This is a genomic window from Anaeromassilibacillus sp. An200 (assembly GCF_002160025.1).
Lineage (GTDB): Bacteria > Bacillota > Clostridia > Oscillospirales > Acutalibacteraceae > Caccousia > Caccousia stercoris.
The window spans coordinates 1-57,203 of sequence record NZ_NFJU01000020.1 but is presented as its reverse complement, the minus strand read 5'-3'; the positions used below and the strand labels follow the sequence as shown (position 1 = coordinate 57,203).

The 57,203-nt window shown below is 52.7% G+C and carries 56 protein-coding genes, 4 tRNA genes and 2 riboswitches (1 of these 62 running past the window's edge); of the genes, 51 read left to right on the top strand and 9 right to left on the bottom strand.

The window, feature by feature from the left end; genetic code table 11:
* Positions 1-1,115: the 3' portion of a DEAD/DEAH box helicase gene (locus B5F35_RS11105; protein ID WP_162611404.1), read on the top strand. It extends 187 nt beyond the left edge of the window; 1,115 of the gene's 1,302 nt are visible here — the last part of the coding sequence; its start codon lies beyond the left edge, outside the window; its stop codon occupies positions 1,113-1,115.
* Between the two features lie 76 nt (positions 1,116-1,191).
* Here the strand turns inward: B5F35_RS11105 and B5F35_RS19220 are convergent, their stop codons facing one another.
* From B5F35_RS19220 to B5F35_RS11080, 5 genes are all read right to left on the bottom strand, one after another.
* Positions 1,192-2,763, bottom strand: a complete 1,572-nt coding sequence (locus B5F35_RS19220) for a hypothetical protein (RefSeq protein WP_087240947.1) — start codon at positions 2,761-2,763, stop codon at positions 1,192-1,194.
* A complete protein-coding gene (locus tag B5F35_RS11095; protein WP_087240945.1) occupies positions 2,756-3,463 on the bottom strand; it encodes an ATP-binding cassette domain-containing protein in 708 nt (235 codons plus the stop codon). Before B5F35_RS11095 ends, B5F35_RS19220 begins: the two co-directional genes overlap by 8 nt.
* Before the next feature lie 257 nt (positions 3,464-3,720).
* Positions 3,721-4,797 carry a 6-phosphofructokinase gene (locus B5F35_RS11090; protein WP_087240944.1) on the bottom strand — a complete coding sequence of 359 codons (1,077 nt, stop codon included), beginning with the start codon at positions 4,795-4,797 and terminating at the stop codon, positions 3,721-3,723.
* 23 nt (positions 4,798-4,820) lie between these two features.
* Positions 4,821-6,959 (bottom strand): RNA degradosome polyphosphate kinase, encoded by a 2,139-nt coding sequence (locus B5F35_RS11085; protein ID WP_087240942.1) that lies wholly within the window; start codon positions 6,957-6,959, stop codon positions 4,821-4,823.
* A 6-nt stretch (positions 6,960-6,965) separates the two neighbouring features.
* Positions 6,966-8,540, bottom strand: a complete 1,575-nt coding sequence (locus B5F35_RS11080) for a Ppx/GppA phosphatase family protein (protein WP_087240939.1) — start codon at positions 8,538-8,540, stop codon at positions 6,966-6,968.
* Between the two features lie 312 nt (positions 8,541-8,852).
* Between B5F35_RS11080 and B5F35_RS11075 the strand changes: the two genes are divergently transcribed.
* The 5 genes from B5F35_RS11075 to secF all read left to right on the top strand — a co-directional run bounded on the left by B5F35_RS11075 (position 8,853) and on the right by secF (position 14,615).
* A tRNA-Ser gene (locus tag B5F35_RS11075) sits at positions 8,853-8,938 on the top strand.
* A 155-nt stretch (positions 8,939-9,093) separates the two neighbouring features.
* Positions 9,094-10,488, top strand: coding sequence for an asparagine--tRNA ligase (asnS, locus tag B5F35_RS11070; RefSeq protein WP_087240937.1), 1,395 nt, complete (start codon positions 9,094-9,096; stop codon positions 10,486-10,488).
* Between the two features lie 266 nt (positions 10,489-10,754).
* On the top strand, positions 10,755-12,044 hold the full coding sequence (locus tag B5F35_RS11065; protein WP_087240935.1) for an aspartate aminotransferase type Ic: 1,290 nt from the start codon (positions 10,755-10,757) through the stop codon (positions 12,042-12,044).
* Positions 12,045-12,261: 217 nt separating this feature from the next.
* A complete protein-coding gene (secD, locus tag B5F35_RS11060; RefSeq protein WP_087240933.1) occupies positions 12,262-13,668 on the top strand; it encodes a protein translocase subunit SecD in 1,407 nt (468 codons plus the stop codon).
* Positions 13,665-14,615 carry a protein translocase subunit SecF gene (gene secF, locus B5F35_RS11055; RefSeq protein WP_087240931.1) on the top strand — a complete coding sequence of 317 codons (951 nt, stop codon included), beginning with the start codon at positions 13,665-13,667 and terminating at the stop codon, positions 14,613-14,615. The genes secD and secF overlap by 4 nt, the downstream gene beginning before the upstream one ends.
* On the opposite strand, the gene B5F35_RS11050 is transcribed toward secF, so the two are convergent.
* Entirely contained in the window at positions 14,582-14,857 is a 276-nt protein-coding gene (locus B5F35_RS11050; protein ID WP_140401204.1) for a hypothetical protein, read from the bottom strand. The two genes, secF and B5F35_RS11050, sit on opposite strands and share 34 nt — an antisense overlap.
* A gap of 36 nt (positions 14,858-14,893) precedes the next feature.
* Here B5F35_RS11050 and hprK point away from each other — a divergent pair, with 36 nt between their 5' ends.
* From hprK to pfkA, 6 genes are all read left to right on the top strand, one after another.
* Positions 14,894-15,859, top strand: coding sequence for an HPr(Ser) kinase/phosphatase (gene hprK, locus B5F35_RS11045; protein WP_087240980.1), 966 nt, complete (start codon positions 14,894-14,896; stop codon positions 15,857-15,859).
* A 30-nt stretch (positions 15,860-15,889) separates the two neighbouring features.
* Complete coding sequence (murB, locus tag B5F35_RS11040) at positions 15,890-16,801, top strand: UDP-N-acetylmuramate dehydrogenase (protein WP_087240927.1); 912 nt, start codon at positions 15,890-15,892, stop codon at positions 16,799-16,801.
* Between the two features lie 8 nt (positions 16,802-16,809).
* Entirely contained in the window at positions 16,810-17,673 is an 864-nt protein-coding gene (rapZ, locus tag B5F35_RS11035) for an RNase adapter RapZ (protein ID WP_087240924.1), read from the top strand.
* Positions 17,674-17,680: 7 nt separating this feature from the next.
* Positions 17,681-18,604 (top strand): DNA-binding protein WhiA, encoded by a 924-nt coding sequence (gene whiA / locus B5F35_RS11030; RefSeq protein WP_087240922.1) that lies wholly within the window; start codon positions 17,681-17,683, stop codon positions 18,602-18,604.
* A gap of 36 nt (positions 18,605-18,640) precedes the next feature.
* The gene (locus B5F35_RS11025; protein WP_087240920.1) at positions 18,641-22,120 is read left to right on the top strand and encodes a DNA polymerase III subunit alpha; all 3,480 of its coding nucleotides are present in this window, start codon (positions 18,641-18,643) and stop codon (positions 22,118-22,120) included.
* A 201-nt stretch (positions 22,121-22,321) separates the two neighbouring features.
* A complete protein-coding gene (gene pfkA / locus B5F35_RS11020) occupies positions 22,322-23,290 on the top strand; it encodes a 6-phosphofructokinase (protein ID WP_087240918.1) in 969 nt (322 codons plus the stop codon).
* A 140-nt stretch (positions 23,291-23,430) separates the two neighbouring features.
* On the opposite strand, the gene B5F35_RS11015 is transcribed toward pfkA, so the two are convergent.
* On the bottom strand, positions 23,431-24,666 hold the full coding sequence (locus B5F35_RS11015) for a uroporphyrinogen decarboxylase/cobalamine-independent methonine synthase family protein (protein ID WP_140401203.1): 1,236 nt from the start codon (positions 24,664-24,666) through the stop codon (positions 23,431-23,433).
* A gap of 371 nt (positions 24,667-25,037) precedes the next feature.
* Between B5F35_RS11015 and B5F35_RS11010 the strand changes: the two genes are divergently transcribed.
* From B5F35_RS11010 to B5F35_RS10960, 11 genes are all read left to right on the top strand, one after another.
* Positions 25,038-25,113 (top strand) — tRNA-Trp (locus B5F35_RS11010).
* A 3-nt stretch (positions 25,114-25,116) separates the two neighbouring features.
* A tRNA-Asp gene (locus B5F35_RS11005) sits at positions 25,117-25,193 on the top strand.
* Between the two features lie 3 nt (positions 25,194-25,196).
* Positions 25,197-25,272 (top strand) — tRNA-Thr (locus tag B5F35_RS11000).
* A 191-nt stretch (positions 25,273-25,463) separates the two neighbouring features.
* Positions 25,464-25,979, top strand: a complete 516-nt coding sequence (locus B5F35_RS10995; protein WP_087240914.1) for a GNAT family N-acetyltransferase — start codon at positions 25,464-25,466, stop codon at positions 25,977-25,979.
* Positions 25,980-26,061: 82 nt separating this feature from the next.
* Complete coding sequence (locus tag B5F35_RS10990) at positions 26,062-26,325, top strand: hypothetical protein (RefSeq protein WP_087240912.1); 264 nt, start codon at positions 26,062-26,064, stop codon at positions 26,323-26,325.
* Positions 26,326-26,381: 56 nt separating this feature from the next.
* Positions 26,382-26,558: a 30S ribosomal protein S21 gene (rpsU, locus tag B5F35_RS10985; RefSeq protein ID WP_087240910.1), complete on the top strand. Its 177-nt coding sequence runs from the start codon at positions 26,382-26,384 to the stop codon at positions 26,556-26,558.
* 89 nt (positions 26,559-26,647) lie between these two features.
* Positions 26,648-27,175 carry a YqeG family HAD IIIA-type phosphatase gene (locus B5F35_RS10980; protein ID WP_087240908.1) on the top strand — a complete coding sequence of 176 codons (528 nt, stop codon included), beginning with the start codon at positions 26,648-26,650 and terminating at the stop codon, positions 27,173-27,175.
* Positions 27,172-27,630, top strand: coding sequence for a type II 3-dehydroquinate dehydratase (gene aroQ / locus B5F35_RS10975; RefSeq protein ID WP_087240906.1), 459 nt, complete (start codon positions 27,172-27,174; stop codon positions 27,628-27,630). The genes B5F35_RS10980 and aroQ overlap by 4 nt, the downstream gene beginning before the upstream one ends.
* Positions 27,627-28,709: a M24 family metallopeptidase gene (locus tag B5F35_RS10970; protein ID WP_087240904.1), complete on the top strand. Its 1,083-nt coding sequence runs from the start codon at positions 27,627-27,629 to the stop codon at positions 28,707-28,709. Before aroQ ends, B5F35_RS10970 begins: the two co-directional genes overlap by 4 nt.
* 105 nt (positions 28,710-28,814) lie before the next feature.
* Entirely contained in the window at positions 28,815-29,372 is a 558-nt protein-coding gene (efp, locus tag B5F35_RS10965; protein WP_087240902.1) for an elongation factor P, read from the top strand.
* 57 nt (positions 29,373-29,429) lie between these two features.
* Positions 29,430-29,912 (top strand): CD1247 N-terminal domain-containing protein, encoded by a 483-nt coding sequence (locus tag B5F35_RS10960; protein WP_087240900.1) that lies wholly within the window; start codon positions 29,430-29,432, stop codon positions 29,910-29,912.
* Between the two features lie 73 nt (positions 29,913-29,985).
* On the opposite strand, the gene B5F35_RS10955 is transcribed toward B5F35_RS10960, so the two are convergent.
* Complete coding sequence (locus B5F35_RS10955) at positions 29,986-30,579, bottom strand: manganese efflux pump MntP (RefSeq protein ID WP_087240898.1); 594 nt, start codon at positions 30,577-30,579, stop codon at positions 29,986-29,988.
* Positions 30,580-30,832: 253 nt separating this feature from the next.
* Between B5F35_RS10955 and hisH the strand changes: the two genes are divergently transcribed.
* The 10 genes from hisH to plsY all read left to right on the top strand — a co-directional run bounded on the left by hisH (position 30,833) and on the right by plsY (position 39,723).
* Entirely contained in the window at positions 30,833-31,441 is a 609-nt protein-coding gene (hisH, locus tag B5F35_RS10950; RefSeq protein WP_087240896.1) for an imidazole glycerol phosphate synthase subunit HisH, read from the top strand.
* 14 nt (positions 31,442-31,455) lie between these two features.
* Positions 31,456-32,214 (top strand): imidazole glycerol phosphate synthase subunit HisF, encoded by a 759-nt coding sequence (hisF, locus tag B5F35_RS10945; protein ID WP_087240894.1) that lies wholly within the window; start codon positions 31,456-31,458, stop codon positions 32,212-32,214.
* A gap of 63 nt (positions 32,215-32,277) precedes the next feature.
* Positions 32,278-33,423 (top strand): D-alanyl-D-alanine carboxypeptidase family protein, encoded by a 1,146-nt coding sequence (locus B5F35_RS10940; protein ID WP_087240892.1) that lies wholly within the window; start codon positions 32,278-32,280, stop codon positions 33,421-33,423.
* Between the two features lie 161 nt (positions 33,424-33,584).
* On the top strand, positions 33,585-34,925 hold the full coding sequence (locus B5F35_RS10935) for a glucose-6-phosphate isomerase (RefSeq protein WP_087240890.1): 1,341 nt from the start codon (positions 33,585-33,587) through the stop codon (positions 34,923-34,925).
* A 56-nt stretch (positions 34,926-34,981) separates the two neighbouring features.
* Complete coding sequence (locus B5F35_RS10930; RefSeq protein WP_087240887.1) at positions 34,982-35,398, top strand: hypothetical protein; 417 nt, start codon at positions 34,982-34,984, stop codon at positions 35,396-35,398.
* Positions 35,399-35,531: 133 nt separating this feature from the next.
* Positions 35,532-36,026, top strand: a complete 495-nt coding sequence (locus B5F35_RS10925) for a YceD family protein (protein WP_087240885.1) — start codon at positions 35,532-35,534, stop codon at positions 36,024-36,026.
* Positions 36,027-36,052: 26 nt separating this feature from the next.
* Positions 36,053-36,235, top strand: coding sequence for a 50S ribosomal protein L32 (gene rpmF, locus B5F35_RS10920; protein ID WP_087240883.1), 183 nt, complete (start codon positions 36,053-36,055; stop codon positions 36,233-36,235).
* A 96-nt stretch (positions 36,236-36,331) separates the two neighbouring features.
* On the top strand, positions 36,332-37,636 hold the full coding sequence (locus B5F35_RS10915; RefSeq protein WP_087240881.1) for a DUF512 domain-containing protein: 1,305 nt from the start codon (positions 36,332-36,334) through the stop codon (positions 37,634-37,636).
* Positions 37,637-37,642: 6 nt separating this feature from the next.
* Complete coding sequence (gene der, locus B5F35_RS10910) at positions 37,643-38,974, top strand: ribosome biogenesis GTPase Der (protein WP_087240879.1); 1,332 nt, start codon at positions 37,643-37,645, stop codon at positions 38,972-38,974.
* A gap of 23 nt (positions 38,975-38,997) precedes the next feature.
* On the top strand, positions 38,998-39,723 hold the full coding sequence (gene plsY, locus B5F35_RS10905) for a glycerol-3-phosphate 1-O-acyltransferase PlsY (RefSeq protein WP_087240877.1): 726 nt from the start codon (positions 38,998-39,000) through the stop codon (positions 39,721-39,723).
* A gap of 132 nt (positions 39,724-39,855) precedes the next feature.
* On the opposite strand, the gene rpmB is transcribed toward plsY, so the two are convergent.
* Positions 39,856-40,044 carry a 50S ribosomal protein L28 gene (gene rpmB, locus B5F35_RS10900; protein WP_087240876.1) on the bottom strand — a complete coding sequence of 63 codons (189 nt, stop codon included), beginning with the start codon at positions 40,042-40,044 and terminating at the stop codon, positions 39,856-39,858.
* 254 nt (positions 40,045-40,298) lie between these two features.
* Between rpmB and B5F35_RS10895 the strand changes: the two genes are divergently transcribed.
* The 18 genes from B5F35_RS10895 (at position 40,299) to B5F35_RS10810 (ending at position 57,157) form a co-directional block, all read left to right on the top strand.
* Positions 40,299-40,997: a site-2 protease family protein gene (locus B5F35_RS10895; protein ID WP_164488522.1), complete on the top strand. Its 699-nt coding sequence runs from the start codon at positions 40,299-40,301 to the stop codon at positions 40,995-40,997.
* Between the two features lie 12 nt (positions 40,998-41,009).
* The gene (locus B5F35_RS10890) at positions 41,010-41,747 is read left to right on the top strand and encodes a segregation and condensation protein A (RefSeq protein ID WP_087240873.1); all 738 of its coding nucleotides are present in this window, start codon (positions 41,010-41,012) and stop codon (positions 41,745-41,747) included.
* Positions 41,717-42,277 carry an SMC-Scp complex subunit ScpB gene (scpB, locus tag B5F35_RS10885; RefSeq protein ID WP_087240871.1) on the top strand — a complete coding sequence of 187 codons (561 nt, stop codon included), beginning with the start codon at positions 41,717-41,719 and terminating at the stop codon, positions 42,275-42,277. The genes B5F35_RS10890 and scpB overlap by 31 nt, the downstream gene beginning before the upstream one ends.
* A 23-nt stretch (positions 42,278-42,300) precedes the next feature.
* On the top strand, positions 42,301-42,966 hold the full coding sequence (locus B5F35_RS10880; protein WP_087240869.1) for a DUF2953 domain-containing protein: 666 nt from the start codon (positions 42,301-42,303) through the stop codon (positions 42,964-42,966).
* Between the two features lie 28 nt (positions 42,967-42,994).
* Positions 42,995-43,435, top strand: a complete 441-nt coding sequence (gene ytfJ / locus B5F35_RS10875) for a GerW family sporulation protein (RefSeq protein ID WP_087240867.1) — start codon at positions 42,995-42,997, stop codon at positions 43,433-43,435.
* Positions 43,436-43,531: 96 nt separating this feature from the next.
* Positions 43,532-44,623: a D-alanyl-D-alanine carboxypeptidase family protein gene (locus B5F35_RS10870; RefSeq protein ID WP_242969492.1), complete on the top strand. Its 1,092-nt coding sequence runs from the start codon at positions 43,532-43,534 to the stop codon at positions 44,621-44,623.
* 75 nt (positions 44,624-44,698) lie between these two features.
* Positions 44,699-45,466, top strand: coding sequence for a pseudouridine synthase (locus tag B5F35_RS10865; protein ID WP_087240976.1), 768 nt, complete (start codon positions 44,699-44,701; stop codon positions 45,464-45,466).
* A complete protein-coding gene (locus B5F35_RS10860) occupies positions 45,463-45,828 on the top strand; it encodes a hypothetical protein (RefSeq protein WP_087240863.1) in 366 nt (121 codons plus the stop codon). The genes B5F35_RS10865 and B5F35_RS10860 overlap by 4 nt, the downstream gene beginning before the upstream one ends.
* A gap of 109 nt (positions 45,829-45,937) precedes the next feature.
* Positions 45,938-47,293, top strand: a complete 1,356-nt coding sequence (locus B5F35_RS10855; protein ID WP_087240861.1) for an acyl-CoA carboxylase subunit beta — start codon at positions 45,938-45,940, stop codon at positions 47,291-47,293.
* A gap of 29 nt (positions 47,294-47,322) precedes the next feature.
* Positions 47,323-47,700, top strand: a complete 378-nt coding sequence (locus B5F35_RS10850) for a biotin/lipoyl-containing protein (RefSeq protein ID WP_087240859.1) — start codon at positions 47,323-47,325, stop codon at positions 47,698-47,700.
* A gap of 47 nt (positions 47,701-47,747) precedes the next feature.
* Complete coding sequence (locus B5F35_RS10845; RefSeq protein WP_087240857.1) at positions 47,748-49,148, top strand: oxaloacetate decarboxylase subunit alpha; 1,401 nt, start codon at positions 47,748-47,750, stop codon at positions 49,146-49,148.
* A 133-nt stretch (positions 49,149-49,281) separates the two neighbouring features.
* Positions 49,282-49,410: riboswitch (FMN riboswitch) on the top strand.
* A 113-nt stretch (positions 49,411-49,523) separates the two neighbouring features.
* Positions 49,524-50,141 (top strand): ECF transporter S component, encoded by a 618-nt coding sequence (locus B5F35_RS10840; RefSeq protein ID WP_087240855.1) that lies wholly within the window; start codon positions 49,524-49,526, stop codon positions 50,139-50,141.
* 75 nt (positions 50,142-50,216) lie between these two features.
* Positions 50,217-50,311, top strand: a riboswitch (SAM riboswitch).
* 102 nt (positions 50,312-50,413) lie between these two features.
* Positions 50,414-51,595 (top strand): methionine adenosyltransferase, encoded by a 1,182-nt coding sequence (gene metK / locus B5F35_RS10835; protein WP_087240853.1) that lies wholly within the window; start codon positions 50,414-50,416, stop codon positions 51,593-51,595.
* Between the two features lie 61 nt (positions 51,596-51,656).
* Positions 51,657-51,986: a hypothetical protein gene (locus B5F35_RS10830; protein ID WP_087240851.1), complete on the top strand. Its 330-nt coding sequence runs from the start codon at positions 51,657-51,659 to the stop codon at positions 51,984-51,986.
* A 117-nt stretch (positions 51,987-52,103) separates the two neighbouring features.
* The gene (gene recD2, locus B5F35_RS10825) at positions 52,104-54,317 is read left to right on the top strand and encodes an SF1B family DNA helicase RecD2 (protein ID WP_087240849.1); all 2,214 of its coding nucleotides are present in this window, start codon (positions 52,104-52,106) and stop codon (positions 54,315-54,317) included.
* Positions 54,314-55,009: a ComF family protein gene (locus tag B5F35_RS10820; protein ID WP_087240847.1), complete on the top strand. Its 696-nt coding sequence runs from the start codon at positions 54,314-54,316 to the stop codon at positions 55,007-55,009. The genes recD2 and B5F35_RS10820 overlap by 4 nt, the downstream gene beginning before the upstream one ends.
* A gap of 75 nt (positions 55,010-55,084) precedes the next feature.
* On the top strand, positions 55,085-56,110 hold the full coding sequence (locus B5F35_RS10815) for a rod shape-determining protein (RefSeq protein ID WP_242969491.1): 1,026 nt from the start codon (positions 55,085-55,087) through the stop codon (positions 56,108-56,110).
* 255 nt (positions 56,111-56,365) lie between these two features.
* Positions 56,366-57,157, top strand: a complete 792-nt coding sequence (locus tag B5F35_RS10810) for a hypothetical protein (RefSeq protein ID WP_140401202.1) — start codon at positions 56,366-56,368, stop codon at positions 57,155-57,157.
* The last annotated feature ends 46 nt before the right edge of the window (positions 57,158-57,203 follow it).

Genomic DNA, 57,203 nt, shown 5'->3' with positions numbered 1-57,203 from the left:
CGTTCTTGCTGGCGTCAAAGGCTTGCCTGTGGAATTTCAAGAATTTGCTGCTCCTATGGGGATATCCCAGGGATGATGACAAGGAGATAGTGAGTGTTTCACAGCGCGATCGTGAAGCTGCATTCGGTTCCCTGTTCAACACGGTGTTTTTGCTGACTCCTGTGCTGTCCACAACGTTTGCGTCGGCGGGGAATATGCTCTCCTCCATCCGGCGGCCGGGAGAAATCGGATGCCTGATTGTGGATGAGGCAGGACAAGCGGCTCCGCAGATGGCGCTGGGATCCCTTTATCGCTGCCGCCGTGCCATTGTGGTAGGCGATCCGAAGCAGGTGGAGCCTGTGGTGACGGATGAGCTGGACCTGATAAAGCAGGTAATACAAAATGATTTTACCTGCTGGTATCAATCGAAAACCCATTCGGTGCAGGGATTCGCCGATCGGCTGAATCCGATCGGAACCACATACAGGGAAGATGGAAAAGAAACCTGGGTGGGATGCCCGCTGGTTGTCCATCGGCGCTGTATCAGTCCGATGTTTGAGTTGTCCAATATCCTTTCGTATAACCAAATTATGAGGCAGCAGACAATTCCTCCGGGACCAGAAAAGGAGGCGGGATTCTGCCGGGAGAGTTCCGGTTGGATCCAAGTCAATGGCAGTGAAAACAGTACAGCAGGCAGGGATCATTTTGTGGCTGAGCAGGGAAGAGCGGCTTGGGAACTGATTCGAAAAGCCTTTTGGCAGACCAATGGAATTCCCAGCCTTTTTGTCATCACTCCTTTTACGTCCGTGCGTGACGGCATGAAAAAAATGATCCGCTCGCAGCCGGAGTATGAGACGGACGCACGTTTGCAGGCGTGGATAGAGCAATCGATCGGTACGGTTCATACGTTCCAGGGCAAAGAAGCGGATCAGGTTATTTTTCTGCTTGGGTGTGACAGAAATTCTCTGCCGGCGGTCCGGTGGGTCAACACCAATATTGTCAATGTGGCGGCGACCAGAGCCAAATATCGGTTTTATGTGATTGGAGACTATTCCGTCTGGCAGAATTCCTCTCTTTTCCAAAGAGTGAAGGAGATTTTGGATCGTCATACCTGCGGTATTTTTCCGGAGTCCTGATATTTTTCAGCTTCATATAACGCAAAAGGGAGGGCGAAAGCGGTTGTGCTTTCGCCCTCCCTTTTCACTAGCTTTTTCAGGGACGGATTCGGAAGGTACGCGGAGCAAACAGATACACAAGAATGCAGGCGGCAATGCAGTAAAGAACACAGAAGAGAATAGACAGCGCTCCGAACAGAAGAATCGGAATTCTTTGCTGCATCAGGAAGAAACAGACCAGATAGGTGGCGGACAGGACGAAGCGGTAGGTTCCGCTTTTCAGTTCTGTTCCCGCGTTGTAGGGCTGTAAGAGATAATAGATGGTGAGATAATGGACCGAGAAGAACAGGCTCATGCAAAGAATGGAAACCAACAGAACGGCATAGTTAAGAGGATTGTCGGTCCCGCCTGAGAGATAGAGTAAAGCGGTGAGTCCCACGCCGATCACAATGGCGGGCAGAAGATTGATCTTCATAATTTCCCGCAGACGGATGCGGAACAGCCGAAGCACCATATCCGGTTTTTTATAGAAGGGATAGGTGAGCAGGCTGTGGTCGCAGTTGATAAACAGAGCCTGTGTGAAGCCGGTTCCACGATTGATGGCATACATAATAAAGGTGAAATAGGGAAGATAGACCAGAAGCAGAGCGTTGACCTCCTCCTTTGCCTCCGGAAAGAGGAACAGAGAAGCGGCGGCCGCAATAAGCAAGACAAGAGCAACGACAGAGATCCGTTTTGAGGATTTCCAGAGAATTTTCTGATGACGCCGGATAAAGAGCTCGTTTAAAAACTCAAAACCCTCTTTGTGGCTGGTGACGGAAGTATCCGTGCTGATCATTTTCTCCGTGCGGGTTCGGGTGGCTTGTGTGACATTGGCCCGCTGGTTCATGGCCTGCGGCAGAAGCTGCTGGTACATGCTGCGGAATTCGCGGAAAGAAAGAAGCTTTCGCAGAGACAGAAGCCCAGCCAGAATACCGGCGGCAAAGAGCACAGCCGAAGCCTGCCACGGCAGAAGGATCCCGAGGGCGGGCAATGCATAGGCCGCGGCAATCAGCAGAGCGCCGACCAGCCAGGCCAGTTTACCAAGTTTGTTTTCGTTGTTCGCGACTCCTCTGCGCTCATAGTCCGCCAACGAGATCCAAACCACAATCAGCTTGCATCCTGCAACAAAGAAAGGAAACAGCAGGCAGATCCATAACGGGAGCCCGGAGGGAAGGCCGAAAGCCAGGGTGGCGGCCAGCATTCCCACAAGAATCTTGAGAAGTGCGTATCCATAGTTGGATAAGGCATAATCTCTTGCGTTCATCCGAAGCAAAATCATGGCATAGTATTTATCGCGCGTTGGGTTAAACAAATAGGTGTTGGCGAACGCGCCGAGAATAGTAAGCGGAATGAGAATGTGTAGGAAAAGCGTCTCATAGGGCAGAGATTCCCAAATCGCGCAGGGCAGCACGACCATCAATCCAAGATAGAGGAACTTCCCGGCAAAAATGGTGAGAACTTCCCAGATCCCTGCCAGGACGTTCGCGAAAATTTTAAGTCCTTTCACCCGATACAGCGAATCCGGTAAAAGCCTGCCAACCAGCGGGATCTGCTTGATGGCGTACAGAATTGCATTGACACGATAAGTGTTTTTGAGGGAGAAGGATTGCAGAAAAGCGTTAAGCATGGTTTTCCTCCCGCAGAGCAGACAGAATTTTCTCCTTGAAGGCTTCATCATCAAGCGTGGCCTTATCCACACGTTCCAGTGTGCCGTGACTCAGCAGGACAATCTCATCACACAGATCCACCGCCAAATCCAGCAGATGGGTGGAGAAAATGGTGACGCGCCCTTCCTTGAGCGAACGAAGACGCTCCTTCATCTCCTCAGCGACCACAACATCCAGCGAGGTCAGGGGTTCGTCCAGCAGAAAGAGATTGGGCTGGGCTACTATGTTGATCAGCATCTGCATTTTGTTTTTCATGCCGTGGGAATAATCCTTCATGAGCTTGTCGCGATCTTCGGGATCGATACTCATGCTTTCAAAGTATTCGTCCAGTGGCTTGGGATTCGGGATACTTTTGCGGTTGATGTCCAGGAAGAATTTGAGAAATTCGCGTGCGGTCAGAAATTCCGGTACAGTCGGGGTGGAGAGGACATAGCCGATGTCCTCCGCGGCGACTTCCCGAGGGCCTTCCTCTGTCTCCAGATAAAAGGAGCCGCCGTCACAGGTGATATCACGGTTGAGACAGTTGAACAGTGTGGTTTTGCCCGCGCCGTTGCGTCCCAGCAGGCCGTAAATTTTTCCGCTTTCAAAGGAAAAGCTGATGTCACGAAGAACCTCTTTGTCTCCGTATTTCTTTTGCAAATGATCGATAACCAATTTCATTTTCATAAAACTCCTTGTTCGGATGGTTTCCTGTACAGGGTCTGATCGGTATGGTTCTATTATACAGAGAAGCGGCTAATTGTAAAGCAGCGAAGAGGCCTGAGCGAAGGAGCGGCGTTGTGCGGCACAGACAGGGAAATCGCCCTTTTCCTTCTTTGGTGCCCAAAGATGCTTTTTTGCTGAAAATGACGAAAAACGGCACAAGTCTTTCCATTGAGGAAAAACCTGTGCCGTTTCAAAGGCAGAAGAACAAATTATCAATCGCCGAAAGAGATTCCCAGATCACGTGCAGAACGAATTTCTTCACAGTCCACCGGCACGCCTTTAAGCTTTCCAGCAATTTCGCTGAGTGGAACGCCGATGATCTCGGTGCCTTTGAGAGCGACCATCTTTCCATAGTCCTCATTGGCGATCAGCTGTGCCGCCGCCGTACCGAAACGAGTGGAAAGCACACGGTCATAGGCGCAGGGGCTTCCGCCGCGCTGAAAATGCCCGGGAACCGTGACGCGGATCTCTTGTCCGGTCATCTGGCCGATTTCTGCGGCAAGGCGGTAAGAGATGGAGGGATACTGCATTTCCAGGCGGGCGTTCTTGAATTCCTTTTTGGAAAGCTTGGATTCCTCCAGCGACAGAGCTCCCTCCGCCACAGCGAGGATAGAAAAGCGCTTGCCGGCCTTGTTGCGCTGTTCCAGCGTCTTTACAATGGATTTGATCTGATAGGGGATTTCCGGCAGCAGAATGACATCCGCACCGCCCGCGATGCCGGCGTAAAGCGGCAGCCAACCCACCTTGTGTCCCATGATTTCCACGATAAAGACGCGGCCGTGGGAGGTGGCGGTCGTGTGAATGCAGTCCAGTACATTGGTGGCAATCTCAACCGCGGAGTGGAAGCCAAAGGTCATGTCTGTTCCCCAAACGTCGTTGTCAATGGTCTTGGGAAGCGACACCACCGGGATCCCTTCCTCACTGAGAAGGTTGGCTGTTTTCTGTGTCCCGTTGCCTCCAAGGATGACCAGGCAGTCCAGCTTCATTTTACGGAAGTTTTCCTTCATGGCCTTGACCTTGTCCACGTTATCCTCGCCGATCACACGTATCTTTTTGAACGGCTGGCGGGAGGTGCCGAGGATCGTGCCGCCCAGTGTGAGGATGCCGGAAAAATCCTCGCGCGCCATACGGCGGTAATTTCCCTCGATCAGTCCGCGGTATCCATCCTGAATGCCGCAGATCTCGACCTTATCCCCCCATTTGACATAAAGAGCTTTTGCCACGCCGCGGATCGCCGCGTTCAATCCCTGGCAGTCGCCTCCGCTTGTAAGAATTCCAATCCGTTTCATAAGACATGATTCCCCTCTCGGATTTATTTTTTCTGCGCCTCTTCTATGGTATAGACGGGACGCAGGGGTTTGCTGAGATCCTGTTCCTCCAGCGCGTGGAGCGCCTCTGCGGCCAGACGGGAAAATTCACGCTGGCAGTTAACGGAAGCTTTTCCGCGCCGGTCGATATGGACATAAGAGGTGTCCGGCTGCATGAGCCGGGCGTTTGTGTTGTCACTGAGCATCAAGTCAAGAATGGAGAACGCGCGCTCCCGCAGGCGTTCGTCCTCAATGGGGAACACCAGCTCCACACGGCGGTCCAGATTGCGCGGCATCCAGTCGGCACTTCCCATAAAAATATGCGGTTCCCCGCCGTTTTCAAAGCGGAAAATGCGGCTGTGCTCCAAAAGCTGGCCCACGATACTCCGAACCGTGATGGTTTCGCTGATCCCCAGAAGACCAGGAATCAAGCAGCAGATTCCGCGCACAATCAGCTGGATCGGCACACCGGCCTGCGAGGCCTCATACAAGAGTCCGATGATCTCCGGATCCACCAGAGAGTTGACCTTGGCGGTGATGCCGGAAGGAAGACCGCGCTTGGCGTTTTCCGTTTCCCGGCGGATGCGCTGCTTAAAGAATTTGCGCATTCCCTGCGGCGCGACGATAAAGCGGTTGTATTCCGGCGGCATGGAATAGCCGGTCAGCACGTTAAAGAGGGAGGAGGCGTCCGCGCCGAAGGGCTCGCGGCAGGTGAACATGCCGATGTCCGTATAAATGCGGGCGGTCGAGTCGTTGTAGTTGCCGGTGCCCATGTGTACATAACGCCGGATCCCATCCTCGTCCTGCCGGACCACCAGCAGGATCTTGCAGTGCGTTTTCAGGCCGGCAAGACCATAAATGACATGACAGCCCGCCGCTTCGAGCTTCTTTGCCCAAAGAATATTGTTTTCCTCGTCAAAGCGGGCTTTCAGCTCAACCAGCACCGTCACCTGCTTGCCTGCCTCCGCCGCTTTGATCAGTGCTGCCACAATGGGAGAGTTTCCGCTGACGCGGTAAAGGGTCTGTTTGATAGCGAGCACGTTTTCGTCCTCGGCGGCGCGGCGCACAAATTCCGTCACGCAGTCAAAGGTTTCATAGGGATGGTGAACCATTCGATCCCCTTCGCGGATCGCTTCAAAAATATCGCTGTACCCCCAAAAATCCGCAGGCGGAGAAACAGGGACAATCGGTTTGAAGCATAGGGAAGCACAGCCTGGAATTCCGGCTACCTTGGAGAGGAAGGTCAGATCCAGCGGGCCGGTCAGCTCATAGATATCCTTCTCATTGATCTTGAGCATTTCAATGAGGAATTCCCGGATCTCCTTATCACAGTGCTGTTCGAGCTCCAGACGGACCGGACGGCCGCGTTTTCTTTTCTTGATCGATTTCTGAACTTCGATCATAAGATCCTCGGCTTCCTCGTCAATCTCCAAATCCGAATCACGGGTTAGGCGGAAGGGACAGGCAGCCTTGATCTTATGCAGCTCAAACAGCTCGGGAAGCATCATATCGATGACATCTTCCAGCAAAAACAGGCCGCGCCGCGAGTCATTCGGCATAGGGATTTCAAGAAAGCGGGGCAGGATTCCCGGCACCTGCACCACAGCAAAGCAGGGCTCGCCGCTCTTTTCCTCCAGCCGCACAGCAATGTTCAGACTTTTGTTGGAGAGCATGGGGAAGGGACGGCTCCGGTCAACTGCAAGAGGCGTGAGGACAGGGAATAGCACCTTTGAAAAATAGCGCTGCAAAAATGCGGTCTGCTCCTCATTCAGATCCTCCGGCTCAACAAACTCGAATCCGTTGTTGCGCAGCACAGGGAGGATAGAACGGTTGAAGCAGGAATACTGCTTTTCCATAAAAAGAGCGATTTTTTCGCGCAGGCTGTTGAGAAGCTGCTGTGAGGTCAGGCCTGAAAGATCGGGGGTGGTATATTTGGAGCGCACCTGCTCCATCACACCTGCCACACGAACCATAAAGAATTCATCCAGGTTGGAAGCAGTGATGGCCAGAAAGCGCAGACGCTCAAAAATGGGATTTTCTTTTTTGAAGGCTTCCTCCAGTACACGCGCGTTGAAGTCAAGCCAGCTGAGCTCGCGGTTCAGGTAAGGAAGCTTTGTTTTTTCCTTTTCAATGGCGTTTTTCATGAACGGTCACACCTTTCTCTGCTTTGCTGTTTTGACGGGTGCGTCGCGCACGGTCAGTTCCGGATGGACGCCAAACACATCCTCAAAAAATGGAACGGCCTGGCTGAACGCCCATTCTTCGAGGGAAGCGCTCTCCGTGCTTTCCGCTGTGATCAGCAGGCGGTTTTTGTCCAGCCTGGCTTTCAGATTTTTCAGTTTCTGCTTCTGCGATTGATCCAGCGAATCCGCCAGACGGAAAATAGCTGCCAGCTTGGATACGATCAGCTGCTGCCGGACGGACAGGGAGTCCGCGGCTTCGAGGCTGTCGGCGGGCAGGAAAGTGGAGGCCACCAGATACAGCTCATTTTCCGTAATCCCATAAATATCCATACTTCGAATCAGATGGAACGTGCTGTTGGAATACTGGCGCGGATGCGTGTAGTAACCGCACTCATGCAGGAGGGAAGCAACTTCCAGCAGGAGACGGTTGCGGGAATCCAGACCGTGGATCTCCTTCATCCGGTCAAAAAGGAGTCCGGAAAGCTCCGCGATCCGCTCCGCATGTTCCATGTTGCACTGAAAGCTTTTGCCAAGCTCCCGCACGCATGCCAGCGTGCTGCGGCGAACGCGGTCGAAAGCCAGCTCCCTTGTTTTGGGCAGAAGGATCTCCTGCAAAATGGGGCGCAGCAAATCTACCTGAGGTGCATAAATAGATTTTACACCCGTCAGGTTGATTAAGTAAAGATAAATCGACAAAGTTGTGTAAAGAAGTTCCGCGTCAGACTCAGAAATTTGGTAAGAAAAACTGATTTTCTCCGGCGTCATATTGCGGATGGTGCCGTAAAGTTCACGTACAGAATCTGCCTGGATGGTATAAACGCCGCCTTTTTTCTCTGCTTTGCAGAGAGAAGCGATCAGCGCGCTGCCGTTGTCTGCGAGAACAAGCTGGGAAATGGACGGAAAACCGCCTGGATAAACAGAAAGGAAACGGCCGACGGCGACATGGATATATTCTTCGAGCACCTCGTGGAAATGAATGCTGGAGGCTTGCAGGCTTCCGAGCATATCGTGGAGCTTCAAGGCGCCGACAGGAATGTTTTTGGAAAATACGGCGGTTTCATCCCGGATTACCGCGACACCAATACTGCCTGTACCGATGTAGGCGATCAAGGTGTTGCCATCCTTGAGACGTTCCGGCAGCTGCTTGAGGATTTCTCCATAGACGAAAGCTTTTTCCTGGTTATCCTCCAGAATTTCCACCTGCACACCGTTCTGAATTTTCAGCTGATCGACGACGAAGGCGCGGTTAACCGCCTCGCGGAGCGCCGTGGTGGCAACAACACGGCAGGAATCCACCCCGTACTCCTGCATCAGCGCGGAGAAGCCCCGCAGAGCCGAGGAAATGGATCGGATGCTTTCAAAACTGATTTTTGTATTGCTGAATACTTCATGTCCGATGGAGATCGGGTACTGGAGCGATTCAAGTTCGGAGACTTCTCCTTTTCGCAGCTGGGCGATCCGCATCCGCAGCAGCTTGGAGCCGATGCTGACAGCGGCCGCGGTGCGCGTTCCTTTTTTCTTGACGCTTCTGACTGTTTTCACAACGTTTCCTCCCTGAACGCAGTAATGTTGAGGACAGCGAAAGAATTGCAGGATCCGCGGAGACAGAAAATATAGCCTCCACAGATGATCTTATTATAACAATAATTCTGCAAACGCACAATTCCTTTCCCCGTCATTCCGAACAAAAAAGCCCACCGCAAAGGAAGTTTTACAGGAATTTTACGTTTCCCGATCGAAATAAAAACATACCTGAAAAATTTTTTTAAAAAAGGGCTTGATTTTTGATTGGAGTTTTGATATAGTAATAGAGCACTCGGGAGACCGGTGTGAAAAGAGAATTTTCCTTGATATGGAGAGGTATTCTAATGGTAAGGAGCCACATTGGAAATGTGGTGTGCCGCAAGGCATTGTGCGTTCGAGTCGCATCCTCTCCGCCAAAGGCCAGACAAATTGTCTGGCCTTTTTTCATATCTCGGCGAACTTCTTGCTTTTCCCGGCGTTTGCTATTATAATGAAAAAAGCATTTTGCCGGCTGACGCTGGCGGTGTGATTTTTTAATTCACTTCACAAAAGGAAGGTATGGTGCTTACGAATGAAACGGACAGAGATCAAGGAGCTTTATCAAAGCTCGCAAAGCCTGAGCGGCCAGCGCGTCACAGTATGCGGATGGGTTCGCACGATTCGCGATTCCAAAGCGCTCGGCTTTATCGAATTGAATGACGGAAGCTGCTTCAAAGGCGTGCAGATCGTATTTGAGGATGCGAAGCTTTCCAATTTCAAGGAGATTGTCAAGGTCAATGTAGGCGCCGCCCTTGTTGTGACAGGCGAGCTTCTGCTGACCCCGGAGATGAAGCAGCCCTTTGAGATTCATGCCGAGGAGATCGTGGTGGAGGGTGCTTCCACTCCCGATTACCCGCTGCAAAAGAAACGTCACACGTTGGAATATCTGCGCACGGTTGCCCATCTGCGTCCACGCACGAACACCTTCAGCGCTGCGTTCCGCGTGCGTTCCGCCGCCGCGTTTGCGATTCATAAGTTTTTCCAGGAGAACGGCTTTGTGTATGCTCACACGCCGATCATCACCGGAAGCGACTGCGAGGGAGCAGGGGAGATGTTCCATGTAACCTCCTTTGACCTGAACGAGATTCCCCGCCTGGAGGATGGCACGCCGGATTACAGCCAGGATTTCTTCCAGAAGAGCACCTCTTTGACGGTTTCCGGCCAGCTGGAGGCGGAGTGCATGGCGCAGGCGTTCGGCAAGGTGTATACCTTTGGCCCAACCTTCCGCGCGGAGCGCTCCTATACCCAGCGCCATGCGGCGGAATTCTGGATGGTGGAGCCGGAGATCGCATTCGCGGATTTGGAAGACGACATGGAGCTGGCCGAGGCGATGATGAAATATGTCATTCGCTATGTGCTGGATGTCTGCGCGGCGGATATCGCCTTCTGCAACCAGTTCATCGACAAGGGCCTTCTGGACCGCCTCAACCATGTGGCGAACTCCGATTTTGGCCGCGTGACTTATACTGACGCGATTGAGCTCTTGAAAAAGAACAACGACAACTTTGAATATAAGGTGGAGTGGGGCGTCGATTTGCAGACGGAGCATGAGAAATACCTGACGGAAAAGGAATTTGGCCGTCCGGTGTTTGTCACAGACTATCCGAAAGAAATCAAGGCGTTTTATATGCGTCTGAACGATGACGGCAAGACGGTGGCAGCGGTTGATCTGCTGGTTCCCGGAATCGGTGAGATTATTGGCGGCAGCCAGCGTGAAGAGCGCCTGGAGCTGCTGCAAAAGAGGATGCAGGAGCTTTCTCTGAACGAGGAGGACTATTGGTGGTATCTGGACCTTCGCCGTTACGGCGGGACAAAGCATGCAGGGTTCGGTATCGGCTTTGAGCGCCTGATCATGTATTTGACCGGCATTTCCAACATCCGCGATGTCCTGCCCTTCCCGCGTACAACCGGCACAGCGGAATTCTAAAAAAGACACAAAATCCGAAACCCGTTTTGAGCTGCTTACGGCTCAAGCGGGTTTCGGATTTTTTCCAAGCTGTTCCTTTTTTCGGTAAACAGAATATTGTGATTTTTTGCCCTATCCAAATTGTATACTTTACCAGAAAGGCGCCTGATTCCCGCCTGTTCGTGCGGCAAAATGAAGGAATTGCATTTTAGACTTGCATTTTTTGTGGGGATAGATTAAAATAATACAAGACTTTACCAGGCGTTTTTGCATTTTTTAAGAAGGAGATGCGCAATTTGGAGTATCAAGCAATGTCTCGGGAAGAGCTTTCCCAGCTGAAGAAGGAACTGGAAAACCGGTATCATGAAGTGCAGGCGCAGGGCCTGAACCTGAACATGGCGCGCGGAAAACCGAGTGAGGAGCAGGTGGAGCTTTCCATGCCGATGCTCGATACGCTGAATTCCCGCTCCAAGATGACAGCCTCCACAGGAGAGGACTGCCGCAACTACGGTATGGCGGACGGCCTGCCGGAGCTTCGCCTTCTGTTCGCTGAAATGATGGGCGTGGATGATCATAACATCATTGTCGGCGGAAACTCGAGCCTGAACATGATGTTTGATGTGATCTCCTGTGCGATGACGCATGGCTTCAGCAACTGTGAGCCGTGGATGCACCAGGGACACCTGAAATTCCTCTGTCCTTCTCCCGGCTACGATCGTCATTTTGCCATTACGGAGTATTTCGGTATGGAGCTGATCGAAATCCCCATGACGCCGGAAGGTCCGGATATGGATGAGGTGGAGCGCTGGGTCAACAACGATCCGCAGGTCAAAGGAATCTGGTGTGTGCCAAAGTACAGCAATCCCCAGGGATACACCTATTCCGACGAGACGGTCCGCCGCTTTGCCGCCCTGCGGCCGGCTGCGAAGGATTTTCGTATTTTCTGGGATAACGCTTACTGTGTGCACGATCTCACCGATACGCCCGACCAGCTGCTGAACCTCTGGTATGAGTGCCGCAAGACACATAATATCGATCTCCCGATTTTCTTTGCTTCCACCAGTAAAATCACCTTCCCCGGAGCCGGTGTGGCGGCTGTCGGCGCGAGTGAGGTCAATCTGGAAATCCTGCGCACCCATTATTCCTATCAGACGATTGGCCCGGATAAGCTCAATCAGCTTCGCCACATTTATTTCCTGCGCGATATGGAAGGTGTCACGGCACAGATGCGGCGGCATCGGAAAATTATCGAGCCGAAATTCAAGACTGTGATTTCCAAGCTGGAAAATGAGCTGGGGGGCAAGGGGATTGCCGAGTGGACCAACCCGAACGGCGGCTATTTTGTCAGCGTGCAGGTACTGGACGGCTGCGCCAAGCGTGTTGTGCAGCTGTGCAAAGAGGCAGGCGTTCAGCTGACCAGTGCGGGGGCCGCGTATCCCTACGGCAAGGATCCCAGGGACAGCAACATCCGTGTGGCGCCCACGTATCCGCCGGTTTCCGAGCTGGAAATCGCGATGGATTTGTTCTGTCTCTGCACAAAGCTGGCAGCGGTGGAAAAGCTTCTGGAAACAAAATAAACCTGTTTCCGCGAAACGCTACATTATATATGTAGAATTTGTGAATTGCGATACTCCCGGCAGCGGCAGCCCAATTGGCCGCTGCCGGGCTTTTTTCGCGGGATTTGGCGTGGGATGTCGTAATTTTGTTGACTTTTTAAAAAGATAACCATATAATAAGTCTGTTACGTCCGCACGAGCCTGCGGAAATACAAACACACTTTTGGAGGCTATGCGCATGAAGCGAGTAGGAAAACCAGCATTTTTCATCGTTGCCCTCCTGATCCTTGCTCTGGCAGTTACCTCTGTTTTTGGCATTCATGTCCAAAATGGAGACAACACTGTCACATACATCAAGGGGATGGGCGACATCCGTTGGGGTATTGACATCAACGGCGGTGTGGAGGCGACCTTTGTTCCGGATACGGACGAGGCTGTGACGCAGGAGGAGCTGGAATCCGCCAAAGCGATCATTGAGACCCGTCTGACCAGCCAGCACATCACCGACTATGAGCTGTATACGGATCCGGCCAATAACCGGATTATTGTCCGCTTCCCCTGGAAGAGCGACGAGACAACCTTCGATCCCGAGGCCGCTATCCAGGAGATTTCCGCCACTGCTGAGCTGACTTTCCGTCCGGGTGCGGAGTATGAGTCCACCGAGATGAGCGAGGACGGCGAAATGCTCTATAAAACGCCGACTGGTGCAACCGCGGAGACGGTGCTGATGTCCGGCAGCGATGTGGATTCGGCAGAAGCACAGATTTATCAGAATCCCGATACTGGAGCCACCGAGTATGTGGTCGCCCTCAAGCTGACCGAGACCGGTTCTGAAAAATTTGCGGCGGCAACCGAGGAGTATCTCAATGAGACCATCTCCATCTGGATGGACGATGTGATGATTTCCGCTCCGACCGTGCAGAGCACGATCACGGGAGGAGAGGCGCAGATCACCGGTGTTGACGCGGAGGAAGCCACGGTTCTGGCGCGTCAGATCAACGCGGGTGCTCTGCCGTTCCAGCTGACTACAAAGAATTTCCGTACCATCAGCCCGACGCTTGGCGCTTCGTCTCTTGACGCGATGATGATCGCTGGTGTAATCGCTTTCATTCTCATCGCTCTGTTTATGATTGTGGTGTTCCGTCTGGCGGGCTTTGTGGCGGTCATTTCCCTGATCGGCCAGGTAGCGCTCTGCTTTGCGGCTGTTTCCGGGTATTTCCCCGCATTCAACAGCTTCACGCTGACCCTTCCCGGTATCGCCGGTATTATTCTCTCCATCGGTATGGGCGTTGACGCCAACATCATCACGGCAACGCGCATCAAGGAGGAGCTGTGGGCCGGCAGAACGCTGGACGGTGCGATTCAGAAGGGCGACGACAACAGCTTCTGGGCGATCTTTGACGGCAACATTACGACCATCATTGTCTCCCTGATTCTGATGGCTGTCTTTGGACCGACCAACATTCTGTCTGTTCTGTTTGGTGCTTCCACCACAGGTTCCATCTATTCCTTCGGCTATACACTTCTGATCGGCAACATCGGAAACTTTATTTTCGGCGTCGGTACCACCCGCCTGATGACGAAGTCTCTCTCCGGGTTCAAGCCGCTGCGTAAAAAATGGCTGTTCGGAGGTGCTGCAGAATGAAAAAGTTCAACATCAAATTTTACGAGAACCGGAAGATCTATTTCGGGATTACGATTGCACTCTTTGCGATTGGCATTATCTTCAACATCATTTTCGGCACGACACTGGACATCCAGTTCAAAGGCGGTGCGATGCTCGATTATACCTATACTGGTGAAATCAGCACGAGCGACGTGGAGAGCATTGTGGAAGAAGTGACCGGCCAAAATGTGGATATCCGCGTGTACTCCAGCATGGTGGATACCAACGGAGCCAACACCAATGGCATGTCCATTACTTTCGCCGGAACAGATTCCATCACAGTGGATCAGCAGGATGCCATTTCCTCCGCAATTCTGGAGAAATATCCCGACAGCGCTCTGACGATCGAGGAAACCTCCTCTGTGGATCGCACCGTAGGTACCAGCTTTTTTGCCAAGTGCCTGATTGCCGTCGCGATTGCTTTTGTCCTTCTGGTCATTTATATCGCGTTCCGTTTCCGTAAGATCGGCGGCGCTTCGGCTGGTATCATTTCGATCATTGCCCTGCTGCATGACGTTCTTCTGGTGTATTTTACCTTCGTGATCTTCCGGATGCCGATCAACGATAACTTTATCGCGGTGATTCTGACGATCCTCGGCTACTCGCTGAACAACACCATCATCATCTATGACCGTATCCGCGAGAACCGCCGTGCGCTTGGTCCGAAGGCCCAGACTTCGGAATTGGTCAATCTGAGTATCAATCAGACGCTGACCCGCTCGATTTACACCTCTCTGTGCACTTTCGTGGCGATTGGCTGTGTGTATGTGGTGGGAATGGCTTATGGTTTGACAAGCGTTACCACCTTTGCACTGCCGATGATGGTAGGTATTCTGGTGGGCTGCTATTCTTCTGTCTGCATCACCGGTCCTCTGTATGTGATGTGGAGAAATTATAAGGACAAGACCTCCGTCAAAGCAAAGTGATTTTTTGCTTTCCCGATGGCTGCTTTGCAGAGCAGGTAGTGGGAAAGCGTATCATAAGACTGTTCAATAGGATAAAAGGCAAGCGGCACATGGTTTATCCATGTGCCGCTTGCCTTTTTATGCACACCATGCAGGGGCCCATCCAACAAAGAATAGCTCTTTAAGTTTTTTTCGTTTTCTCTTTCATCTTTCTCCGTCATGAGATATAATAAAGAAAATATCTCCTGAGGAGGCTTTTGCATGCTGGCCGCCGTCAGGAAAAGGGCAGGTGTTTTTTCGTGCCAACGAATTTTACTGTTTCGCTTTCCAAGGTGATGAAAGAGCTCTCGCTTTCCGTCCTCTATATGCCGGAGGATCCGGAAAAGATTATGATCTGCTCCATGGACGTAAACCGTCCCGGGCTTGAATTGAACCGTTTTTATGATTATTATGACACAACCAGAATATTAATTTTTGGAAACGCTGAAACGGCTTTCCTCAATTCTCTTTCCACGGAGGAGAGACGCGAGGTTTTGGACGCTTTGTTCTCCAAACACCCGCCGGCCGCCATCATCGCGCGCAATATCCAGCCCACCCCTGAAATGCTGGAGGCTGTGCAGGAAAACAACGTTCCGCTGCTCAGCACGGCGGATACCACTTCCAGCCTGGTGGCTTCGCTTGTCTCGTTCATGAACGTGGAACTGGCTCCGCGTATCACCCGTCATGGTGTGCTGGTGGAGGTCTACGGCGAAGGAATCCTCCTTGTCGGGGACAGCGGCGTGGGAAAAAGTGAGACGGCGATCGAGCTGATCAAGCGCGGCCATCGTCTGATTGCCGACGATGCCGTTGAGATTCGGCGCGTTTCCGCAAAATCTCTGGTTGGGCAGGCGCCGGAAAACATCCGTCACTTCATTGAACTGCGCGGAATTGGGATTATCAATGCCCGCCGTATTTTCGGTATGGGCGCGGTCAAGATGACGGAAAAAATTGATATTGTTATCAATTTGGAAATCTGGGATCATCAGAAGGTCTATGATCGGATGGGGCTTGACAACGAGTATACGGAAATTTTGGGCATCAACGTGCCGGTTTTGACCATCCCTGTGAAGCCCGGCCGTAACCTGGCTGTGATCATTGAGGTTGCCGCCATGAACAACCGCCAGAAGAAGATGGGCTACAATGCCGCCACGGAGCTGCTCACCAGCCTTGGCATGGATATTGACGTGCTGCAGGAGGAGGACAAGAAGCTCAAGCTGGATCTGTAAGCATTAAATTTTACAATCAGGAGGAATCGTATGCTGCCTTTGGAGGAACTTGAGAGAGCCGCGGTCGCGGCGGGGTGCCTGACGGTGCGGGAGGAGCCCATGAGCCGTCACACAACTTTCCGAATCGGAGGGCCTGCCGACCTGTTTGTTACGGTGTGCAGCGCGGAGGCTCTGGAACTGCTGGTCAAGGAAACGCAGCGGCTTCAGATTCCGCTGTTCCTTTTGGGAAAGGGATCCAATCTTTTGGTTTCGGACAGCGGTGTGCGCGGTTGTGTGGCCTGCCTGTCCGGCGATTTCCATGAGATTTCCCTGAGCGGGGAAACGGAAATTATTTGCGGATCGGCTGTGTCGCTGGCGGGATTGTGTAATTTTGCGAAAAAGTATGAGCTGACCGGTCTGGAATTTGCCTGGGGAATCCCGGCGTCTGTGGGTGGTGCGGCTTATATGAATGCGGGTGCTTATAACGGGGAAATGAGTTCCGTGATCCAATCCGTTCACGCTTTGCTGCCGGACGGAAGCCATAAAGTCTTTTCGGGAGAATCGCTGCAATATGGGTACCGGCACAGCGTGTTCATGGAGAACGGCGGTGTGGTTACACGGATTGTATGCCGCCTTTTCAAAGGTAACCGGGACGCAATCGCCCTTTTGATGGAAGATTATTATACCAGGCGCAAGGAAAAGCAGCCGCTCAACAAGCCCAGCGCGGGCAGCGTGTTTAAGCGTCCGGAAGGCCATTTTGCGGGTGCGCTGATTGAGCAGTGCGGTCTCAAGGGACTGCGTGTGGGCGGTGCGATGGTCAGTGAAAAGCATGCTGGCTTTATTGTCAATGCTGGTGGCGCCACTTGTGCGGATGTGAACGCCTTGATTGAGAAAATTCAAGAAACGGTTTTGCGTGAGACGGGTGTTTCTCTGGAATGTGAAGTGAAACGGATAGGAGAATAGAAAGAAACATGGAATTCTTAATTGTAACAGGACTTTCCGGAGCGGGGAAATCGCAGGCTGTTCATGCACTGGAAGACATTGGCTTTTATTGTGTGGATAACCTGCCTCCGCAGCTTTTGAGCACCTTCTACAGCTTGTGCCAGCAGGCGGGAGAGAAGTTTGGCCGTGTGGCGGTCGTGACGGATATCCGCGGCGGTCAGGATGTGTTCCGCACCCTGACCGCGACGCTGGAGGAGCTGCACAGGGATGAAAGGCCGTACAAGATTTTGTTTCTCGATGCGGCGGATTCGGTGCTGATCAACCGTTTCAAGGAAACGAGAAGAAAGCATCCTCTTGCTGATTACTTTATGGGCTCGCTGGATCAGGCGGTACAGATGGAACGCTCTGTGCTCAAACCCGTGCAGGAACAAGCGGATTTTGTGATTGACACCTCCTTGCTTTCTCCCGCACAGCTCAAAAAGCAGATTTCCACGCTTTTCCTGGGAAATGTATCGGACGCGCTGGCTATCCACTGCATTTCCTTTGGCTTCAAGTACGGGATGCCGACAGAAGCGGATCTGGTGTTCGATGTGCGATGCCTGCCAAATCCCTTTTATGTGAAGGAGCTGAAAAACCTGACAGGGCTTGATGAGCCGGTGAGAGAGTATGTTATGCGCTGGGAGCAGTCGCAGGAAGTGGCCAAGCGGCTGATGAACCTGATTGACTATATGCTTCCCCTCTATCTGGAGGAGGGAAAAAGTCAGTTGGTTGTGGCGATGGGCTGCACGGGCGGAAAGCATCGCTCTGTGACGTTTGCTCAGCTTCTGTATGAGCATTTCTGCCAGGAGGGGAAGCGGGCCAGCGTCAACCACCGGGATATTCAGAAGAGGTAAACGGCTCATGTCATTTTCATCGGAAACAAAGGCGGAGCTGTGCCGGGTGGAAACGGAGCGCAGCTGCTGCCAGAGGGCCGAGTGCTACGGCCTTTTCTTGTTTGGAGGAGGATTTTCCGCCGCGGACGTGTCCTTTCTGACGGAGAGTGCGCCGGTTGCCCGTCGTGCGGCACAGGAGGCTGCCGTTGTGGCTGGTGTCTTTGTGGAGACCGTTTCTGCCATTGTGCGGCGCGGCGGAAAAACAACCTTTTCCGTTTCTATTCGCGGAGAAAATCAGCGTCTCCACTTTTTGCATTGCTTTGCCCATCATTCCCAGGAGTGGAATCTGCGTATCCATGAAGAAAATCTGCAAACGGAGTGCTGTGTGCAGGCATTCCTGCGGGGGGCTTTCCTGTGCTGCGGCACCGTAACAGCACCGGAAAAAGGATATGATCTGGAATTTTCCGTTCCATATATGAAGCTGGCCGGAGATTTGTCCGCGCTTTTATCTCGGGCAGGCGGGCTGGGACTTCAGCCCGGTATGGTCAATCGAAAGGGGCGTTTTATTGTTTATGTCAAAGGCGGGGAGAGCGTCGCCGATTTGCTGACCTATCTGGGAGCAAAAAATGCCTCCATGGAATTGATGCAGGCAAAAATGCTCAAGGAGATGCGGAACAATCTGAACCGCAGAAACAATTTTGAAACCGCCAATATCGATAAAACGGCGTCGGCCGCCGCACGCCAGCTTTTGGCGATTGAACGCATTATGGGAACGGTTGGTCTGGATGCTTTGCCGGAGGAGCTGCGGGAGATTGCCGCTCTGCGCTGGGAAAATCCCGAGCTATCCCTTCGTGAGCTGGGAGAGCATCTTTCACAGCCGTTAAGCCGTTCCGGTGTCAATCACCGGCTGCGGCGTATCGTGGAATTTGCGGAGCACAACGGAGACTCATAATCACAATAAAAAGTCCCATGGGGAGAGGAGAAAAGCATGTTTGTCCACCTTCACCTTCACACGGAATACAGCCTGCTGGATGGTGCCTGCCGCATCAAGCAGCTTTTGGATACCGCGCAGAGCCGCGGCGACCGGGCGGTTGCCATCACGGATCACGGCGTCATGTACGGAGCGGTGGAGTTTTTCAAGGAAGCGAAAAAGCGCGGCATTCATCCAATCATTGGCTGTGAAATGTATGTCGCACAGCGGACCCGCTTTGATAAGGTGCATGAACTGGATTCGGAGAACCGCCATTTGGTGCTGCTGTGTGAGAATGAAACCGGATACCGCAATCTGATCAAACTGGTTTCGCTGGCATGGACGGAAGGCTTTTATAGCAAGCCCCGAGTGGATTTGGATCTATTGGAGCAATATCACGAGGGCCTGATCGCTCTTTCTGCCTGCCTGGCCGGAGAAATCCCGCGTGCGCTGACAGCAAACGACTATGAGGGAGCGAAAGAAGCGGCTCTGCGCTATGAAGCTATCTTTGGAAAAGGGAATTTCTTCCTTGAACTTCAAGACCATGGGCTGCGGGAACAGAAGCTGATCAATCCACAGATTATCCGGCTGGCGCGTGAGCTGGAAATCCCTCTGGTTATGACGAATGACTGCCACTATATTGCCAGGGAAGACAGCGAGATGCACCATGTCCTCCTCTGCGTCCAAACGAACCGGACGCTGGAGGATAAGGATGGTATGGAGTTTGGATCCGACGAGTTCTATTTCAAGTCGGAAGAGGAAATGCGTGCATTGTTTCCGGATTTGCCCGAAGCCGCGGAAAATACCTGGAAAATCGCAGAGCGCTGTCAGGTGGAGTTTGAATTCGGCAAAACGAAGCTCCCGAAATTTGAGGCACCGGATGGGGAAGGGAATCTTGCCTATTTCCGCAGACTGTGCCGGGAAGGTATGCTGCGCCGCTATGGGGATCATCCCTCGCAGGAGGTCCAGGATCGTCTTGCTTACGAACAGTCTGTGATTGAACAGATGGGATATGTCAATTACTACCTGATCGTGTACGACTTTATCCGATATGCCAGAAGCGTTGATATTCCTGTCGGCCCCGGACGAGGCTCCGGTGCGGGAAGCCTGGCAGCGTATTGCCTGGGAATCACCAGCATCGATCCCATCCGGTATCATCTGCTGTTTGAACGTTTCCTGAACCCGGAGCGTGTCAGCATGCCGGACTTTGATGTGGATTTCAGCGATGAGCGCCGGCCGGAAATGATTGAGTATGTGGTGCGCAAATATGGAGCGGATCATGTGGCGCAGATTGTGACATTCGGCACGATGGCGGCGCGCGGTTCCCTGAGGGATGTCGGACGGGCAATGGCAATTCCGTACAATGTAGTGGACAGCGTGGCGAAAATGGTGCCGATGGAGCTGAATATCACGCTGGATGCGGCGCTGGAAAAATCGGCGGAATTCCGGCAGAGGTATGAGTCGGATCCAACCATCCACCGCCTTGTGGATATGGCGAAAAAGGTCGAAGGAATGCCGCGCAACGCTTCCACGCATGCGGCGGGCGTTGTAATTACGGATCATCCGGTGAATTACTATGTCCCGTTGGCTAAAAACGGGGATTCTGTTGTGACGCAGTACACGATGACGCTGTTGGAGGAGCTGGGGCTTTTAAAGATCGATTTCCTGGGATTGCGCAACCTCTCGGTTATTTATGACGCGGTTCAGCAGGTGCGCAAAACGAAACCCGATTTTACCATTGAATCGATCTCAGATAACGAGCCGAATGTCTATGTCATGATGGCGGAAGGGCATTTGGATGGAGTATTCCAGTTCGAATCCGGCGGGATGCGCAAGGTGATTGTGCAGCTGCGCCCACAAAATCTGGAAGATCTAATCGCCGTTGTTTCCCTGTACCGGCCTGGCCCCATGCAGTCGATCCCACGGTATATTGAGTGCCGCCATAACCCCGCGATGGTTCGCTACAAGCATCCCCGCCTGCAAAAGATTTTAGATGTCACCTATGGCTGCATCGTTTACCAGGAGCAGGTGATGCAGATTTTCCGGGAGCTGGCAGGCTACTCGCTGGGCCGCGCCGATATTGTCCGGCGTGCCATGAGCAAAAAAAAGGCAGACGTCATGGAGCGCGAAAAGCAGATCTTTATCCATGGCCTTGTCAATGAAAAAGGAGAGGTCGAGGTAGAGGGCTGTGTCCGGCGGGGCGTGGATGAAAAAACGGCGCTTGAGATATTCAAAGAGATGGAAACCTTTTCCGCTTATGGCTTCAACAAATCTCACGCGGCTCCCTATGCGCTTGTCTCTTACCAGACAGCATGGCTCAAATGCTTTTATCCCAAGGAATATATGGCGGCTCTGTTGACAAGTGTTCTGGACAATACAAACAAGCTGGTGACTTACATGGCGGAGTGTACACGGATGGGAATTCGTGTGCTGCCTCCTCATATCAATCAGAGTGATTTGGGATTCACTGTCGCAGGGCGAGATATTCGTTTTGGGCTTTTGGCGGTTAAGAATCTGGGACGGGGATTTCTTCAGCATATTATTTCCGAAAGAGAAACCAATGGTCCGTTTTCTTCCTTTTTTGATTTCTGCAAAAGAATGTTTGAGCAGATGAACCGGCGGGCACTGGAGAGCCTGATTAAGTGCGGATCACTGGACGGCTTGGATTTGAACCGGCGTCAAATGCTGGAAAACGCGGGATCGGTGCTGGATTTTCTGGAAGCCGACCGCAAAAAGAATGTGGAGGGACAGCTTGGCTTCTTTGATACCGGAAGTGCGGGGGAGGGAGCGCAGGAATTTCTGGTGGCTCCCATGCGCGATTTCTCGGACAGGGAAAAGCTGGCGTATGAGAAAGAAGTCACAGGGATGTTCCTGTCCGGCCATCCCATGGCAGCTTTTTTGGCGCAGTACGAGAAGCTGAACGCGGTCCGCATCGGCGATCTGGTGAATGATGCGGACGCATCCCAATACCAGGATGGAGACCGTGTGACGGTGATTGGAATCATTGGCAGCATGCAGATGAAGGTGACGAAAAGCGGATCCACCATGGCGTTTCTGCTTCTGGAAGATATGTTTGGCTCCATCGAGGTTCTTGTTTTTCCGGCGATTCTTGGCCAGTATGGCGCGTATCTTACCGAGGGAGAGCCTGTTTTGATTCAGGCACGGGTGAGCAGGAAGGAGGATGAGGACGCGAAGCTGATCTGCGATTCTGTTCAGCCGCTGCAGGAATCCGGGGAGCAGGAAATGGCGCAGCCGCGCAAAACCACCAAACGGCCGGGGTTGTATCTGAAGGTTTCCTCTGTAAAGAGCGCCCGCTGCCAGCGTGCTTGTCAGCTGCTGGAGCTGTTTGAAGGGAGCATGCCGGTTTATTTTTATTACAATGATGTGCATAAGCTTTTTTCGGCTCCGGCATCTTTGCGAGTCTCTTTGAATGACGTTTTGCTCGAACAGCTCAGCCGGGTTTTGGGCGAAAAAAATGTTGCAGTTGTGAAGAAATGATAGAAAATTCCATAAAGCGGGAACCAATATCCATATGAATTTGCTTGATAAACAAAAAACAATCCAGTATAATATAGTGTGATATCAGAGTTACATAGGTGTGCTGCAAGCGGAAAAAGCGCAGAACTCTTTATGAAAAACGTTTTTGACCGCTCTTTATGCAGCCTTATGTCGACATCATTTTATAGGGGGATTAAGATCATGAGCGCAAAAACGATTGCTGTCCTTACAAGCGGCGGCGATGCCCCGGGCATGAATGCCGCAATCCGCGCGGTTGTCCGCGCCGGAATTACGTCCGGACTTCATGTGATGGGAGTGCGCAGAGGGTATAACGGCCTTTTAACCGGAGATGTTTTTGAAATGAATCTCCGCTCCGTTTCCGATATTATTCATCGCGGCGGCACCATGCTGTATACGGCTCGCAGCCCGGAATTCAATACCAAGGAAGGCGTGCAGAAGGCTGCCGATATGTGCCGTAAGCTGGGCATTGACGGCGTTGTGGTCATTGGCGGCGACGGTTCCTTCCGCGGTGCCCGTGATCTGACGGGCGCGGGAATTCCCTGCATTGGTATTCCCGGTACGATTGATAATGATATTGCCAGCAGTGAATATACCATTGGTTTTGATACGGCCATGAATACGGCTGTGCAGATGATTGACCGTCTTCGTGATACGACGGAGTCCCACGACCGCTGCAGTGTTGTTGAGGTAATGGGCCGTCGCTGCGGTGATCTGGCTCTTCAGACGGGTATCGCGGTCGGTGCAACGACGATTTTGGTGCCGGAGGTCGAGTATGATTTCCAGCGCGACATTATTGAGCGTATGCGTTTTACCCAGAAAACGGGTAAGAAGCACTTCATTATTATTGTGGCAGAAGGCGTCGGTCATGTCTCTGAGCTTGCGGACAGCATTGAGAAGCAGACCGGAATCGAAACACGTGCAACCGTGCTGGGTCATGTGCAGCGCGGTGGTTCCCCGACTCTGCGGGATCGTGTGGTTGCCAGCGAAATGGGCTATACGGCAGTGGAGCTGCTGAATGCAGGAAAGAGCAACCGCGTTGTCGTCATGCGTAAGAGTGAGATTGTGGATCTTGATATCACAGAAGCTCTTGCAATGAAGCGTACTTTTGACGTGGATCTTTATAATATTGCTCATAAGATTTCCATTTGATTTTTGGAAAGATTCTTTCAAAACGGACGGGAGCAGTTTGCTCTTCGTCCGTTTTTCGATGCAAAAAGGAGATAGGCTGCCTCGTTAAGGGGGTGCCTGTCTCCTTTTGTAAATTGTCAGTCAGTTGCTTCCCATAAAAATCAGTTTTGTACCATTTCCAACGCTGTTTTGCCAAACTCGGTCAGGCGCTCGGGGTGATACTGTACGGTGCTGATATCCTTCAGGATGATTTCCAAGCGGCGGTTTTCCCGGCGGGCGGCATTGATAGCGCCTTGCAGATTCTCCCGCACAGCATCCATATCTCCCGCACCAATAAGGGCGGGATTCGCCTTGAAGGACATGACAAGCTGCTCGGGCAGGGATGCGGCAAAGTGCTTGGGGTCGCTCCAAGGGCTGCAGGAAACCTTGCGGACATGGGGGAGGGAGGCTACCAGATCCAGACGATCATCGAGCTTTTCACAGCAGCCATAATACACATTGCCAAATCTTTCAAAAATACGGCTGGCGTAAGGAAGTTCAAATTCTTTGGTGACATCGGGAGATACAGCGGTGAACAGCTGTGCCATGCCGAATGTCCAGCTGTTGGCAGAGGTTCCGGGCAGCGGGTCAGGCGTTTCAGAGAAAGGCTTTACCAAGGTGTGGCTGCAATGGCAGATGCCGCTGGCAGTATCAAACAGGCCTTGCGCATTCCCCTGATCGATCCATTTCAGCATAATATCAGTCATGCGGCCCAGGAGAGCGTGGAGCGGTTCCGGCTCATCCAGGAGCATGTAGTAGCATTCCTCCACGCCTTGCCACTCGCTGATGGTGTCCCACAGGCCGCTGTGCATCATAACGCCCTGCCAGCGGATAGGAGCTATCCCTTCAAAAATCCGCTGCGCTTCCTCCCAAATCTCCTGTTCCTGCGCAGTGTCGGCACACAGGTCGGAAGGATTGAGCTTCTCCAAGTCCTCCATGGCTTCAAACTGTTTGATGTAAGAGTGGGAAATCACACTGTTATGTATGTCAGTTTGGGCCGTGTGCTCCTGAACCTTGAGGCCGAAAGTACGAAAGAAGGGGTCTTTGAGAATCCGTGGAAGAAGAATATAGGGAGGAAGTACCAGATCCGACGGAATAAACCGCATCTTGTACAGGGTTTGACGCAGGCTTGTTTCTACTTCCTTCCAGTAGGGGGCGGTGATGACAGTGGTCAACGACCCGTCTGCGTTCATCTCGTGCCAGGGGATTTGATCCACCAGCACCATCGGACGAACTCCTGATCCGGTGTTATGGGCAATCCATAGTTTTTCCAACTCTCTTTGCTGTGGGCGGACTGCAAACTCCATATATTGCTGGGCTAGATCGCGCAGAACATTGGCTTCTTTTGCATTTAACATGGATGAAACCTCCCGGGTTATTTTTGTCTTTATTATATCGTGGAAAAATGGAGTTTTAAACGGTTTTTTCATGATATTATGTATTTTCCCTTCCATACCTTATGCCATGCGCCACACTCCCAACGCTGTTTTTCACTTTGTCGGCAAGCATAATTTGGCGTTGTTCGCGCTGAAAAAAGAAAAAAATTTTTGAAAAAATCTGTAAATGCACATTCTAAAAGTCCAAAAAATCGCATAACCATGCGGATTTTTAAGCTTTTTTATTTTTGTCGGAAAAATAAGAAAAAAGTGTTGACATCCTCGGGGTAATCTGGTATTATAATACTCGCGCTGAGGAAGTCGGAAAGACAACCTGAAGGTCGCGGGGAAATAGGGGTATAGCTCAGTTGGTAGAGCAGTGGTCTCCAAAACCACGTGCCGAGGGTTCAAGTCCTTCTGCCCCTGCCATATGGCCCGGTAGTTCAGTTGGTTAGAACGCTAGCCTGTCACGCTAGAGGTCGACGGTTCGAGCCCGTTCCGGGTCGCCATACGCTGCTATGGCTCAGTAGGCAGAGCACATCCTTGGTAAGGATGAGGTCGGCAGTTCGAATCTGCCTAGCAGCTCCAAGAAAAGCCCTAGAACCACAACGGTTCCGGGGCTTTTTCCTTTTCTCCGCCATGTTTCCCGGGTGCAAAAAACCGACACAAGGCCCCAAAAAGCCGATCAGAATCAAACTTCCTGATCGGCTTTTTATAGCGTTACTGGATGCCTTGCGGAAAGAAGCAACGGCGAAAAGTTGAATTTCACGGAGGATTTTATGAAGATAAATGATATTGAAACTTCGAGACTTTTATTAAGAGGATTCACGAAAGAAGATGCTTTGTGGGCATATAGTATCTGGAATAATCCAGAGATGGGACAATATTTGCCGGATGAAGCAAAAGAAGAAATAGATAATGAATATTTGAAAATGTTAGAAGGCCTAGGCGAGGATGAGGAATGTTGTTATTTGATTCCTGTTTTTAAGAATTCATTGGAACGGGTAGGGACATGCAGTTTCATGATAAGTGATGACAAGAAAGTGTACGATATTGCTTATTGCGTCCATAAGAATTTTTGGTGTCAAGGCTATGCAACTGAAATCGCTCAGGGAATGATAAATTATGCTCGTAGTCAAGGAGCCGAGAAAGTAACCATTTACGTGGCTCAGGGAAATGCCGCTTCTAATCGGGTTGCCCAGAAATGTGGCGGAAAAATTGTCAGCGAGAACACATATAAGAAAAAGGGAACAGATATCATCATGAAAGATTATAAATACGAAATTGTATTGTAAAGTATTTCATACATAAAGGGAGAGGAGTTATAATCATACGGAAGGCAGGGCGTATCTTCCGTCTTGATTCTGCGCCGCCCAAGTGGAGAACATCAACGATTGTATTGCTGCTGGCAGAAAGAACCAGAACGGCATCCATGCCAATGCGGTGCGAGCCGCTTTTGACAGGCTTGATTTAGAGCAGGACTTCCTTGAAATGCGAAACGCTATCTGTATGATTTGCGGGCGTGTTGGCTCAGAAGCGGCAACTCCGGCGAGAGAAATAATTTGTTTGCCTAAAATTCTTTTATTTTTGAAAATTCTCTTGACAGATGAAGGTTGCATATGTATAATATTTTTCATGTAATGCGATTAATGCGGCTTACTAATACCCCTGCCGTGCGGCGGATGGGAGGGAAATAAATGGCTGAAATTCGAATCAAAGACAACGAATCTTTGGAAAGCGCCCTCAGAAGATTTAAGAAGCAGTGTGCAAGAGCTGGTGTGATTGCAGAGGTTCGCAAGAGAGAGGCTTATGAGAAGCCCTCTGTCAGACGCAAGAAGAAGTCTGAGGCAGCCCGTAAGCGCAAGTATAAGTAAACATTGCGGGAAGAAACTCACACTTGAAAAGCGGGCGGAAAACGCCCGCTTTTTGTTTTTCTATTCATGATTCAGCAAGGAGAAATGATATGGCAATTCTTCTTCCCACGGTCTGTGTCGCCCAGGCGACGGACATCACCTTAGAGCTTCTGCATTCCATGGGAGTCCGGGCTTTGATTTTGGATGTGGACAACACCCTGTCCGGCCATGGCTCACAGCAGCCCTTTGAGGGCGCGCTGGAATGGACACAGAGGATGGCGCAGGGCGGTATCCGGATGATGATTGTGTCAAACAATTTTCAAAAACGTGTGGAACCCTTTGCCCAGCGCTTTTCTCTCCCGTTTGTGTCCATGGCTATGAAGCCGTTCCCTGTTGGCTATTCCCGCGCCGTTGGTGCGATGGGGGTGCGCAGAGAGGAAACGGCTGCTGTGGGCGATCAGGTGTTTACCGATATTTTGGGAGCCAATCTTTCGGGAATTCGCTCCATTTTGGTAGTGCCGCAGGGAAATGAAAGCGTGCTGCGCTTTGGGTGGCGGCGCGCGCTGGAAAAGCCTGTGCGTGAAAAGGCGAAGCGTCTGGGCCTGTGGGCGGAGAGAAAGGATGGAACAAAGAAATGACGCAGAAAAAAGTGCTGCTTCTGCTGGGACCCAATCTGAATATGGTAGGGATCCGTGAAAAAGGCGTCTACGGCCAGGAAACGGCGGCGGAGGTGGAACGGCAGGCGGTTGGATATGCCAATTCCCTTGGGTTTGCCTGCGATGTGTTTCAAAGCAATTATGAGGGAGCACTGATTGATAAGATTCACGAGTCACGGGAACGGTATGATGGTGTGGTTCTCAATGCGGGCGCCCTGACGCACTACAGCTATGCGCTGCGCGACGCGATTGCATCTGTTCCGATTCCGTTTGTTGAGACGCACATGAGCAACATCCATGCGCGGGAGGAATTCCGGCATCATTCCGTAATCGCCCCTGTATGTGCCGGGCAGATTTCCGGGTTTGGAAAGTACAGCTATTTTCTGGCCTTTCAGGCGCTTCAATATCTGATGGATAAGGGAGAGGATCAGGCATGAGCACAGCGATTGCTCGTTTAAAGGAAGAATTCCTGCGCAAGCAGGGGGAGGACGCGGCTGTATTGGTGACATCTCCGGAGAACCGGTTCTATCTGACCGGCTTTCCCTCCAGCGCGGGCGCTGTTCTGGTTACGCCGAAGAAGGCGTATTTTTTGACAGATTTCCGCTATGCGGAAGCGGCCAGACGCGTGGTTTCCGGCAGCGAAGTTGTCTGCATCAAAAAGATGAATGACACACTGCGGGAGCTGATGGAGCAGGACGGCGTGCGCCGCGTGTTTGTGGAGTTTGAGCGTTTGACGCTCAAGCAGGCGCATGATTTTGAGGAAGCGTTTGCGAAATCCGGCATTCAGGTGGAGAAGGGCGGCGCACTGGACAGCGCTTTGCAGGAGCTGCGCACCATCAAGACGCCGGAGGAGATTCAGAAGCTGCGTGAGGCTCAGAAAATCACGGATGACGCTTTCACGCATATCCTTGACTATATCCGTGCCGGACGCACGGAGCGCGAGGTCGCGCTGGAGCTGGAATTCTTCATGCGCCGTCAGGGGGCTGAGGGCGTGTCCTTCGATTTCATCGTGGTGTCCGGCAAAAACGGTTCCCTCTGCCACGGCGTGCCGTCTGACAAGGTCATTGAGAATGGCGACTTTGTGACGATGGATACGGGAGCGCTTCTGCATGGCTATCATGCGGACATGACGAGAACCGTCGCGGTGGGGCATGTCAGCGATGAGCAGCGCCATGCTTACGATCTGGTCCTTCGCTCTCAGCTGGCTGCCATTGATGCGGTCAAGCCCGGCGTGCCCTGTGAGGATATTGATAAGGTGGCCCGCGACATTCTGGAAGCGGAATACAAAGGGGCCTTTGAGCATTCTCTCGGCCACGGAGTCGGTGTGGAGATCCATGAATGGCCGCGTTTTGCGATGGGCTGCAAGACGCTGACGCAGCCCGGCATGGTCGTTTCCGTGGAACCCGGCATCTATCTGGAGGGTAAATTCGGCCTGCGGATTGAGGATCTGGTCGTGATTACGGAGAACGGCTGCGAGGATATCACACAATCCCGCAAGGATCTGATTATTCTGTGAAAAAACCGGAACAATACTTTCCGGAAGGCTGTTGAAAATTTTTCTTGAAAAATCGACACGGATATTATACACTAAGAAAAGAAAAACTAATTGGAGGATTCGGATATGATTTCTGCAGGCGATTTTAGAAACGGCGTAACGTTTGAGATGGATGGAAACGTGTATTCCATCATCGAATTTCAGCACGTGAAGCCCGGCAAAGGAGCCGCCTTTGTCCGCACCAAGATCCGCAATGTGATCTCCGGTTCGGTCACAGAGAAAACGTTCAACCCGAACGACAAGTACCCGACCGCTTTTGTGGAGCGCAAAGAGATGGAATATCTGTACAGCGATGGTGATCTGTACTATTTCATGGACAACGAGACGTATGAGCAGCTGCCCATCAATGCCAGCGTCATGGGCGACAACTTCAAGTTTGTGAAGGAAAACATGGTTTGCAAGGTTCTCTCCTACAAGGGCAACGTTTTCGGTGTGGAGCCGCCGAACTTTGTGGAGCTTCAGGTTACCAAGACGGATCCCGGCTTCAAGGGCGATACCGCCACAAATGCGACGAAGCCCGCTACGCTGGAGACCGGCGCCGAAATCAAGGTTCCGCTCTTCATCGACGAAGGAGAAATGATCCGCATTGATACCCGCACCGGCGAATATATGGAGCGTGCGTAACGCCATCCGCTTTTGCCGTGGGAAATGCAAGGATTTGCAGAAGGAGGTCTCACAACAGTGACGATTACGGAAAAGGTTGCATACATTCGCGGACTTGCCGAGGGTCTGGAGCTGGATCCCTCCCAAAAGGAAGTCAAGGTGCTTAACGCCATCATCGATCTGCTTGACGAAATGGCCAATACGGTTTCCGATGTGGAAAGCGATCTGCAGGAGGTTTCCGCTCAGTTGGATGAGGTGGACGAGGATCTGGGCTCTCTGGAGGAAGAGGTCTACGGCGGCTGTGACTGTGGCTGCGGCTGTGAAGATGACGAGGATGAGGACGAGGGCGACGAGGAAGATTTCGACAGCGACGAATGCTACTATGAAATCACCTGCCCGAACTGCAATGAGACGATCTGCCTTTCTGAGGATGTCATCTGCGACGGCCAGATGGATTGCCCCAACTGCGGCGTCCCGCTTGAGTTTGACATCGACGATTGCGAGGAAGAGGATTCCTGTGGCTGCGGCTGTGACTGCGGCCATGATCATTCCCATGAATAACAAAACTTTCTCTTAAATCAAAAAGCGGCTGGGTTCCTTGGAACCCAGCCGCTTTGCTGTTTTTGAGAAATGTTCAGAGGAACATGTGCTCAATGAAAATTTTCAACCCGATGGCCACCAGGACAACGCCGCCAAGAATTTCTGCTTTTCCCGCAATCAACATGCCAAAGGTTTTGCCAAGAAAGACTCCGGCAAAGCCGATGCAAAAGGTGATCAGGCCAATGGTTCCAACGGAAACCAGCATCAGCGTCAGCGAATATGCGCCAACCGCGGACGGAAGAATAATGCCGGTTGCCAGTGCGTCGATACTGGTTGCCACGGAGAGCGCCATCAGTGTGCGGAAGCTGACATTTTCTGCCCGGCACTCCTCCTGTTCGCCGGAACGCATTTTCTTGACGGCTTCATATACCATCTTACCGCCCAGATAGCAGAGGAGAAGGAGAGCGATCCAGTGATCGACGGAGGAAATCAGGCTTTCACCCGCCTTTCCGATTAGCCATCCTACCATGGGCATGAGAGCCTGGAAAAATCCGAAGCTTGCCGCCATGCGAAGGGCAAAGCGGGGAGTAACGTTTTCCCGTCTGCACACAGCGCCGTTTGTAATGCAAACGGCAAAAGCGTCCATCGAGAGGCCGACTGCGATCCCAACCAGAGATATGTAGTCCATTTTCATCTGCTCCTCGTTTTAAATATACCGCCGGTACACCGCTGTTTTGGCGGCATCCGGACGTTTGTTTAGTGGTGCTGTTGATACGGCACAATTTATAATAATAGCTCTGCGATAAGCATAAGTCAAGATCCGAAATTCCGGGCCGTTCCCCTTTGCATTGCCAAGAACGGCGAAGCATGATAATATAAATATATTCTTGATCCCGTGCGGGCATGAGAAACCCCAAAAGCGGGAAGAAGGGGAGAGCCACATGATAGCAATCATCGACTATGGTGCGGGAAATCTGCAAAGTGTCAGAAAAGCATTTGATTATCTCGGTGTTCCAACGCAGGTGACTTCCGATCCGCAGGTGCTTCTTAACGCGGAGGCGGCGATTCTGCCGGGCGTGGGAGCCTTTGGAGACTCCATGCAGGCGTTGGAATCGGTGGGAATGGTTCAGCCTATCCGTGATTTTGTTGCCTCCAATAGGCCATTTCTGGGAATTTGCCTGGGCATGCAGCTTTTGTTTGAGGGGAGCGAGGAATCCCCCGGCGTGCCGGGCCTGGGTATTCTGAAGGGAACCATTGCGCGTATTCCCGGCGAAAAGGGGCTGAAAATTCCCCATATCGGCTGGAACTCCCTTGCGCTGCGGCAGCGTGGCGGCCTGTTTCAGGGGCTTGAGGAGGAGCCCTATGTCTATTTCGTCCACTCCTATTATCTGCATGCAAGCGATCCGTCCATTGTTTCCGCTCAGACGGAATACGGCGTTGTGATTGATGCTTCGGTTTGCCGGGGATCCTTGCACGCGGTTCAGTTCCATCCGGAAAAGAGCGGAAAAACGGGCCTTGCGATGCTGAAAAATTTTGCCGCGATGCTGTAAAGGAGGAAACGAATATGTATGCAAAACGTATTATTCCCTGCCTTGATGTCAAGGATGGCCGCGTGGTAAAGGGGATGAGCTTTGTCAATCTGAGGGACGCGGGAGATCCGGTGGAAGCCGCCGCCGCTTATGATCAGCAGGGGGCGGACGAGCTGGTTCTTCTGGATATTGTAGCTTCCCATCAGGCGCGCGGAACAATGATCGATATTGTTTCCCGTGTGGCGCAGCAGATTTTTATTCCGTTTACCGTCGGAGGAGGGATCCGTTCCGTCGACGATTTTACGGCATTGCTCCGCGCGGGCGCGGACAAGGTGTCTGTCAATTCCGCCGCGCTGAAAAATCCTGCATTGCTGACGGAGGCAGCCAACAAGTTTGGCAGTCAGTGTGTGGTGTGCGCCATTGACGCCAAGCGCAGGCCGGAAGGCGGCTGGACCATGTATCTGAACGGCGGCCGTATCGACACAGGGCGCGACGCGCTGGAATGGGCGGTGGAAGCCGAGCGGCGCGGAGCGGGGGAGATCCTTCTGACCAGTATGGACTGCGACGGCCAGAAATCGGGTTATGATTTGGAACTGACAGCGGCGGTTTCTGAGCGTGTTGGGATTCCTGTCATCGCATCCGGAGGCGCGGGAAACATGGAGCATTTTGCCGACGCTTTTACGAAGGGAAAGGCGGATGCTGTTCTGGCAGCTTCGCTGTTCCATTTTGGGGAGATTACGATCCCGCAGCTGAAGGAATATCTGGCTGGGAAGGGGATCCCGGTCCGCCGGTAAAGAGAGCCCGGTCTTTTTCCTTTTCTATCCGCATACCTATGTAGCATTTAGGAGGTGTCGGAAATGAAGGGAAGAAGGATAGCGGCCTGTTTTCTGGCGGCGGTGACTGCGCTGATGACGCTTTCCACAAAAGTGACAGCGCTTTCCGCCGAGGAGCTGCCTGCTCCGTCCGCCGTTTTGATGGAAGCGTCCACCGGGAAGGTGCTGTTCGAGAAAAACGCGCATGAACAGCGCCCCTGTGCGTCGATTACCAAGGTGATGACGCTCCTGCTGGTAATGGAGGCACTTGATGAGGGCCGGATCCATCTGGAGGATATGGTAAGCGCCAGCGAACATGCTTCCTCCATGGGAGGCTCCGATATCTGGCTGGAACCGGGAGAAACCATGAGTGTGGATGATCTTCTCAAAGCGACGGTGATTGTGAGCGCCAACGACGCAGCGGTCGCATTGGCTGAGTATGTCTCCGGCAGCGAGGAAGCGTTTGTCCAAAGAATGAACGAGCGTGCCGCAGAGCTGGGAATGAAGGATACGGTCTTTAAAAATTGCAATGGCCTGGACGAAGATGGCCATGTGACAACGGCTTACGATATCGCTCTTATGTCGCGCGCTCTGATACAGCACGAAAAAATTTTTGACTATACGCAGGTTTGGATGGACGAACTGCGCGGAGGAAAAACACAGCTTGTCAACACCAACAAACTCCTGAAAAGCTATTCCGGCATTACCGGCCTGAAAACCGGCACGACAGGAAAGGCGGGCAGCTGTATGGCGGCCACAGCAGAGCGTGACGGGATGGCTCTTGTTGCGGTAGTGCTTGGCTGCGCCAGTACGGAGGAGCGTTTTTCTTCCGCGGCCTCACTGCTGGACGCCGGTTTTTCCGGCTGGGCGCTGACTGCTCCTTCTCTCTCTCCTGACGCCTTGGCGCCGGTCGCTGTGGAGAAGGGAATGCAGAGCACAGTGGCAGTGGAGGCGGATCCCCTGACCGGTGTGGTCGTGCCAAAAGGGCGCGAGGGAGAAGTGGTGTGTGAAGCTGTGATGGAGGAAAGTCTGACGGCGCCGGTGGAGCAGGGGCAGGCTGTGGGCGAGGTGACGTGTGTGCTTGACGGAGAGGTCCTGGCCCGATCGCAGATCCGCGCAGTATCGTCCGTGGAGGCTTTGACCTTTTCTTCCGCCTGGCTTTCTCTTCTCCGTGCCGTCGTTTCCTTTTAATTTTTTCTTACGGAAATGAAAAATTTATAAATTGTAGTCCAATTCCTTGCAAACATGCCTGATTTATTGTAAAATGAAGATACCCTCAGCGAAGCGGTTGGGAGAACCGGTTTTCGCTTTCAGGGGAATGAAGTCCCAAGCAAAGATTAGGAGGAATGAATATGGCGATGAAGGTGGACGTGAAACACCTCTCCGGCTTTTTGAACGATAACGAGTTCCAGGCGATCGCGCCGCAGGTGAAGCTCGCGCACGATACCCTGCATAACGGAACCGGTCTGGGAAATGATTTTATCGGCTGGGTTACTCTGCCGACAGACTATGATAAGGAAGAGTTCGCCCGCATCAAAGCGGCGGCGAAGAAGATTCAGTCCGACACCGATGTGTTTATCGTAATCGGCATCGGCGGCTCTTATCTGGGCGCCCGCGCGGCGATCGAGTTCCTGAAATCTCCCAATTACAATGCCATGAAGAAGGAGACCCCGGATATTTATTTCGCGGGCAACAGCATCAGCTCCTCGTCTCTGGCGGAGCTGGTGGAGATTTGCGAGGGACGCGATGTATCCATCAACATGATTTCCAAATCCGGCACGACGACGGAGCCCGCGATTGCATTCCGCGTTCTGCGTGAGCTGCTGGAGAAAAAATACGGTAAGGAAGAGGCCAGAAAGCGTATTTACTGCACGACGGATAAGGCCAAGGGAACGCTCAAGCAGCTTGCCACCAAGGAGGGCTATGAGACGTTCGTGGTTCCGGACGACGTTGGCGGCCGTTATTCCGTTCTCACCGCTGTGGGACTGCTTCCCATCGCTGTGGCGGGTGCAGACATCGACGCGCTGATGGCGGGTGCGCAGCAGGCGCAGAAGGAGCTTGCCAACCCGGATCTGGAGCAGAACGATTGCTATCGTTATGCTGCGGCACGCAACATCCTGTACCGCAAGGGTAAGGAGACGGAGATCCTCGTCAGCTATGAGCCCTGCTTTACAATGATGAACGAGTGGTGGAAACAGCTCTTCGGCGAGAGCGAGGGCAAGGACAACAAGGGCCTGTTCCCGGCTTCCGTTGTGTTTTCCACGGACCTGCATTCCATGGGCCAGTATATCCAGCAGGGCCGCCGTTCGCTCTTTGAGACGGTTGTGCTGTTTGACAAGGCGAAGAAGGACATTTTCATCGGCAACGATCCGGAGAATGTGGACGGCCTGAATTTCCTGGAAGGAAAATCCATGGCCTACATCAACGAAAAAGCATTTGAGGGTACGGTTCTGGCGCACACCGACGGCGGTGTCCCGAATATTGTCCTGCGTGCTCCCGATTTCTCGGAGCAGACGCTGGGCTATCTGATCTATTTCTTTGAGAAGGCCTGTGCCATTTCCGGATATCTGATGGGTGTCAATCCGTTCGATCAGCCGGGTGTGGAGAGCTACAAGAAAAACATGTTTGCCCTGCTTGGTAAGCCCGGGTATGAGTCCGAGAAGGAAGCCCTGGAAAAGCGTCTCGGCAAATAAGACTAGAAAAACCCTCCGTATTTACTGCGGAAATAAATAAAAAGGGGAGTTTCCAAATGATTACACTGATTGTTGGCAAAAAGGGATCTGGAAAGACAAAGAAGCTGATTGAGCGCGCCAGCCAGGCTGTGAAGAGCACAAACGGCAACGTGATCGTCATCGAAAAGGGTTCCAAACTGACGTATGATCTTCCCCATGAAGCCCGTCTCATTGATACGGACGCTTATAAAGTAGCTGGTGCGGACGCTTTCTTCGGCTTTGTCAGCGGCATCTGCGCGGGCGACTATGATGTGACCGACATTTTCATTGATTCCACCCTGAAGATTATCGGCCAGGATATGAACGTGTTCAAGAGCTTTGCGGAGAAGCTGAACATGCTGGCTGAGAGCTCCAATGTCAAAATTACGCTTTTGGTTTCCGCCGACGCTTCCGAGCTGCCGGAGGGCATGGACTCCCTTGCGGAGAATGTCTGAGGTCTGATGCACCATGACTGCTGCCGGAGAACCACTCCGGCAGCGTCTTTTTGTTCAATATTTTGTAAAGATCTCTCTTGACAAACGATTTTCAACCCGATATAATGTTTAAATGTAGCGCTGAGGTATGGATATGCTGCTTGATTTAAAAAGCCTGTTTTCCGGGGAATCGGATCGCCTTCCGTTTTCCTGTGAGATGGATCTCTCGGAAACGGAATGGAACGGTATTTTCCCCTTTGTCTCTCCTGTTGCGGTGGAGGGGGTAGCCACAGCTTCCTATGGCTCTGTTCAGCTGGAGGCGGAGGTTTCCTTTGATTATGAGGCTCCATGCGACCGATGCACGGCTTCTGTAAAACGGCGGTATCATTACCGGTTTTCCCATCTGCTCTCCGACTCTCAGGAAGAGAAGGATGATGACAGCATACAGGTGGATGAGGAACACACGCTGGATCTGGACGAGCTTCTCCGTTCGGATATTCTGCTGGAGCTTCCTTACAAGTTTTTATGCCGGGAAGAGTGCAAGGGCCTTTGTCCTTCCTGTGGGAAAAACCTGAATGAGGGGCCTTGCGGCTGCAATCTGCATCAGATAGATCCTCGTCTGGAGGTTCTTAGAAAACTGATAGATTAGTTCCAGTTTATAAGGAGGTGCTGACGATGGCGGTACCAAAGAGAAAAACATCCAGTGCAAGACAGAATAAAAGACGCTCCAATGTCTGGAAGCTGAGCGCTCCGGCTCTTGCCAGATGCCCGAAGTGCGGTGAGCTGAAGGCTCCTCACAGAGTCTGCGGCGCTTGCGGCTACTATAACGGCAGGGAAGTCATTAAGAAGGAAGCGTAAGCTTTCTTTTCTATGCGAAAAATGGAGAAGGAGAGATCCTTCTCTATTTTTTTGTCTGCTTCCTGCTTCTGACATTTACAGGTAAGGAGGGATTCCATGTCCGTCACCATTTTTTCCGTGGATCATGATAGTCCGGCAGAACATGCCGGGATCTTGCCGGGCGAAACTCTCTGCTCCATCAATGGAAATGAGATCTGTGATATTCTGGATTATCGTTTTTACGAGACGGAAAAGGAAGTGCTGCTGCTTCTGCGGGATGCACAGGGCGCGGCCCGGGAGATCAAGCTGCGCAAGGGCCAGTATGAGTCCATCGGCCTGCAATTTGAGACTTATCTGATGGATCGGCAGCGCTCCTGCTGGAACAAGTGCGTGTTCTGCTTTATTGATCAGCTTCCCTCCGGGATGCGGGAAAGCCTTTACTTCAAGGATGACGATTCCCGGCTTTCCTTTCTGTTTGGAAACTATATCACGCTGACGAATCTGAGCCAGCGGGAAGCGGATCGCATCATCAAAATGAAGATCAGCCCCATCAATATTTCGGTGCACACGACAAACCCGGAGCTTCGGTGCCGGATGATGGGAAACCGTTTTGCAGGAGATTGCCTGCGCTATCTGTACCAGTTTGCGGAAGCGGGGATCAAGCTGAATTGTCAGCTTGTTCTGTGCCACGGCTGGAACGATGGGGAGGAGCTGGAGCGGACGCTCCGCGATCTGCTTCCTCTTTATCCATCGGTACAGAGTATTGCCCTTGTCCCGCTTGGCGTGACGAAATTCCGCGAAGGATTAACGCCTCTCACCCCATATACGGCGGAAACAGCGCTCGAGGTTGTGCGCACAGCGGAACGCTGGGGAGAGCAGATGCAGAAGCAGCATGGGGAGCGGATCTGCTATGCCGCGGATGAATTTTATCTGAAAGCGGGGCTTCCGATCCCGGACGCCGCCTTCTACGGCGCGTTTGATCAGCTGGAAAACGGTGTGGGATTGATCGCGAATTTCCGTGAAGAATTTCTCTTTGCGCTGGAGGACGTCTCCAGCGATGCAGAAACGCACAGCGGGACGTTGGTTACAGGCGTCTCTTTTGCGCCCTTTTTGGAAGAGCTTCTTGACGGACTGCGAAGAAAATGCCATAATTTAACTTGTAAGGTAGCGGCGATCCGAAATGATTTCTTCGGGGAAAGCATCAATGTGGCCGGTCTGGTGACGGGTGGAGATATCCTCAAACAGCTTCAAGGGAAAGAGCTGGGAGGAAGGCTTCTCGTTCCTGATACCATGCTGCGGCATGAGGGCGATCTGTTCCTGGACAATGTATCCCTGAAGGATTTGGAACGAGAACTGGGCGTCCCGGTGTCCGTTGTCCCGGATGACGGCGGGGAGCTGCTGAAATTGATACTGAGGGAGTGATGCGCAATGGCGAAGCCAGTTGTGGCGATTGTCGGCCGCCCGAATGTGGGAAAGTCGACCCTGTTCAATAAGCTGGTCGGCTCCCGCGTTTCCATCGTGGACGATACGCCAGGTGTGACGCGAGATCGGATTTACGGTCAGTGCGAATGGTGCAGCCGGACGTTTTCTCTTGTGGATACGGGAGGAATCGAGCCAAAGACAAACGACGTGATTTTGGCGCAGATGCGCACGCAGGCCCAGCTTGCCATTGACGCGGCGGATGTGATTATCCTTGTCACAGACCTGCGCACCGGCGTGGTGGCAACGGACAAGGAGATTGCCGCGATGCTCCTCCGAAGCGGCCGTCCTGTTGTGCTCTGCGTCAATAAGTGCGATACGATCGGTGAACCGCCCGCGGAGTTTTATGAATTCTATAACCTCGGCCTGGGTGATCCGGTTGCTGTTTCCTCTGTGCATGGCCACGGGACAGGCGACTTGCTTGACCGTGTGTTTGAATATCTGCCGCAGCAGGACGAAGGGGAAGAGACGGAGGGAGAGGAAATCCGTGTTGCCGTGATCGGTAAGCCGAATGTCGGAAAAAGCTCCCTTATCAACCGGATTTCCGGAGAGGAACGCTGCATTGTTTCCGATATCGCGGGAACCACGCGCGATGCGATTGACACGGCGATTGAAAACAGCTTCGGAAAATTCACCTTCATCGACACCGCTGGTTTGCGGAGAAAGAACAAGGTGGAGGATTCCATCGAGCGTTACAGTGTCCTGCGGGCTCAAATGGCAATCGAAAGAGCCGACGTCTGCGTGATCATGATCGACGCTGCGGTGGGCTTTACGGATCAGGATTCCAAGGTGGCAGGCCTGGCGCACGAAGCGGGAAAGGGCTGCGTCATTGCGGTAAACAAATGGGATGCCGTGGCCAAGGATGATAAGACTATGCAGGAGTACCGCAAAAAGCTGGAGGTAGATTTTTCCTTCATGCCCTATGCGCCGATTGTCTTTCTCTCCGTCAAAACAGGCCAGCGTATTGATCGCCTGTTTGAGCTGATCAAGCTGGCGGCAAATTCCAACTCTATGCGCATTTCCACCGGTATGCTGAACGATGTGCTGGCACAGGCGACCGCCCGTGTTCAGCCGCCGACTGATAAGGGAAAGCGCCTGAAAATTTACTACATGACGCAGGCTTCGGTGCGTCCCCCTACGTTTGTGTTCTTTGTCAACTCGGAAGAGCTGTTCCATTTTTCCTATCAGCGGTATTTGGAAAACCGAATCCGGGAGACGTTTGGCATGGAAGGAACCCCCATCCGCTTTGTCATCCGTGAGCGCGGGGAAAATTCCAAGTAAATTTTCATTACAGGAAGGGCTGGGTGTTTGATTTGTTGAATGTTCTGTTGTATGGTGTGTTAACAGGCGTAATCGCGTATTTGCTGGGAAGCATCAGCTTCTCCATCATTTTCACAAAGCTTTTTTCGCATAAGCAGGATATCCGAACCATGGGAAGCGGAAATGCGGGTGCTACCAACGTTCTCCGCTCCGTCGGCCCGAAGGCCGCCATCTGTACCTTCATTTTTGATTTTGCAAAAGGCATTCTGTCCGTTTTTATCGGCCGCCAGCTGTTTGCCTATATGACGACATTCACCTCGATTGAGGGGATTGGCTCCGGGGAACTGATTCAGTATGGCGCATACATCGCCGGCTTTTGCTGTGCGATGGGACATATTTTCCCGATCTTTTTCGGCTTCAAAGGCGGCAAAGGCGTTCTGACCAGCTGGGCGATCATCGCTTTGATTGACTGGCGCGCGTTTGTGATGGTGATTGTGGTATTTATCATCGTGTTCCTTTTCAGCCGGATCGTCTCCCTTGCTTCGATCTGCGCCGCCGCTTCGTTTCCAGTGTTCACGCTGATTTTCAATTACTTTGTGGACTATCAGCATCAAAGCTCCGCTGCCGGGCCCACCTCGATGCTTTATGTGGTCAGCACGGTGATCATCGCGCTGCTGCAAGCAGGAATCCTCATTTACAAGCACCGCTCCAATATCCAGCGTCTGCTTGCGGGGGAGGAAAAAAAGATTACCGTAAAAAAGAAGAATTGACGGGATAGAAAAACGGATCCGCGCGGTTCACTCGCCGGATCCGTTTTTTCTGTACTATCCATACCAAAAGAAAAAGGATCTCCGAGTTTCCTCAGAGATCCTCATCTTTCATAGGGTTGCGTCTGCCAACTCTTAGACAGCACGGTTGACCTTGCCGGAACGCAAGCAGCGGGTGCAGGCGTAAACGCGCTTCGGAGTGCCGTTCACGATCGCCTTCACGCGTTTGATGTTCGGTTTCCAGGTTCTGTTTGTACGTCTATGGGAATGGGACACCTGGATGCCAAAGGAAACATCCTTGCCACAAATTTCACACTTTGCCATGTCTGCACCTCCTTTGAGGACGATATCATTTAGAAATACAACATTCGTATTTTATCAGCTTTTTAAGAGAAAAGCAAGAGTTTTTTCGATCTTTTTACAGTTTTCTTTGTATATGCAGCTGGAAGGGGGGAGGAATCAAGGAAATCACTTGTTTTTGGATCCTGACTATATTATAATAAATAAATCATCAAGAGGAAAGAATAATTCGGCAAAAGCAGGAAGATTTTCTGCCTTGCGAATGGAAAGGTGCTTGTATGCTGATTGATGCAATCCGCGGCATCATGCGGGGGGAAGGGGTCGACTTTCCCAGCCTGGTGATGCAGCTTCTCGCGACAGTGGCCGTTATTTTTCTGATTCTCCCGCTGCATGAATATGCCCATGGGCTGATTGCCTATAAGCTTGGAGATCCCACCGCGAAGCAGAGCGGCCGTTTGACGCTCAACCCGTTGGCGAGTATCGACAAGGTGGGAACGCTTGGCCTTCTGCTGTTTGGGATTGGCTGGGCTAAGCCTGTTCCCGTCAACCCGAGGTATTTCCGCAATCCGAAGCGTGACATGGCGCTGACAGCGCTGGCCGGGCCGGTGAGCAATATCCTTGCGGGTTTTGTGGGAACTGTGGTGTATTATCTTTTGCTCTGCCTGCCGTTCATTCCCGTGCAGGCGCTTTCGGTGCTGAGCGTCTTTTTCTACTACTATATTTCCATCAATCTGATGTTGGCGGTTTTCAACCTTCTTCCGGCCCCTCCGCTTGACGGCTCCCGGCTGGTTGCCGCCTTTTTGCCGAACCGGATGGTCTATCAGTATTACCGCTATGAGCGGTATGTGGTTTTGGTTTTATTTGTGCTGCTTTTTACCGGGGTGTTGGATCCGGTTCTCTCCTTCCTGCACGGCCATCTGTGGAACGCGGTGATATCGCTTGCTTCCACGCCGTTCCGTGCATTGGGGCTTCTGTAAAGGGGGAATTCTTTGCAAGCGCTGTCCTATCATTTGGAGGCCTTTGACGGCCCTCTGGATTTGCTTCTTCAGCTGTTGGCCAAAAACAAACTGAATATCTGCGACATTTCCATTCTGGCGATTGTGGATCAGTATGTGGAACAGGTCAATGCCATGCGGGAGCGGGATATGGACGTTTCCAGCGAATTCCTGGAAATGGCGGCCCGGCTGATCGAGATGAAATCCGCGTCTCTTCTTCCCAAGCATGAGGAGGCGGAGGAAATCCAGCAGGAGCTGGTTGGCAGGCTGTTGGAATATCAGGCTTGTAAGGAGATGGCAGCCCGGCTGGGCGAGCAGCTTTCCTTTGACAGCTTTGTCCGTCCCCCGGAGGAGAGGGAGCGGGATCGCACGTACCGCCGTTCGCATGATCCGCAGGAGCTTTTGCGGGCATACCTGAACGCGACAGGCAGAGGGAAACGGCGTCTGCTTCCCACGCCCAGTGCGTTTGCAGGTATCGTGGCGCATCGGATCGTCTCAGTTTCTTCTCAGATTGTCTCTGTTCTGCGTAAACTGTGGAAGGGGGACAGGCTTTCTTACTATAGCCTGTTTGAGGGGAAAACGGAGCGTTCCGAGCAGGTGGCTACCTTTCTGGCGGTGCTGGAGCTTGTCAAAGCACATCGGGTGCAAATAGATGGAGCCTTTGGAAATGAGACAGTTCAGATGAGAGGAACGAGAGAAGATTGGAAATCCGAAAAATTCAGGGAGCCATAGAAGCGATTTTGTTTGCCAGCGGGGAGCCTGTGCCGGAGAGCCGCTTTTCAGAAGTTCTTTCCATTGATGCGGAAACCACGCGCAAGGCACTTCAAACCCTGATGGAGCGATATGAGAAGCCATCCAGTGGGATCCGGATTGTGAAAATGGATACCTCTTATCAGATGTGCAGTGCGCCGCAGTTTGCCGATCAGGTGCGGAGCGCTTTGGAACTGCACAGAAATACACCGCTTTCCCAAGCGGCCATGGAGGTTCTGGCGGTTGTGGCATACAACCAACCGGTGACGAAGGCTTTTGTGGATCAGGTGCGCGGTGTAGACTGCGGCGGTGTCATGGCCACGCTTGCGGCCAAGGGGCTGATTGAGGAGCGCGGCCGCCTGGAACTGCCGGGCCGGCCTTTGCTCTATGGAACAACAGAGAATTTTCTGCGCTGTCTGCATATCTCTTCTCTGGATGAGCTTCCGCCTCTCCCGGATGAACCGCAGGACAGCGGAAGTGAAACAGAAGACAAAGCGAACGCAGACGTGTAGAACGGCGAAAGGGGGAAGATAGTGTGCTGATAGCAGCGGGGATTGTGCTGGTTTTGGCCCTGCTCCTTGCAAGCCCTGTGACAGTCAAGGTTCTCTATGAGAACGAATGGGCGGTTACAGTGCGCTATCTGTTCCTTCGTTTTCGCGTTTTCCCTCCAAAAGAGAAACCTTCCGGAAAAAAGGAAAAACCGCACACGGAAAAAAAGAAAGACACGGGGAAGAAATCCCAAAAAGATGAAAAAAAGCAGGGGATTCGGGAGATACTGAAAGGGAAGGATCCGGGGACCGTCCTGAACCTCCTGGTGGAAGCCTCTAAGCTGGCGGCTTCCGTCTTGAAACGCTTTTTTTCTCATGTGACGATCCGGGAGTTTGATCTGCTTTTGGAGATTGCGTCGGAGGATGCGGCGGAAACCGCCGTACAGTATGCGAACGCCTGTGCTGTGGGATATCCGGCGGCCGGTGTTTTGATGCAGGTTTGCCGGTGCCGTCGCTTCGGAATCAGTATTGTTCCGGAGTTTCAGCAGAATAAGCCGCGGGCCTGCCTGCGCTTTAGGGCAGGAATTCCCCTGTTTTTCCTGCTTTGGGAAGCAGTGAGTGCCGCGATCCGCGCAGCAAAGCTGTGGCAGAGGTTCCAGGCGGCGGATAAAAACAAAAAAGCAGAGACTACGCCCTCTGGGGCGAAATCATAACACATCGAAAGAAAGGCTGGACAAAGGTATGAGCGAACATCCGATTGAAGGCATGATGGAAACAACTTTGGAAAAAATCCGCCAAATGGTGGATGTCAACACGGTGATGGGCGATCCCGTCACCACGCCGGACGGTACGGTGATTATCCCGATTTCCAAAATCAGCTATGGCTTTGCGTCCGGCGGCTCCGATTTGCCCTCGAAGGCACACCCGGAGAAGGAGTATTTCGGAGGCGGAGCAGGGGCCGGAGTGACGGTCACACCCTTGGGCTTTCTGACGATCAGCGGCGGAAATGTTCGCTTGCTGCAAATCGATCCCTATAACAGCTCTGCGGATCGGGTAATCGGCATGATTCCTGAAGTGGCCGATAAAATTAACGAATTTTTTGCCGCCCGCAAAGCGGAAAAACAGGAAAAGCTGGAAAAAGAGCCTGAGAAGGATGTGACCCTTGAGGATCCGCAGGTCTGAGATACCGGGATAATCTATCTCTCTGCCGCATATCCATATATCGGCAGGTGATGGAAAATGATCAAAAAAATAATTTGCTGTTTCGGTGCCATTTGTTTGTTGTTGTGGAGCGGCGTTCCGGCACAGGCGCAGGAGAATGTGCCGGAGCCTTCGGTTTCTGCTGCCTCCGCGATTTTGATAGAGGCGGAGACGGGGCGCGTCCTGTTCTCCAAAAATGCGGAGGAACAGCGGGCAATGGCCAGCACCACAAAGATTATGACGGCGCTGCTGACTCTGGAACAGGAGGATCGGGAGGTGGCGATCACCTCCGATATGATCGCGGTGGAGGGTTCCTCTATGGGACTGCGGGACGGCGATCGGCTGACGCTTCATGGCCTTGCCGCGGGCATGCTTTCTGTCTCGGGAAATGACGCAGCTAATGCCGCTGCGATTCTGATCGACGGTTTTCTCTCCGCTTTTGCGGATCGCATGAACCGCAGGGCACAGGAGCTGGGACTGGAGAATACCCACTTTGTCACCCCTTCCGGTCTGGACGCGGAAGGACACTATACGACCGCTTCCGACTTAGCGGCGCTGACTTGTGCCGCGCTCGAAAACGAAGCATTCCGGGAGCTGACCTCCAGCCGCCAGACGAGTGTTTCGTTTCTTGAGCCTGCGGAGACAAGGACCTATCAGAATCACAACAAGCTTTTGACCATGCTGGACGGCTGTATCGGCGTGAAAACAGGTTACACCAAGCAGGCGGGACGCTGTCTGGTTTCCGCCGCGGAGCAAAATGGGATCCGCCTGGTTGCCGTCACGCTGTATGCGCCCGATGACTGGAACGATCATCTGGCCATGATGGAATACGGCTTTTCCCGCGTGGAACGCTTCGGAACGCCAGAGACTCCCTTTTCCGGAAGCCTTCCTGTCACAGGTGGTATGGCGAAGGAGGTGCCGGTGCATGGAGAGCAGGAGACGGGCGCCCCTCTTCTGACACAGGAAGCGGATCGCGTGGTGCGATGTGTGGAGCTTCCCCGTTTTCTGTACGCGCCGGTGCAGGAGGGGGATGCCGTTGGCCGTGTGACTTATTGGCTTGACGGCAATCCGCTGGCGTCGTTCCCTCTGTATGCGGGAGGGGATGTCCCGTGCAGGGAAGCCGAGCCAGGATTTTGGGATAAAATTGCCTCCTTTTTCGGCTGGAAATGAGCGTGGGGATTCCTCACGCGGTTTCCCGCCGGAAAGAGAAATAGAGAGATTGAAGAAAAAGGATTGTTGCGCAGCATGCCACAGGAAAAAATCAGACTTCAGAAAATCATAGCGGATCGCGGTTTGGCTTCCCGCAGGAAAGCGGAGGAATGGATCGCGGCCGGGGAGGTCAGCGTCAACGGAGAAACCGCACAGCTGGGGGATAAGGCCGATCCCGATACCGATCGGATTATTGTGCGGGGAAAACCGCTGGCCGCCGCGCAGGGGAACGTTTATCTGATGCTCCATAAACCGCGCGGGTACATCACCACCATGAGCGACGAACGCGATCGCAAATGCGTGGCCGAGCTGATTCCCGATGTGGAACAGAGAGTTTATCCGGTAGGCCGTCTGGACAAGGATTCAGAGGGCCTTCTTTTGATGACCAATGACGGCAACTTTGCCAATGCCATGCTGCATCCGGCCCGTCATGTGCCCAAAACCTACCGTGTTACGGTGCATCCGGGTGTGACGGATGAGCAGCTCGCTCAAATGGAAACGGGCATGGTGATTGACGGAAGAAAAACGGCGCCCGCCCGTGTTCGTGTGCTGACAGAGGAAAAGGGACGGGTTGTGCTGGAGATCGTTCTGTATGAAGGAAGAAACCGGCAGATCCGCAACATGTGCGAGCAGCTTGGTCTGGAGGTAGCGCGCCTGCGCCGCATTGCGATGGGCTCCGTCCGTCTCGGCATGCTGCCTCCCGGAAAATGGCGGGAGCTGACCCCCGAGGAGGTGCGGCGTCTGAAGGAGGAAGCAAAGCCAAAGGACAAGCCACACAAGAAAAGAAGGGGGAGCGCCGGATGATTACCATTTTACCGGTACAGGGAGAACCGTTTGCACAGGTTCGGCAGATGCACCCCGAAGTCACGGATCTTCTTGTGATGAAAGATGGGGAACAGGAGCTGGGATCGATCGGGGTATCTGCCGGAAATTCCAGCCTGGAGATCTGCTGCCTGGAGGTTTCCTGTGAGGAGGAAGCCGAACGCCGCTTTTACGCGGACAGCCTTCTGCGTGCGGCTGCTTCGCTCGCTGCAAACCGGGGGGCCTATCGGATTGTCTGCTCTCTTTCTGCGTGGGCATCTTTTTTGCGTGCGGAGGGGTTCCGGGAGGAGGAGGAACGATTCGTTCTGCAAACCGAACAAATCGTAAAATTTTGCAAGGATTGACACTTTTTCTACAAATAGTGCTTGTCAAGATTCTGAGAATATATTATAATAATTTCAATTGCTGTTATTGATCGAACGATGGCTTCATTCAATAGAAGGAGGAATTAACATGAGTAACGTAAGCAATGCGGAGCTCCTGCGGAAGGCCCGGGAAGAGGCAAAAGCTTCCAAGGGATACCAGCGCATTACTGCATTATTCGACGAAGGCACATTCAATGAGGTGGACGGGCTGGCAAAGTCCGGAGACGGGCTGGCTGAGGTCGTTGCCGGCTATGGTCTCGTGGCAGATTGCCCTGTCTATGCGTTTGCGCAGAACAGCGACGTTTCCGGCGGCGCTATGAGCAAGGCGCAGGCGGCCAAGATCAAGAAGGTGTACGATCTGGCTGTCAAGACCGGCGCTCCCGTGGTGGGGATTTATGACTCCATCGGAGGCCGTCTCTCCGAGGGCGCCGATTTGCTGGCTGCTTACGGTGAGATCCTGAAAAGCAGTGCTGCTCTGTCCGGCGTGGTTCCTCAGATTTCCCTCGTGCTTGGTCCCTGCATCGGCACCTCTGCCATGATCGCGGCCAACGCAGACGTGATTGTGATGTCTGAAAAGGCAGAGCTGACAGTTTCCACGGGCGGCCTGAATGCTTCTGCTGAAGAGGCGGCGAAGACCGGCGTGTGCAGCATTGTGGCCAAGACGGAAGAGGAAGCCATGGAAAAGGTGAAGGATATCCTTGTCACGCTTCCCTCCAACAATCTCAGCGGCGCGCCTGCCGCAGAGGTCGCCGCAGTCGGCGCTCCCTGTGCGGTTGCCTCCTCCGATGCGGAGGACGTTATCGTGGCTGTAGCTGACCCCGACACCTTCCTTGAGCTTTCCGCCTCCTTCGGCAAGGCTGCGGTGACGGGTCTGGCCCAGATTTCCGGCGCTTCTGTCGGTATCGTTGCCTACACGGGTGAAATTGATGCGGATGCCTGTGCGAAGGCGGCTCGCTTCGTTCGCTTCTGCGATGCATTCTCTCTTCCGGTGGTTTCCTTTGTCAACGCCACGGAGTTTGCTTCCCTGCGTGAGGCGGTCAAGCTTTCCAATGCATACGCGGAGGCCACCTGCGCCAAGATCACCGTGATCACCGGCGAGGCTTATGGCCCGGTTTACATTGCGGTTGCCGGCCGCGGCGCGAACGCGGATTATACGATGGCCTGGACGGATGCTGTGGTATCCCCGATGGCTCCCGCCGCCGCCGCTCTGTTCCTGCACAGCGAGGAACTCAAGGGTGCGGAGAAGCCTGTTGAGGCCCGCAAGGCTCTTATCGAGGAATACAAGAAAACGGAAGCGACTCCTCTTTCTGCTGCCGCTCAGGGCTACATTGAGGACGTGATTCTTCCTGAGGAGACCAGAGACCGCGTGATTGCCAATCTGGCTATGCTTTCCAGCAAGCGCGTCTCCAACCTGCCCAAGAAGCACAGCAACATCCAGCTGTAAGAGTGAATATTGTTAGGAGGACTACCGATATGAAAAATCTGAAGATTACCGTCAACGGCGTTGCTTATGATGTTCAGGTCGAGGAGACCGGCGCCGGCGCTCCCGCCGCTCCTGCCGCTGCCCCGGCTGCCGCCCCCGCTCCCGCTCCGAAGGCCGCTGCTCCGGCTGCGAAGCCGGCTGCTCCCGCCGCAGGCGCTGAGGTTGTTTCCAGCCCGATGCCCGGCACGATCGTGAGCGTTGCCGTGACGGCTGGCAAGGCTGTCAAGAAGGGCGAGGTCCTTGTTGTTCTTGAGGCTATGAAGATGGAAAATGAGATTATGGCTCCGCACGATGCGACTGTGGCCGCTGTTCATGTCAACAAGGGCGACAGCGTCGAGTCCGGCACGGCTCTGGTCTCTCTCCAGTAAAGAAGAGAAGCTTTGGCTCACATACTTTCAAAAAGGAGAGAGAGAATATGGCAAAGAAGATCGGGATTACCGAGACGGTGCTGCGTGACGCGCACCAGTCTCTGATTGCAACAAGAATGCCGATTGGCGACATGCTTCCCATTTTGGAGAAGATGGACAAGGTCGGCTTCCATTCTCTGGAGTGCTGGGGCGGCGCAACGTTCGACGCCTGCCTGCGCTTCCTTAACGAGGATCCGTGGGACAGACTCCGTACCATCCGCAAGATGTGCCCCAACACGAAGCTGCAGATGCTATTCCGTGGCCAAAATATGCTGGGCTACCGTCATTATGCGGATGACGTTCTGGAATACTTTGTGCAGCGCTCTGTCGCAAACGGTATTGATATCATCCGTATTTTCGACGCGCTGAACGATATCAAGAACCTTCAGACAGCGATTAAAGCTGCAAAGAAGGAGGGTGCACATGCGCAGGTGGCTATTTCCTATACCACCGGCCCGGTGTTCACCCATGAGTATTATATGGACTATGCGAAGCGGATCGAGGCGGCGGGAGCCGACTCCATCTGCATCAAGGATATGGCTGCTCTGCTGACTCCCTATGAGACGGAAGGCCTGGTCCGTGATCTGAAGCAGGCTGTTTCTATTCCGATTCAGCTTCACACCCATTACACCTCCGGCCTGGCCTCCATGTGCATCATGAAGGGCGTCGAGGCTGGCGTTGACGTGGTGGATACCGCCATGTCTCCTCTGGCTCTCGGTACGTCCCATGCACCGACGGAGTCCATCGTGGCTGCCCTGCAGGGTACCGAGTACGACACCGGCCTGGATCTGGTGCTGCTCAATGAGATCCGCGAGTACTTCATGGGTCTGCGCAAGAAGTATATTGAAAGCGGTCTGCTGGATCAGAGCATGCTGGCAACCAATACCAAGGCGCTGATTTACCAGGTACCCGGCGGCATGCTGAGTAACCTTCTCTCCCAGCTCAAGCAGGCTGGCAAGGCCGACCAGCTTGAGGACGTGCTGCAGGAGGTTCCGCGCGTCCGTAAGGATTCCGGTTATCCGCCGCTGGTTACCCCGACCTCTCAGATCGTCGGTACGCAGGCTGTGTTCAACGTGATCAACGGTGAGCGCTATAAGATGTGCACCAACGAATTCAAGGATCTGGTTTCCGGTAAGTACGGCACGACCCCGGTTCCGGTGGATCCGGAGTTTGCCAAGAAGATCAACGGCGGCAAAGAGATCATCAACTGCCGTCCCGCCGATCTGCTTGAGCCCGAGCTGGAGTCTCTGCGCAAGGAGTGCGCCGAGTGGATTGAGCAGGAGGAAGACGTTCTCTCCTACGCTCAGTTCCCCAAGGTGGCTCTGGACTTCTTCAAGAAGCGTCGTGACGCCAAGTATGGCATTGACGGCAAGCACGGCGATGCTGCCAAGGAGATTCATCCCGTCTGATTTTTCATCGGAAATAATAGCGGCAGGCTTTTCCTCTTATGGGGAGAAAAGCCTGCCGCTTTTTTGTGAAAAAACATGGGAAGAAGGTTGACAAATTCTTCACATGATGCTATGATGATACCGTCATATGAATAGCTGTCTTCGGGGCGGGGTGAAATTCCCCACTGGCGGTAATGCGGCATTTGCCGATGAGCCCGCGAGCGTAAGCTGATTTTGGTGCGATCCCAAAGCCAACGGTACAGTCCGGATGAAAGAAGCGGATATCAGAAGGTATTTTTGTGCGCCCCTTTGCCTTTTTGGCAGAGGGGCGCTTTTTTTGGTTCCTCCTGACCCGCACCGCGGTAAGACTGCAAACATGAAATGGAGGAATGACTTATGACAAATGTAACTGCGAAAACCTCTGCCGCCGCCCGCTCCTCTCAGGTGCGGAAGCTGGCGGTTGCCGCTCTGTTGAGCGCAATGGCAACGGTGCTGATGTTTATCAGCTTCGGCCTGCCGTTTCTGCCTTCCTACCTAAAGGTGGATTTTTCTGAGCTTCCCGCTCTGCTGGCTTCCTTCGCGCTTGGTCCGGTTTATGGTGTGGCTGTCTGCCTGATCAAAAATCTCTTTAACCTTCCCGCAACGACAACAGGCGGCGTGGGGGAGCTGTGCAATTTCCTTTTGGGCGCGCTGTTTGTTCTTCCCGCCGGTATCCTGTACCGCAGAAAGCCCAGCCGGAAAACAGCTGTCATCAGCATGGCTGTAGGAGCACTTGTGATGACGGTGTGCAGCTTCTTTGTCAATGTGTATCTGGTGTATCCGGCATATCTGCTGGTCATGCCGGAACAGGCCATTGTGGACATGTATAAGGTGCTGGCTCCTTGGGCGGATGAAATTTGGAAGGGAATTTTGACCTTCAATGTCCCGCTGACGCTTGGAAAGGGAATTTTGGATTCTGCTCTGACTTTCCTGCTTTATAAGCATCTGTCTCCCATTTTGAAGGGCAAAGTTTGAATGAGATTGTTTACAAAATGTTCATAACATGCAGAAGGTCTCTGTGCTATAATGTAAATGTAAAAATTAAATAGCCCCTTATCAAGAGTGACGGAGGGAACAGGCCCTATGATGTCCGGCAACCTGCGAAAGCAAGGTGCTAATTCCTGCGGGTAACCGAAAGATGAGGTTTTTTAGAAGCCGCTTGAAGTACCCGAGCGGCTTCTTTTTGTGGTCAAGGGGCTGCGCCCGGTGGGATTTCTCCACCGAAAATGAGAAAGGCAGGGTGTCAAATGGAAAAGTACTTATTTACTTCGGAATCTGTCACGGAAGGTCATCCGGATAAAGTGTGTGACCAGATTTCCGACGCAGTGCTCGACGCGATTCTCACACAGGATCCGCAAGCGCATGTGGCCTGCGAGGTGACAGCTACCACCGGTGTGGTCCATGTGATGGGTGAAATCTCCACGGAGTGCTATGTGGATATTCCCGCGATTGTTCGCGATGTGGTGTGCTCCATTGGCTACGACAATCCATCCTATGGATTTAACGGCAGCACTTGCGGCGTCCTCACCTCGATTGATATGCAGTCTCCGGATATCGCTATGGGCGTTAATGAATCCTATGAAGCACAGAACGGGGCACAGGATGAGAATGACAGAATCGGCGCGGGCGATCAGGGAATGATGTTCGGATACGCATGCGATGAAACGCCGGAACTGATGCCTCTGGCGATTTCCCTCTCGCATCAGCTGGCGAAGAAGCTGGCAGCGGTGCGCAAGAGTGGGGAACTGCCGTATCTGCGGCCTGATGGCAAAACGCAGGTCACGGTAGAGTATGTAGACGGTAAGCCTTCCCGCGTGGATACGGTTGTGGTGTCCACCCAACACGATCCGGATGTTTCGCTGGAGCAGATCCGCCGTGATATCGTGGAGCATATTGTCCGTCCGGTGATTCCGGCGCAGTGGCTGGATGAAAATACGAAGTATTTCGTGAACCCGACCGGCCGTTTTGTCATCGGCGGCCCCGTGGGTGACTCCGGCCTGACGGGACGCAAGATCATTGTTGATACTTATGGCGGATACGGCCGCCACGGCGGCGGCGCCTTCTCGGGCAAGGATCCGACGAAGGTGGACCGTTCCGCCGCTTATGCCGCCCGCTATGTCGCGAAAAATATCGTAGCGGCGGGCCTGGCAAAGAAGTGCGAAGTGGAGCTGGCGTATGCCATTGGCGTGGCGCATCCGGTGTCTGTCATGGTGGATGCGTTCGGCACCTCCGCATACAGCAATGAGCAGCTGGCGGAGGCTGTCAAGAGCGTGTTTGATCTCCGACCGGCCGCTATCATCCGTGATTTGGATCTGCGCCGTCCCATCTACAGAAAGCTGGCGGCATACGGGCACATGGGCCGTGAGGATCTGGGCGTCACCTGGGAACGCACCGATCGCACGGAGGCTTTGAAAAAGGCGCTTTCCTGATTTTTTCTTTTCTGAACATAAATCACCTCGCTGTCATACTTTGGCAGTGAGGTGATTTTTTATGCTGGTGTTTTTGGGAAAGGTATGTCTTTCGCTGCTGTTGATTTTGGGAGCCGTCGAAGCGATTCGGATTTTTCTCCGTGCTTTGCTGCACACAGGGAAAACAGGAAAAATCTATTTCATTCTCGCTTTCCGAGGGCATGATGAGGAAGCAGAACTTGCCCTGCGGGCAGCGGTACAGAAGCTGAAATGGCTTGGCGGTGGGGACGAAAAGCGGATTCTCTGTCTGGATTGCGGCATGGATGAGGAAACAAGGGAGATCTGTGAGCATCTGGCAGAGCAGTATGGCATTATTGAGATTCGGGAAGGAATGAAAAATGAGGAGATCTGATTTGCAAATCCATGAAGATTGTATTATACTGATACTATATGTCGCACAGGACGTCTGATTGAACGTGCGGCAGAGAGAAACAGGCGGCTGGAAAAGGCAGGCGGATGGGGAGAGCGGATGAGCGAAGAACAACTGCTGGAAATGTCGGGAAGCGTGGAGAGTATCGTTTTCCGAAATGAGAAAAATGGATATACGATTCTGGAGATGAACAATGGCCAGGAGCTCGTTACCGTTGTTGGCAGCCTGCCTTGGGTCAGTGTGGGAGAGGTGCTGCGTGTCATGGGGAAATGGACAAAGCACCCAACGTTCGGAACGCAGTTCAAAGCGGAAGGCTTTGAGCGGTATAAACCGGAAACCTCCTCCGCTATGCTCAAATATCTTTCCTCCGGAGCTGTAAAGGGGATCGGGCCCAGTACGGCGGCAAGGATTGTGGAGACCTTTGGAGACAATACGCTGAAGATTCTCGAGGAAGAACCTGAGCGCCTGAGTGTGATCAAAGGGATTACAAGAGCAAAGGCCCTGAAAATAGGCGAGGAATTCCGGCAGGCGCACGGTGTGAGGGACGCGATGGAGACACTGTGCGCCTATGGATTGACGCCGGAGGAAGCTTTACGCCTGTGGAAGGTGATGGGGCCTGCGTGTGTGGATTTGATTCGCGAAAATCCTTACTGCATCTGTGAGGAAGGGGCGGATATTCCCTTTGAAAAAGCAGATGCGATTGCCGAGGCACTGGAGCGCCCGCAGGATGACGGATGGCGGGTGCGCGCCGGTTTGGAATATGTTCTGCGCCATAATCTGAACAACGGCCATACCTGTATTCCGGCGGGAAAGCTTTCGGCAGCGGCGGCCGGGATGCTCGGTGTCCCACCGGAGCTGACGCAGGAGGCTTTGGAGGAGCTGGTGGGGGAGGGTTCCCTGATCCAGCGGGAGATGGACGGAAAAGATCTTGTGTTTTTACCGCGCCTGTTTCAGGCGGAGGTGTATGCCGCCAGCCGGATCCTCACCATGCTTCGGTTTCCCGCGCAGCCGGTCGCCGGTGCGGTGCGCTCCATTGAAAGGATAGAGCAGGAAACAGGGATTTCCTATGCGGAGCGTCAGAAGGAGGCGATCCGGCAAGCGCTGGACAAAGGTCTCTTGATTCTGACCGGTGGCCCCGGAACCGGAAAAACCACAACGCTCAACGCGATCATCCGGCTGCTCAAGTCAAACGGAGAAAAGGTGCTGCTGGGCGCTCCCACAGGCCGTGCGGCTAAGCGGATGAGCGAATTGACCGGCGAGGAAGCCAAAACCATTCATCGCCTGCTGCAAGTGGAGTGGGACGAAAACGATCATCAGATGTTTGCCAAAAACGAGAAAAATCTTCTCGATTGCGACGCGCTGATTCTGGACGAGCTTTCCATGGTGGATGTTCTTCTGTTTGACGCGCTGCTGCGCGCTTTGCCATTAGGCTGCCGTTTGATTATGGTGGGAGACTGTGATCAGCTTCCCAGCGTTGGTCCCGGTAATGTGCTTGGAGATTTGATTGCGTCTGAAAAGGTACCCGTGGTGCAGCTCAATGAAATTTTTCGCCAGTCGATGCAGAGTTTGATCGTCACAAGCGCTCACCGCATTGTGGCAGGGCAAATGCCGGAGCTGACCAACCATTCCAGCGACTTTTTCTTTTTACCCTGTGGAGATGCGGAGGAGCTTGGCAATTTGATTGCCGATCTGTGCCGCCGCAGGCTGCCAAACAGCTATGGCTATTCCCCCTTAACAGATATTCAGGTCCTGACACCGGGACGCAAGGGAGATCTGGGAACGGCAGAACTGAACCGCCGTCTTCAGGATGCTTTGAACCCGCCGGAAAAAGGAAAAAAGGAAATCTCCATCCATGGCGTGTTGTTCCGGGAAGGCGATAAAGTCATGCAGGTGAAAAATGATTACCACCTGGGCTGGACGAAATTTGACGGAACAACCGGGGAGGGCGTGTATAACGGGGATCTGGGGATTCTGTGCGAGATTGATCGAAGGGCTTCCACGGTAACGGTGCAGATGGACGATCGGCTGGTGCTGTATGAGCTGGAAACAGCCGCCGAGCTGGAACTGGCCTATGCGATGACTGTACACAAAAGCCAGGGAAATGAGTTTCCGGCTGTGGTGATGCCCATATTCCCCGGCCCCTCCCAGCTCTCATACCGCAATCTGCTGTATACGGCTGTCACACGGGCAAAGGAACTTTTGATTTTGGCTGGTACCCGGCAGGCATTGGCCGCTATGGTGGAGAACAACCGCAAAACCAGAAGATATTCCGGTTTGTGTGGGTTCCTCAACGGCGAGGGGATGAATGCATGAGTCTTTGGGAGTGGGGACAGGCATTTCTTGCACTTCTTTTTCCGGAGAGATGCCCGTTTTGTGACGCAATCTCTGTGGGTGGAGGCCCTTGTGAGGTTTGCGCTTCGCACGATCTTTGGGAAAGCTGTGTGCGCGAACTTCCTGAGCCGGGGAACGTGCTGTGTGCTTCGCCCTTTCGATACGGTGGAGAGGTTCGCGAAGCAATTTTACGGTTCAAGTTCCGCGGACGCCGCGACTATGCACCTTGGTTTGGAGGGGCGATTGCGCGGGAACTGCTTCATCGCGATCTGTTTCATAACGCTGTGCTGACGCCGGTACCTATCTCTGCCGAACGGATGCGTGAGCGCGGTTATAACCAGTCGCTTCTTCTGGCGCGTGCTGCGGCACGGGTACTGGGAATTCCCTATGTGGATCTTTTGGAAAAGGTGTCGGAAAACCAGACGCAGCATTTGCTGAATCTGGAGGAGAGAAGAAAAAATGTCCGGCATGTTTATCGCGTGAAAAACGGGAAGGCTATCCAGAAGGAGATCATTGTGCTGGATGATATTGTTACGACTGGATATACACTCGCGGAATGTGTGGAGACTATACAGGAAGCGGGCTTGCGTGTGAGGTGCTGTGCAGCTCTAGCATCCGCGGAGGATCATGATCGGGAAGCTGGGCAGGAAGATGAAAAAAGAGGAAAACTGTAACATTTTCTTCATAAAGAAAAGGCAGGATTCCTGTATAATAAACGATGTATGAGCAAGGAAGAAGGATGTGAGGAATTGCTGGGAACTGATATTGCAATCGATCTGGGCACTTCATCCATTAAGGTGTATCTGGATGGAAAAGGAATTGTTCTGCGGGAGCCTTCTGTCGTCGCGGTAAATCAGGATACGGATACGGTAGTGGCGGTAGGGCATGAGGCGTATGCCATGATCGGGCGTACCTCAGACAGAATCAATGTGGTGACGCCGCTGTTTAACGGAGTGATTTCCGATTTTGATTTGGCGCGTCATTTGGTTACGCATTATCTTCGTCAAATCAACGGCAGCAAAGTATTTATGCCGCGTGTGGTGGTCAGTGTTCCCTGTGAAATCACAGAGGTGGAAAAGCGAGCTGTTGTAGATTCCATCAGCTCCTCCAGCGTGCGAAAAATCTGTCTGATCGAAGAACCGGTTGCCGCCGCGCTGGGAGCAGGGATCGATATTTCCGCTCCTCATGGATCGCTGGTTATTGATATTGGAGGTGGTACCACGGATATGGCGGTGCTTTCCCTGAGCGGAATCTCGATTTCCACTTCCATCCGCACAGCCGGAAATCTGTTTGACGATTGCATCATCAAGTACATTCGCCGGAAATACAATCTGATTATTGGCCAGCGGATGGCGGAGGAAGCCAAAATCGCTATTGGCTGCGTCTATCCTCGCCGTGAGCTGCTGACGCACCGCGTCAAGGGGCGCAATGCCATGACCGGTTTGCCGCAGTGGGCGGATATCACAAGCGATGAGATGCTGGAAGCCATGATAGATCCGGCTATGCAGATTGTGCGCGCTCTTCAGGATCTGCTGGAGCGCACACCGCCGGAGCTGGTGGGAGATATCTTTGAGGACGGCGGTGTTTTGACGGGAGGTTCCGCCAAAATTTTCGGTTTCTCACAGCTTCTCAGCCGCAAGGCCAAGATGCCGATCCGCATTGCGGAAAATCCAGAGGATTGTGTGGCTTTGGGAGCAGGAAAGGCAATTCCATTTATCGACGAAATCGACAAGAAGGACTACGGCACGCTTAACCCGCTGAGTGCGGCATACTAAGTTTTAGATCAAACTGCCCCCGCGGTTTGGAGCCCTCTGGCAGGGGTGACTTTACAGGTGCCTCAATCCCCGGCGATATTGCTTCGGCAGTATTTGCCGGGGTTTCTTTTTGCCTTATGTACCCCGTATCTCAGGGTTGAAGAAAATTCTAAAACTCACTATAATGGAAGATAAAAAATCAGCGCTGCCAAACGGGGAAAAACGTCGGGCGGCAACGGGAACGAGGAAGTTTTCGAGGGGAATTGAGGTGATAATGTGGAGATGTTCTTTTACTGTACACCGCATAAGTTGAAAGAATTGTTTTTTGAAATGGAACAAAGATATTCTCTTATCTATCAGCCGTTCTTTGGAAGGCTCCCAAGTATAGAGGAAATTGATCTTCCACTTGGAAAACCATTGCATTCTTGTCGGGAGTTTCACGATTTCGGGAAAGCATATTCTGGGACGCCGTTTTTCTGGATCTATACACCGGATGACACTTCTGTTGAAACTGATACTCCTGTGTCTCTGAGGTTTAGCGGTCCTCCTGTATATTTGAAAGATGACCATGTACTTTGTGAAGGATCGTTGTTTTTATCGGCAGAGAATAAAGCTGCTTTACCGAGAACACTTTATAAAAATATAAAGCATTTCTTTATGCAGCATTTTGTGAAATTTGGTTATTGTTATATAGAGCCAGATGTATATTCTAATCGGAATGAATACCTGTTTGTTCAGCGTGATTATAACTTTTTGTCTCCTGCATGGTGCTTTGATGGCTCTGATAAACATATTCCCATAGACATTGATACTTGGTATGTACGGCAAGGGAAGAATATGGAGTGTTACCAGTCGCCAAAGTTAAAAATTGTATTTTTCACCCCCATATCCGATTTAGTACAAATTCTCTTGGAATTAGAATCAAAGTATAAAATCAAGTATGTGGAAACTATTTATCAAGAAAGAACCATTCACACTCAGAATGTATTTTATTCGGCAAAAGCACTTGCTACGAAAATAAGTAGCGAGGGCGTGTACCTTGACAAACAGGTTTTCAATGCCTCATGAAAAACCATCGCAGCACAAAAAGCGGCAGGCCAAAACCTGTCGCAGG

Bases quoted from the DNA above. Each gene is read 5' to 3' on its own strand.
- B5F35_RS10995 (WP_087240914.1), top strand. From the start codon at position 25,464: ATGAAGATAAATGATATTGAAACTTCGAGACTTTTATTAAGAGGATTC.
- B5F35_RS10970 (WP_087240904.1), top strand. From the start codon at position 27,627: ATGAGCACAGCGATTGCTCGTTTAAAGGAAGAATTCCTGCGCAAGCAG.
- B5F35_RS11095 (WP_087240945.1), bottom strand. From the start codon at position 3,463: ATGAAATTGGTTATCGATCATTTGCAAAAGAAATACGGAGACAAAGAG.
- rpmF (WP_087240883.1), top strand. From the start codon at position 36,053: ATGGCGGTACCAAAGAGAAAAACATCCAGTGCAAGACAGAATAAAAGA.
- B5F35_RS11025 (WP_087240920.1), top strand. From the start codon at position 18,641: ATGTTTGTCCACCTTCACCTTCACACGGAATACAGCCTGCTGGATGGT.
- recD2 (WP_087240849.1), top strand. From the start codon at position 52,104: ATGAGCGAAGAACAACTGCTGGAAATGTCGGGAAGCGTGGAGAGTATC.
- aroQ (WP_087240906.1), top strand. From the start codon at position 27,172: ATGACGCAGAAAAAAGTGCTGCTTCTGCTGGGACCCAATCTGAATATG.
- asnS (WP_087240937.1), top strand. From the start codon at position 9,094: ATGAAACGGACAGAGATCAAGGAGCTTTATCAAAGCTCGCAAAGCCTG.
- B5F35_RS10820 (WP_087240847.1), top strand. From the start codon at position 54,314: ATGAGTCTTTGGGAGTGGGGACAGGCATTTCTTGCACTTCTTTTTCCG.
- B5F35_RS10925 (WP_087240885.1), top strand. From the start codon at position 35,532: ATGCTGCTTGATTTAAAAAGCCTGTTTTCCGGGGAATCGGATCGCCTT.
- metK (WP_087240853.1), top strand. From the start codon at position 50,414: ATGGAAAAGTACTTATTTACTTCGGAATCTGTCACGGAAGGTCATCCG.
- B5F35_RS11015 (WP_140401203.1), bottom strand. From the start codon at position 24,666: ATGTTAAATGCAAAAGAAGCCAATGTTCTGCGCGATCTAGCCCAGCAA.
- B5F35_RS10830 (WP_087240851.1), top strand. From the start codon at position 51,657: ATGCTGGTGTTTTTGGGAAAGGTATGTCTTTCGCTGCTGTTGATTTTG.
- B5F35_RS10845 (WP_087240857.1), top strand. From the start codon at position 47,748: ATGGCAAAGAAGATCGGGATTACCGAGACGGTGCTGCGTGACGCGCAC.
- B5F35_RS11090 (WP_087240944.1), bottom strand. From the start codon at position 4,797: ATGAAACGGATTGGAATTCTTACAAGCGGAGGCGACTGCCAGGGATTG.
- B5F35_RS10935 (WP_087240890.1), top strand. From the start codon at position 33,585: ATGGCGATGAAGGTGGACGTGAAACACCTCTCCGGCTTTTTGAACGAT.
- B5F35_RS10980 (WP_087240908.1), top strand. From the start codon at position 26,648: ATGGCAATTCTTCTTCCCACGGTCTGTGTCGCCCAGGCGACGGACATC.
- pfkA (WP_087240918.1), top strand. From the start codon at position 22,322: ATGAGCGCAAAAACGATTGCTGTCCTTACAAGCGGCGGCGATGCCCCG.
- B5F35_RS10895 (WP_164488522.1), top strand. From the start codon at position 40,299: ATGCTGATTGATGCAATCCGCGGCATCATGCGGGGGGAAGGGGTCGAC.
- der (WP_087240879.1), top strand. From the start codon at position 37,643: ATGGCGAAGCCAGTTGTGGCGATTGTCGGCCGCCCGAATGTGGGAAAG.
- B5F35_RS10865 (WP_087240976.1), top strand. From the start codon at position 44,699: ATGCCACAGGAAAAAATCAGACTTCAGAAAATCATAGCGGATCGCGGT.
- secD (WP_087240933.1), top strand. From the start codon at position 12,262: ATGAAGCGAGTAGGAAAACCAGCATTTTTCATCGTTGCCCTCCTGATC.
- B5F35_RS10850 (WP_087240859.1), top strand. From the start codon at position 47,323: ATGAAAAATCTGAAGATTACCGTCAACGGCGTTGCTTATGATGTTCAG.
- hisF (WP_087240894.1), top strand. From the start codon at position 31,456: ATGTATGCAAAACGTATTATTCCCTGCCTTGATGTCAAGGATGGCCGC.
- B5F35_RS11050 (WP_140401204.1), bottom strand. From the start codon at position 14,857: ATGCAAAAGCCTCCTCAGGAGATATTTTCTTTATTATATCTCATGACG.
- B5F35_RS10930 (WP_087240887.1), top strand. From the start codon at position 34,982: ATGATTACACTGATTGTTGGCAAAAAGGGATCTGGAAAGACAAAGAAG.
- B5F35_RS11065 (WP_087240935.1), top strand. From the start codon at position 10,755: ATGCGCAATTTGGAGTATCAAGCAATGTCTCGGGAAGAGCTTTCCCAG.
- B5F35_RS10940 (WP_087240892.1), top strand. From the start codon at position 32,278: ATGAAGGGAAGAAGGATAGCGGCCTGTTTTCTGGCGGCGGTGACTGCG.
- rapZ (WP_087240924.1), top strand. From the start codon at position 16,810: ATGGAATTCTTAATTGTAACAGGACTTTCCGGAGCGGGGAAATCGCAG.
- B5F35_RS10915 (WP_087240881.1), top strand. From the start codon at position 36,332: ATGTCCGTCACCATTTTTTCCGTGGATCATGATAGTCCGGCAGAACAT.
- efp (WP_087240902.1), top strand. From the start codon at position 28,815: ATGATTTCTGCAGGCGATTTTAGAAACGGCGTAACGTTTGAGATGGAT.
- B5F35_RS10955 (WP_087240898.1), bottom strand. From the start codon at position 30,579: ATGGACTACATATCTCTGGTTGGGATCGCAGTCGGCCTCTCGATGGAC.
- hisH (WP_087240896.1), top strand. From the start codon at position 30,833: ATGATAGCAATCATCGACTATGGTGCGGGAAATCTGCAAAGTGTCAGA.
- B5F35_RS10860 (WP_087240863.1), top strand. From the start codon at position 45,463: ATGATTACCATTTTACCGGTACAGGGAGAACCGTTTGCACAGGTTCGG.
- whiA (WP_087240922.1), top strand. From the start codon at position 17,681: ATGTCATTTTCATCGGAAACAAAGGCGGAGCTGTGCCGGGTGGAAACG.
- rpsU (WP_087240910.1), top strand. From the start codon at position 26,382: ATGGCTGAAATTCGAATCAAAGACAACGAATCTTTGGAAAGCGCCCTC.
- B5F35_RS10840 (WP_087240855.1), top strand. From the start codon at position 49,524: ATGACAAATGTAACTGCGAAAACCTCTGCCGCCGCCCGCTCCTCTCAG.
- ytfJ (WP_087240867.1), top strand. From the start codon at position 42,995: ATGAGCGAACATCCGATTGAAGGCATGATGGAAACAACTTTGGAAAAA.
- B5F35_RS19220 (WP_087240947.1), bottom strand. From the start codon at position 2,763: ATGCTTAACGCTTTTCTGCAATCCTTCTCCCTCAAAAACACTTATCGT.
- rpmB (WP_087240876.1), bottom strand. From the start codon at position 40,044: ATGGCAAAGTGTGAAATTTGTGGCAAGGATGTTTCCTTTGGCATCCAG.
- B5F35_RS10855 (WP_087240861.1), top strand. From the start codon at position 45,938: ATGAGTAACGTAAGCAATGCGGAGCTCCTGCGGAAGGCCCGGGAAGAG.
- B5F35_RS11085 (WP_087240942.1), bottom strand. From the start codon at position 6,959: ATGAAAAACGCCATTGAAAAGGAAAAAACAAAGCTTCCTTACCTGAAC.
- murB (WP_087240927.1), top strand. From the start codon at position 15,890: ATGCTGCCTTTGGAGGAACTTGAGAGAGCCGCGGTCGCGGCGGGGTGC.
- secF (WP_087240931.1), top strand. From the start codon at position 13,665: ATGAAAAAGTTCAACATCAAATTTTACGAGAACCGGAAGATCTATTTC.